Consider the following 56,651-nt stretch of genomic DNA (forward strand, 5'->3'; position numbering starts at 1 on the left):
GGGGATTCCCCGGTTCCATGGAGTTTCCCGCCCGAACATCCGTACTTCACTGCAACCCGCCGGTACGTTCTCCGGCACAGCACCACCGACCCACGCACGACAACCCCCGAGCAGAGGAGCCACCATGATCCGTATCAAGACCACCACGATGGCGCGCGGGAAGCAGGCGTTCGCCATACTCGGCCTCGCCGCCGCGGCGGCGGTCATCGGCTCGGTACCGGCGGCCGCCGACGACCACGCGTCCGGCCCCGCGGCGCTGCGCGCCCGGCCGTCGCACACCCTGCGGATCCACGACGACCACGCGTCGACCACTCCCCGGCTCTTCGACGACCACGCGTCCGGCGCCTCGCTGGCCCCCGGTGACGACCACGCCTCGGACACCCCGCTCATCGTCGACGACCACGCTTCGAGCAGCCCCCTGATCCTGGACGACCACGCGTCCGGTGCCACGCTGGTCGGCGACGACCACGCCTCGGACACCCCGCTGATCCTGGACGACCACGCCTCCGGTGGCAACGACGACCACGCCTCGGGCCCGGCGCCGAGCCTCCGCTGAGCCCACGGCGCCAGGAGCGCCGGAGCGACCGGGCCACGGCCCGGCGCGCGGACCAGGGGGTGCGGCCGACGGCGGCCGGAGACCTCCGGAGGACGGCCCACGGCCGCACCCCAGGCCGCACCCCGCCCGTCCGCGTCACTCCCGCTCTTCCGCCGCCCGGTACTCCCGTTCTTCCGCCGCCGTCATTCCCGCTCGTCCGCCCGGCGCCGCAGCAGCCCCTTGAGCACTTTCCCGGAGGCATTGCGCGGCAGCTCCCGGACGAACTCCACCTCGCGCGGCACCTTGTAGTTCGCCATCTCACGACGCGCCCAGGCGATCAGCCCGTCCGCCGTGACCACGTCCCCGGGGCCCGCCCGGCGGACCGCGAACGCCTTGCCGACCTCGCCGAGCCGGCCGTCCGGGACACCGACCACCGCGACCTCGGCTATCCCCGGGTGCCGCGCCAGGACCCGCTCGATCTCGGCCGGGTAGGCGTTGAAGCCGCCGACGACGAACATGTCCTTCAGCCGGTCGGTGACCCGCAGATTGCCCCGCGCGTCCAGCACCCCGACGTCGCCGGTGTGCAGCCAGCCGTCGGGGTCGAGGGCCCGCGCCGTGGCGGCGGGGTCCTCGAAGTAGCCGGACATCACCTGATAGCCGCGGACCAGGATCTCCCCGGGCACCCCGGCCGGCCGCGCCCGCCCGTCGGGACCGGCCACCTTGACCTCGGTGCCCGGGACGGCCCGGCCCGAGGTGCCCGCGACGACCTCCGGCGGGTCGCCGCGCCGGCACATCGTGACGACGCCGGTCGCCTCGCTCATCCCGTAGGCGGTGAGCACCGTGGCTATGCCCAGCTCGCCGCGCAGCCGGTCGATCAGCCGCCGGGGCACCATGGCCGCGCCCGTCACCACCACCCGCAGCGACGACAGGTCGTACGCCGCGCGGGCGGGGTGGTCCAGGAGCGACTGGTGGAGCGTCGGCGGCCCCGGCAGGACCGTGATCCGCTCGGCGGCGATCCGTGCCAGCACGGTCTCCGGCGCGAAGACGGGTTGCGGCACCATCGTCGCGCCCCGCATCAGACAGGCGATGACGCCCGCCTTGTAGCCGAAGGTGTGGAAGAACGGGTTGACGATCAGATAGCGGTCTCCTTCCCGCAGCCCGGCCAGCTCGCTCCAGACGGCGAACGTGCGCAGCGTCTGTCCATGGGTGATGACGGCCCCTTTGGGCTCGCCCGTGGTGCCCGAGGTGAAGAGGATGTCCGAGGGCGCCGCAGAGGGTATGGCGTCGGCCCGTGCCCGTACCGTCCGCGCGGGCACACCGTCCCCGGCGGCGAGGAACTCCTTCCACGTACGGAAGCCGACCGGCGCGTCGTCGGCGAGAACGACGACGTCCCGTAGCTGCGGCAACCCGGGCAACGGCCCCCGCCCGGCGCCCGGCGTGCCGAGCCGCTCCCCGTTGGTGGCGCTACGCAGCGCCGCCACGTAGGACGTGCCGAGGAAGGTGCCCGTGACGAAGAGGAGCCGGGCCCGGGTGCGCTCCAGCACCTGAACCGCTTCGGCGCCCTTGAAGCGGGTGTTGACCGGGACCAGCACCGCGCCGGCGCCGACCGCGCCGAGGGCGGCGACGATCCAGTCCAGGCTGTTCGGCGCCCAGATCGCGACCCGGTCGCCCGCCTCCACCCCGGCGGCCACGCACGCGGCGGTGGCGCGCCCGACGCGCTCGCCGAGCTGCCGGTAGGTGATCCGGGTCCGGCCCTCGACCACGGCCTCACGGTCGGCGTACCGCTCGGCGGCCGTCCGGACGAGCCGGGGTATCGAGACGAAATCCAGGTCACCGCGCATCGCACGCCCTCCCCCTGCCGCCCCCGGCTTCGCACCCCACCAGATAGCTGACGCTTCGTCAGATTAGCGATAGCCTTCCGCGCTGTCAGCATCGACAGCACGGAGGCGGCGATGACGGCGACGACGGCAACGCTCAAGGACACCACCGCGATAGTCGGCATCGGCCAGACCCCCTTCGCCCGACAACTTCCCGCATCCGAAAAGACCTTGGCGTGCCACGCCATCCTCGCCGCGCTGGACGACGCGGGCCTCTCCCCCTCCCAGGTGGACGCCTTCGCCTCGTACACCATGGAGACCACCGACGAGGTCGAGATCGCCAAGGCCATCGGCGCCGGGGACGTCACCTTCTTCTCCCGCGTCGGCTACGGCGGGGGCGGCTCCTGCGCGACCGTCGCCCACCTCGCCGCCGCGATCACCACGGGCCAGGCGACCGTCGGCGTCGCCTGGCGCTCCCGCAAGCGCGGCTCCGGCCCCCGCCCCTGGCGGGACACCCGGGCGCAGCTCCCCACCCCGGGGCAGTGGACCCGCCCGTACGGCCTACTGCGCCCCGTGGACGAGATCGCGATGCTCGCCCGCCGCTATATGCACGAGTACGGCGCCACCCGCGACCACTTCTTCGACGTCGCCCTGGCCTGCCGCAACCGCGCCAACCAGAACCCCGCCGCCGTGATGTACGAACGGCCGCTGACCCGCGAGATGTATATGACCTCCCGCTGGATCAGCGAGCCCCTCTGCCTCTTCGACAACTGCCTGGAGACGGACGGAGCCCTGGCCTGCGTCGTCGTGGCCGCCGAACGCGCCCGCGACTGCCGCACCACCCCGGTCTATGTGCACTCCGCCGCCCAGGGGCTGCCGGCCCAGCACCACGGCATGGTCAACTACTGGACCGAGGACCCCCTGTCCGGCCCGTCCTGGACCGCCGCCCGGCAGCTCTGGAAGTCGGCCGACTTCGGGCCCGAGGACGTCCATGTCGCCCAGATCTACGACGCGTTCACCCCGCTGATCCCGCTGTCGCTCGAAGGCTATGGCTTCTGCGGACGCGGAGAGGGCGCGGCCTTCTCGGAGGGCGGCGCGCTCGAACTCGGCGGCCGACTCCCCCTCAACACCGGCGGCGGCGGTCTCAGCGAGGCCTACGTCCATGGCTTCAACCTCATCAACGAAGGGGTCAGACAACTCCGCGGCACCTCCACGGCACAGGTGCCGGGCGCGACGACATGCCTGGTCACGGCAGGCGAGGGCGTCCCCACTTCGGCACTTCTGCTGAGGAGTTGAGTGCTCATGTCCTCCATGATGCAGGGCACCACTGACAACGGCCTGCTGCTGCCCGTCCAGGACGAGGACGGCCGCCCCTTCTGGGAGTTCGCCGCCCGCGGTGAACTGCGCGTCCAGGCCTGCGCGGACTGCCACCGGCTGCGTTTCCCGCCCCGGCCCTGCTGTCCGCGCTGCCAGTCCTTCGCCGTCGAATGGCACCGCGTCTCGGGCCGCGGCCGCGTCTGGTCCTACGTCCTGCCCCACCCGCCACTGCTGCCCGCCTACGCCGAGCAGGCCCCGTACAACGTCGTCGTCGTGGAACTCACCGACGCCCCCGGCATCCGTCTCGTCGGCAATCTCGTCGCCGCGCCGGACGCCGCGCTCGACTCCGTCGACCCGTCCCGGCTGCGGATCGGGGCACCGGTAAGAGTCACCTTCGCCGAGCTCGCGCCCGGGGTGACCGTGCCGCGCTGGCTGCTGGAGCGCCCATGACCGTCCGTACCGAACGCCGCCCGGACGGCGTCGCGCTGGTCACCCTCGACCGGCCCGAGCGGCACAACGCGATCGACCTGGCGACGGCCGCGCGCCTCAAGGAGCTCTGGGCTGAGTTCCGCCACGACGACGCCGTCCGCGCCATCGTGCTGACCGGCGCCGGGGACCGCGCCTTCTGCACGGGCATCGACCGCTCCGCCGACGTCCCGCAGCCAGGCTCCCCGTACTCCCAGGACGACCCCCTGCGCACCGTCGGCCCCAAGGCCGCCGACCTGTGGAAGCCCGTCATAGCGGCGGTGGGCGGCATGGCGTGCGGGGGCGCCTTCTACCTGCTGGGGGAGGCCGAGTTCATCGTCGCCGCCGAGAACGCGACGTTCTTCGACCCGCACACGTCGTATGGGATGGTCAGCGCCTACGAGGCCTCGTACATGGCGCAGCGCATGCCCTTCGGCGAGGCCGCGCGCATGGCCCTGATGGGCACCGCCGAACGCCTCTCGGCACGCCGCGCCCATGAGATCGGCCTGGTCTCGGAACTGACCCCGCCCGGAGAGGCCACGGCAGCGGCCCTGCGCGCGGCGACGGTCATCGCCTCCTACCCCACCGAACCGGTCCAGGGCACGGTCCGCGCCCTGTGGTCGACAAGGGAGCCGACGAGATCCCACACGGACTCCCTGGCACAGCACTTGATAGCGCTGGGCAGCATGGCAGCCTCGGAGCAAGCCAAGCTCTTCACCAGCCGCACCCGGAACTATCGGGTGCGGTAAGTTGCGGGCAATCGTCCCGCAGGGCGGGACGGGTGGGCGCAACCCGACAACGGACCCGCACCCGCCCCGGGGGGGGGGGGGGGCACAACCGGCGCGTCAGCGCCGAACGTGCCCCGTCCCCTTCCCCGCGTCCAACGCATAAACGCACCGGTCCTTGCTGCACGCGTAGACGACCCCGCCCGCCGCCACCGGCGACCCCGTGATCTCCCCGCCCGTGGCGAGCTTCCAGCGCAGCTGGCCCCCGGCCGCGTCCACCGTGTAGAGACAGTGGTCGGCGGAGCCGAAGTGCACCCGGCCGTCGGCGACGACGGGCGTGCCGATGATGTCGCCGCCCGCCGCGAAGCGCCACTTCGGCGTGCCCGTGACCGCGTCCAGCGTGTAGAGCGCGCCGCCGCTGCCCAGGTGGACCGATCCCCCGGAGACCAGCACCGGCTCCGTGGACTGCCGGGACTCCGTGGCGATGCGCCAGCGGTCGCGGCCGGTGGCCGCGTCCAGGGCGTAGACGGTGCCCAGGTAGTCGGCGATGTAGACGCCCCCGCCGGTCACGGCGGGGCCGGGGGCGAAGGCGGGCGGGCTCAGGAAGACCGCGGGGGCCTCGAAGCGCCAGCGCACATCCCCCCGGGCCACATCGATGGCGAGCACCCGCGTGCCGGCCGCGACATAGACGACGCCGTCCGGGGCGGGCAGCAGCCGCACGGGCACACCGCCGCACGAGGCCGCGTCGCCCACGGGGTACGACCAGCGCTCCGCGCCCGTACGGGCCTCGAGCGCGCGCAGCCGCGCGTCGGACCAGACGTACACCGTGCCGTCGTGGACGAACGGCCCGCAGTCGGGGGTCTCGAAGTCGGCCTGGGCGCCGTTCATCTCCCACAGGAGTTCGCCGTTGGCGGCCTCCCACGCCTGGACTCCCCCGCCGCGCGTGCCGGTGACGATCGTGCCCCGGTCGGCCTTGAGGGAGTAGACCCAGCCGTCCGTGGACAGCCGCCACCGCTCCGTGCCGTCGGAGGCGTCGAGCGCGTACAGCGTCGGCCCGTCGGAGGCGTGTATGCGGCCGTCGGCGACGGCCATCGCCCAGGCCACGTCCCGGGTCTTGAACTGCCGCCGTCCACTGGCCACATCGAGCGCGTGCACCTCGAACGACGTGACGTACAGCAGGTCGCCGGAGACGACGGGGGTGCCCCAGACGTCGTTCGACATCCGGAACCGCCACGGCCGCCAGCGGCCCTGCTCCGCCTGCGCGGTGGCCCCGCCGTCGGGGGCTGCGGGCGCGGCCACCGGGGGCTGGCTGGGGACGACCGCTGCCGACGCGCCGGCCGGGGGCCGGACCCATCCGGTGGTGGCGCCGGCGCCGGTGCCCGCGTGCGGGTCCCGGGCGTCGGCGACCCTCGGACCCGGGCCGATCGGCACCTGCGACCCGGCCAGCCGCACGGCCCCCTCGGAAGCGGAGGGCGCGCCGGCGTGGCGGCCGTGCGCGACGGCTCCGGCGCCGGCCACGGGCCTGACGCTGTGCGGTCCGCTGAGCCCGCCGCGCGGGTCGGGCGTGCCCGTACCCGCGTGCCCGTCGCTCCAGCCGGGGGCGCTATGGCCGCCGGGGCCGCTGTGGCCACCGGGGCCGCCGTGCGGCTCGTAGGCGGCCACGGGCTCCGGTGCCGGGGGCTGGGCGGGCCGGGGCGGGACGGCCGGACGGGAGCGGCCGGACGCGCCCGCGTCCTTCGCGGAGGGGCGGTGGCCCGCGCGGCGCTGCTCGATCAGGGTGACGGCGTTGTCGGGCAGCCAGGCCGAGGCCGTGCCGCTGTCGTCGCCCCCGCCGGAGGCGAACAGATGGGGGGCGAGCTGCGACTGGAGGTCGGCGGGGCTCGGCCGGTTCTCGGCGGCCATCTGCATACAGGAGTCGATCAGGGGCCGGAGCTCGTCCGGCAGCCCGCTCAGGTCGGGCCCCTCCCTGAGCAGCATGAACACGGTCTCGACCGGGTTGACGCCATGGAAGGGGGCGTGCCCGGTCGCCGCGAAGACCAGGGTGGAACCGAGGGAGAAGATGTCGCTGGCCCCGGTGACGCTACGGGAGTCGCGCGCCTGCTCGGGCGACATGTACGCGGGCGTGCCGACGGCGACGTTGGTCATGGTCAGCCGGGTGTTGGAGACACCCGAGGCGATGCCGAAGTCGATGACCCTCGGCCCGTCCTCCACCACGAGCACGTTCGACGGCTTGAGGTCCCGGTGGACGAGCCCGGCGCCATGGATGGACTGGAGCGCCTCCGCGATGCCCGCGGCCAGCCAGCGCACCGCCTGGGCCGGCAGCGGCCCGCACTCGGTGATGATCTCCTCGAGCGAGGGGGCGGGGACGTAGGCGGTGGCCAGCCAGGGCACGGCGGCCCTGGGGTCGGCGTCGACGACGGCGGCGGTGTAGAAACCGCTGACCGCACGGGCCGCTTCCACCTCACGGGTGAATCGGACACGGAAGAGCTGGTCCTCCGCGAGCTCCGTACGCACCGTCTTGATCGCCACCCGCCGGCCGGACGCCGAGCGGGCGAGATAGACCAGCCCCATGCCGCCGGCACCGAGTCGGCCGAGCACCTCGAACGGGCCGATCCGTCTCGGGTCGTGCTGCGTAAGCTGCTCCACCACTGACCTGCCACCTCCCCGTGGGGGCTTGAAGGGTTTCAAGCCCCGTGCAGCGTCTCTCCGCGAAATTATCCCGGGGTACGCGCCCCTAGATTCTTCCTGGCGAAGCCCTCGGTTGCGAACCCGGGGCGCGCTTCGCCGTGTCTCCGCCATATGGGGCCATATGCCGCGCCATGCGGAACGACCCCTCTCACCTGCTGCTCAGTAGTTCTCGCGCACCCGTCGGCTACCCCTGTCCCTGGTGCGCGACGTCGATCACGGCGAAGTCGGCCCCCTGGTCGTCGGCGAGGACGGCGAACCGTCCGTACGGCGTGTCCTGCGGCTCCCTGCGCACCCGCCCGTGCAGCCGGAGCGCCTCGCGCACCACCGCGTCGCAGTCCTCGACGACGAAGTAGGCGAGGAAGTGGGCGGGCATCTCCCGCGGGAACCGCTCGTCCATGACGGCTCTGCCCGCGACCGCGTTCTCCGGGGTGCCCGGGACCCCGGCGGGCGTCCAGACGGCGAAGTCGATGCCCGCCTCCTCGCTCACGTCATGCGTGGTGAAACCGAAGACCGCCTCGTAGAAGGGGTCGACCGCCGGGGCGTCCCAGGTGTACACCTCGGCCCAGCCGTACGAGCCCGGCTCGCCGCGCTTCTCGAAGCCCCGGTGACTGCCGGCCTCCCAGACGCCGAAGGCGGCACCGCCGGGATCGGCGGCCATCAGCATCGTGCCGAACGGGCCGATGGACATCGGGCCCATGAAGATCTGCCCGCCCGCCGCCCTGATCCGGTCCGCCGTGGTCGCCACGTCGGGGGAGGCGAAATAGATCGACCAGGCCGTCGGGAACCGGCCGTCCGGCTTGGGAGCCAGCGCGGCCACGTTCTTTCCGTCGTGGAATGCCTGGGTGTAGTGCCCGTACTCGCCCCCGCTGTCCTCGAATGTCCAGCCGAGAAGTCCGCCGTAGAAGCGCTTGCCCGCTTCGACATCTGAGAGCATGGCGTCAGCCCAGCACGGCGCGCCTTCCCGGAATCCTTCCGTGGCTGCGCTCATGGTGCGGCTCCTTCCGCGCGCGGTCGGGTTCCGCGCGGGCGGGCGAGACGTCTGCTACGCGGAGTGTTCTCGCAGCCACGGTAGAGGCAGATCGAGGATCTCGCGCGGCCTGTGGATAACCGGAAATCGGAGCCGTCGGCTTCCCCGTCCACAGCTTGTTGATAGGACAATTCACCGGTACGGGCCAATCCGGTCCGGCTCTCCCGTCACCCCTTCCAACACCGTCTGACCTGCGATTACATACCTCCGCGCACCCCTGCCCCCATTTGCATGCGGCCGAATCGCGCTCCGATCACCCCTCGGTAAGCTGACGGCATGACAGGACAAGTACGCACCGTCGACGGCCGCGTGGCCGGTCGGCGCGGTCAGGCGACGCGGCAGAAGCTGCTCGACTGCCTCAGCGAAATGCTCAGCTCCTCGCCCTACCGCGATGTCAAGGTCATCGATGTCGCCCGCCGGGCCGGGACTTCTCCGGCGACCTTCTACCAGTACTTCCCCGACGTCGAGGGCGCCGTCCTCGAAATCGCCGAGGAAATGGCGAAGGAAGGCGCGAGTCTCACCGATCTCGTCGCCGGCCGTTCCTGGGTCGGCAAGTCCGGCTGGCAGGCGGCCGAGGAACTTGTCGACGGTTTCCTCGGTTTCTGGCGCAAACACGACGCGATCCTGCGCGTCGTGGACCTGGGCGCGGCCGAGGGCGACAAGCGGTTCTACAAGATCCGCATGAAGATCCTCAACGCCGTCACCAACTCCCTGACGGACTCCGTCAAGGAGCTCCAGTCCAAGGGCAAGGTGGACAAGGACCTCAACCCCGCGGCCGTCGCGGGCTCGCTCGTCGCCATGCTCGCCGCGGTGGCCTCGCACCAGAAGGGCTTCCAGAGCTGGGGAGTCAAGCAGGCCGAGCTCAAGCCGAACCTCGCGCTCATCGTCCATCTGGGCATCACCGGCAAGAAGCCGACCAAGTAGCGATTGCGCGCGCCACCACGTCCGACGCGGCCACCCGGCCCGTCCGCGTGCCGCGTTCCACCGCCGCGCTCCCGCGCCGTGCCGGCACCTCGAACGTGCCAGCGCGTCAGGGACGCCCGTCCTTCGCACGTCCTGTCATCGTCGCGGCGGGGCCGCCCGGGCCGTCGAGCCCGGGCGGCCCCGCCGTGCCGCATTCCGGCGAAGGGCCCAGGCGGCGCTATCGCCGTTCCAGCCGGAAGAGCCGGATCTCCCGTTCCACGCGTTCCTGGTAGCGCGCGTACGGCGGCCAGAACCTCACCACCGCCGCCCACATCGCCTCCCGCTCCGCGCCCTTCAGCAGCCGCGCGTCCACCGGGACGTCCTGCCCCTTCCAGCTGATCACGGCGTCCGGGTGCTTCATCAGGTTCGCCGACCAGGCGGGATGCCCGGGGCGGCCGAAGTTGCTGCCGACGAGGACCCAGGCGCCGACCGTTCCGTCCTCACCCCTCAGGGGCATGCACGCGAGCGGTGCCCTGCGGGGCAGACCGCTCTTCGCGCCGGTGGAGGTCAGCAGACAGCCCGGCAGCAGACGTGTACTCAACAGCACCCTGCCGCCCGTCAGCCGGTGCACCGCGCGATCGAGTGACGGAACGACATACGGAGCGAATCGCGCGAACGACCGGGTCGAGGAGATTCTCTGTACGAGGCGTTCGACCGTCGCCATCACAGCACCACCGTTTCCCTCTCCCCCGGAGCACCAAACGGACCCGTCGTGTCGAACAGCCCGGCCGTCCCGGCCGCCCGGGCCCGCAGCCGGTCCACCGGGCCGAACAGCAACTCGTCCGACGTCGCTCGTTTGAAGTACAGCTGTGCCTCGTGCTCCCAGGTCACCCCGATGCCTCCGTGCAGCTGCACGGCCTCGCCGGCGACCTTCCGGGCGGTCTCCAGGGCCTGCGCGAGCGCGAGACCGGCCGCCGCGGGCCGCCCGGACCACGCCGCGTAGTACGCCGCCGAACGGGCGGCCTGCACAGCGACGTACAGGTCCGCCAGCCGGTGCTTGACCGCCTGGAAGGAGCCGATCGGCCTGCCGAACTGCTCCCGCACGCGCGCGTACCCGACCGTTCGCTCCAGTGCCCGGTCCGCCGCCCCCACCGCCTCGGCCGCGAGGACGGCCGCCACACCGGCGCCCACCTCGGCCGGCTCCCCCCGCACTCGGGAACCGGGCAGCCCGAGCGGCTCCGCCTCGGTGTCCCTGAGCTCGATACGGGCCTGGGGACGCGTCTCGTCCAGCGAGGTCAGCCTGGTCCGCGTCACCCCGGAGGCCGTCCCGGGCCGTACGACGAAGAGCAGGGTGCGGGCGTCGGCATAGCCTCCCGTGCGCGCGGCGATCAGCAGCAGCCCCGCGCTGTGGCCGTCGAGCACCTGGCGGGCCTCCCCGTAGAGCCGCCAGCCGTCGCCGGAGCGCCGGGCCTGCACTCCGCCCGACCGACCGCCGCCCGCCCAGTCGCCGCCCCACGGCCAGTCGCCGCCCCACGACCGGTCGCTGTTCCGCGATCGTCCGCTGTCCCCCGACCGGTCGACGCCACCCGGCCCGGTCAGCCCGAGCGTGCCCGGGACGGTCAGCCCGAGCGCGTCCGGCAGCGTGCCACGGGGGACGGCGAGTGTCCCGGTCAGCTCGCCGGACACCAGACGCGGGAGCAGGTCGTTCCGCTGCTCCGGCGTGCCCAGGGCGGCGATCAGGGGGGCGGTCACGGCGGACGTGGCCAGCAGGGGCGAGGGCAGGAGCACCCGCCCGGTCTCCTCGCAGGCCAGGGCCAGCTCCAGCAGGCCGCAGCCGGCCCCTCCGTACCGCCGCTCGACGGCCAGACCGGGCAGTCCCGGCCGCTCGGCGAGCCGCCGCCACAGGTCCGTGTCATGACCGGCCGGCGTCAGCACCGCCGCCCTGACCGCGTCCATGCCCGCATGCTTGGCCAGCACCTCGCGCAACGTACGGCGGATCTCTTCCTGTTCGTCACTGAACGCGGCGTCCATCGACAGAGCCACCTCCTGACTGACGGAGCGTCATATTAGGGAGATCCGCCCCGCTTTCCCAGACCGCGCCCACGTGTATCTGATGTACCGTCAGTTCCATGACTCCAGGCACGCGCAAGGTCGCTGTCGTCGGCGTCGCCCTCTCGGACTGCGGTCGCCTCGACGCGGTCACGCCCTACGCACTCCACGCCCAGGCCGCCCGCCGCGCCCTCGACGACTCCGGGCTCGACAGATCCGTGATCGACGGCTTCGCCTCCGCCGGGCTCGGCACGCTCGCGCCCGTCGAGGTCGCGGAATACCTGGGGCTGCGGCCCTCCTGGGTGGACTCGACCTCGGTCGGCGGGGCGACCTGGGAGGTCATGGCCGCGCACGCCGTCGACGCCATCGCCCAGGGGCACGCCGAGGCCGTGCTCCTGGTCTACGGCTCCACCGCCCGCGCCGACGTCAAGGCCGGCCGGCGCACTGCCGCCCTGTCCTTCGGCACCCGCGGCCCGGCCCAGTTCGAGGCACCGTACGGGCACACCCTCATCGCCAAGTACGCGATGGCCGCCCGCCGCCATATGCACCAGTACGGCACCACCCTGGAACAGTTGGCGGACATCGCCGTTCAAACCCGCGCCAACGCCTTTCACAACCCGTACGCCCTGTACCGCTCCCCCCTCACGGTCGACGACGTCCTCGGCGGCCCGATGGTCGCCGACCCCTTCACCACGTTGCACTGCTGCGTACGTTCCGACGGAGGCTGCGCCGTCCTGCTGGCCGCCGAGGAGTACGTACCGGACACGGCGAAGCCGCCGGTGTGGGTGCTGGGCACCGGAACCGCCGTCTCGCACGCGACGATGTCCGCCTGGGAGGACTTCACCGTCACCCCGGCCGCGCTCTCCGGCCGGAAGGCCTTCGCACGGGCGGGCGTCACACCCCAGGAGATCGAGGTGGCGGAGCTCTACGACGCCTTCACCTATATGACCCTCGTGACCTTGGAGGACCTGGGCTTCTGCGCCAAGGGCGAGGGCGGCGCGTTCGCGGCGAAGGGCAGGCTGACCACTGACGGCGAGCTGCCCGTCAACACGGACGGCGGCGGCCTCTCCGCCTGCCACCCCGGCATGCGCGGCCTGTTCCTCCTGGTCGAGGCCGTACGGCAGCTGCGCGGCGAGGCGGAGGAGGGCCGCCAGGTGCGCAGGGCCCACGGCCGCCTTCCCCGGCTCGCCGTCGCCTCCGGGACGGGGGGCTGGTTCTGCTCGTCAGGGACGGTCGTCCTCGGCCGCGACTGACGCGCCCGTGCCCGTGCCCGGCCAACGGGCTACCCGCCCGCCCCCTCCGGCCGGAAGACCGGCACCACCACTCCGGTATCGGGCAGGCGCCGGTAGGCGACTCTCAGCCGCATGCCGATCCTCAGCTCCCCCTCGGGGCAGTCGATCATCTCGGTCGTCATGCGCGGCCCCTCGTCCAGGTCGACCACGGCGGCCGTGTACGGCAGGCGCGAGCCGAAGGGCGGGAGGTCGTTCCGGTGGACGACGGACCAGGTATAGAGCGTCGCACCCCCGCCTGCCTCCTCCCAGCCGGCGTCCGCGCTCCAGCAATACGGACAGAACTCCCGTGGGTAGTGGTGCGCCCGTCCGCACCCGGGGGCACGGCAGCGGCGTATCAGCAGCCGCCCTTCGGCCGCGGCGTCCCAGTAGGGGCGCGTGAAGTCGTCGATCTCCGGCACGTCGGCCCTGGTCGGTCGCGTCAAGGGGCCCTCCTCCCCGCTCCGTTTCCGATCGTTTCGGCGCACACCCTGTTCCTGATGAACCATCAGCTCAGTAATCTGACTTACCGTCAGCTTATCGGCCATTGAGCAGGAGTGGGCGAGAACGATGCTCGGATCGACTCACGGCACCCTCACCACCACCTCCCGTCCCGCCCGGGTGGCGGCCTGCGGCCGGCACCCGGGCCCTGCTGTCCATGGCACGACCGCCACCGCCGAGGACACCGACGTCAGCGGACGCCCTCTCTCCTCGGACGTCCCCGACCTCGACCGGCTCTTCCGACCGGAGACCATGGCCGTCATCGGCGCCTCCGAGACCGAGGGCAGGCCCAACACCGCCATCACCCGGCAGCTCATTGACTGGGCCGAGCGCGTCGGCGCCCGCGTCCACCCCGTTCACCCCACCCGTACGACCGTGTTCGGCCTCCCCTGCCACGCCTCCGTCCGCGACCTCCCCGAGCGGATCGACCTCGCCGTCCTGCTCGTCGGCGACCCGGTCCCCGTACTCGAGGAACTCAAGGAGATCCGGGCCGGGTTCGCCGTCGTCTTCGCCTCCGGCTTCGCCGAGACGGGCGCCGAGGGTGCCACCGCCCAGGCCCGGCTCACCGCCGCGCTCCAGGGCACCGGCACCCGCCTGCTCGGCCCGAACACCAACCTGAACGCCTTCGAGCGCTTCCGCGACGACCTCGACGGCCCCGCCATCGCCCTGATCACCCAGTCAGGCCACCAGGGCCGGCCGGTCTTCGCCCTCCAGGAACTGGGCATCCGGCTCTCGCACTGGGCGCCGACCGGCAACGAAGCGGATCTGGAATGCGCCGACTTCCTCTCCTACTTCGCCACCCGGCCCGAGGTCGGGGCCGTCGCCGCCTATGTGGAAGGCCTCAAGGACGGCCGCGCGTTCCTGCTCGCCGCCGACCGGGCCGCCCGCCACAAGGTGCCCGTGGTCATGGTCAAGGTCGGCCGGACCGAGACGGGCGCCCGCACCGCCGCCACCCACACCGGCAAGCTCACCGGCGCGGACGACGTGGTGGACGCGGCCATGCGGCAGTACGGCGTGATCCGCGTGAACGGCCTGGACGAGCTCCAGGACACCGCGGCCCTGCTCGCCCGCGCCCGCCCGCCCCGCGCCCAGGGCGTCGCCGTGTATTCGATCTCCGGTGGCACGGGAGCCCACTTCGCGGACCTCGCCTCCGCGGCCGGCCTCGACCTCCCCGTCCTGTCCGCCGGGAAGCAGAGCGAGCTCCACCAGTGGATCCCCGACTACCTGAGCGTGGCCAACCCCGTCGACAACGGCGGCCACCCGGTCGGCGACTGGCGTGGCCGGAAGATCATCGACGCGATCCTCGCCGACCCGTCCATCGGTGTGCTCGTCTGCCCGATCACCGGCCCCTTCCCGCCCCTGAGCGACCGCCTCGCACGGGACCTCGTGGACGCGGCGGAGAAGACCGACAAACTCGTGTGCGTGGTGTGGGGTTCGCCCGTCGGCACCGAGAACGCCTATCGCACCACCCTCCTCGGCTCCTCGCGCGTGGCCACCTTCCGCACGTTCGCCAACTGCGTCACCGCCGTCCGCGCCTACCTCGACCACCACCGCTTCACCAGCGGCTACCGCTCCCCCTTCGACGACGCCCCGCGCACCCTGTCCCCGTCCGCCCGCAAGGCGCGGGCACTGCTGCGCCCGGGCGAGCAGCTGAGCGAGCACGCGGCGAAGCAGCTCCTGCGCGCGTACGGCATACGCGTACCCCGGGAACAGCTGGTGACCAGCGCCGCCGCGGCCGTCCGGGCGGCCGGCCAGATCGGCTATCCCGTGGTCATGAAGGCCTCGGGGCCGCGGCTCGCCCACAAGTCGGAGCTCGGTCTGGTGCGGATCGGGCTGACCTCGGCCAGTCAGGTCCGCGACACCTACCGGGAGCTGACCGAGATCGCCCGCTACGAGGAACTGCCGCTGGACGGGGTGCTCGTCTGCCAACTCGTCGGCCAAGGTGTCGAGATGACCGTCGGCATCACGCACGACTCCCTCTTCGGCCCCACCGTGACGGTGGGCCTGGGCGGCGTCCTGGTGGAGGTCCTGGACGACACCGCCGTACGCGTGCCGCCGTTCGGCGAGGACCACGCGCGGGCGATGCTCGGCGAACTGCGCGGACGCGCCCTGCTGGACGGCGTCCGAGGGGCTCCCCCGACCGATGTGGACGCCCTTGTCGAGACCGTTCTGCGCGTCCAGCGCATGGCCCTGGAGCTGGGCAACGGCCTCGCCGGGCTGGACATCAACCCGCTCGTGGTGCTGGAGCGCGGCCAGGGCGCCGTGGCTCTCGACGCGCTGACCGTCTGCCGCTGAGGCACCGGGCACACCCGCCGCACCCCGCGCGGCCGGGCCGCGCCCGGCCGCCCGTAGGACAAGGAGCTCCCCCATGACGCTCTCCCCCCGTGAGTCATCCCCCGGGCCCGGTGGACGCGACGAGCCGGACGGGTCCGCCGCGTCCACCGGATCCGCTGAGTCATTGGTACTGCACACCACTGACAACGGGGTGGCGTGGCTGACCCTCAACCGGCCCCACGCACTCAACGCCATCACCCCTGACCAGCGCGAAAACCTGATTTCCCAATTCGGCCGGGCCTCGTCCGACCCGGCCGTCCGGGCCGTGGTCCTCACCGGCGCCGGCGCGGGCTTCTGCTCGGGCGCCGACCTGCGGGCGGTGCCGGGAGCGGCTCTCACCGACCGCGCCCCCGGCGATGTGGCCCGGACGATCCGGGACGGCGCCCAGCGGCTGATCGGGGCGGTGCTGGACTGCGAGAAGCCCGTGATCGCCGCCGTGAACGGCACGGCCGCCGGGCTCGGCGCGCATCTCGCGTTCGCCTGCGACCTGGTCCTGGCCGCGGAGTCGGCCCGCTTCCTCGAGGTGTTCGTCCGCCGGGGCCTGGTCCCCGACGGCGGCGGCGCGTATCTGCTGACCCGCCTCGTGGGCCCGCGCCGGGCGAAGGAGCTGATGTTCTTCGGCGACGCGCTCTCCGCCACCGAGGCGGAACGTTTCGGCCTGGTCAACCGCGTCGTCGCGGACAAGGAGCTGGACGAGACGGCACGGGCCTGGGCCCAGCGGCTGGCCGACGGCCCGACCCGTGCCCTCGCCCTGACGAAACAGCTGGTCAACGCCTCGCTCGACGCCGATCGCGGCACGGCGTTCGCCGCCGAGGCGGCGGCGCAGGAGATCAACTCCACGACGGCGGACGCGGCCGAGGGCGTCGTCGCCTTCCTCGAACGCCGGAGCCCCGCCTTCCGGGGGCGGTGACCGCCATGGGCGCCGGGTCCCGCGCACGGGGTACCGATCTCACACACCATCAGTTTCAATGGAGGCCATGATGGGACACGCCGGTATGGCGGACGTCGCCCTGCGGTATCTGCGATCGGCCGGCTCACCCGCCCCGGTCGCCCCACGCCTTCCCCCGCTCCCCCGCCCGGCACTGCGGGCCGTACGAGCGGACGAGCCTCCTCCGCCGAACCCGGAGGCGTTCCGGACGGTGCTGGGGCATTTCGCCAGCGGAGTCACCGTGATCACGGCGCCCGGAGCGGACGGCGAGCCTCCGGCCGGCTTCGCCTGTCAGTCGTTCGCCTCACTGTCCCTCGACCCGCCCCTGGTCGTCTTCATGGTCGGCCGTACGTCCACGACCTGGCCCCGCGTGGCCCGCGCGGGCGTCTTCTGCGTCAACATCCTGGGCTCCGGACAAGGAGCGCTCTGCCGGGGTTTCGCGGTCAGCGGGGCACAAACGGCCGACAAGTTCGCCGGAGTTCCCCACACCCCTGCTCCGGCGACCGGTTCGCCCAGGATCCAGGACGTGCCCGCCTGGGTGGACTGTGCGATCCACACGGTGCACACGGCCGGGGACCACCTCATCGTCGTGGGGCGCGTGGCGGCCCTGGGGACGGACGAGAACGCGGCGAGCGCCGGCCCCCTGCTGTTCCACCGGGGCGGCTTCGGCGCCTTCGACGCGTTCGGGACGTACGACGAAGCGGCGTCCCGCCCCTGACGGGCACGTCCGTCCGGTCGCGCCCCCTCCGGTCACTTCTTCCTGTGCTTGACCATCTTCGTCAGTACGTAGCGCTTGCCGGAGCCCGGCTTGCCGATCTCGTGGAAGATCCGCGGCTCCTTCTCCGTACCGATGACGCTCCAGTCCCGGGACAGTTCGCAGGAGCTGATCCGCATGGAGACGCCCTGCACCCGGCCGCCGTCCTTGACCGGCGTCCAGGTGCCGGAACCGTCGCAGTCTTTCGGCCGGTCCTTGCCCGTGCCGTCCCAGGTGAAGTTGTCGAGCCCCTCGGCGATCGCGTTGCCGTCCGAGTCCAGCTTGACCGTGCCGCCACGGCCGTCCGTCCAGGTGCCGGCGAGGTCCGACTTGGTCAGGCGCGGCGGCTCGTACACGCTCACCAGGCCCGTGCCGTACGCCCCGGCGCCGAGCACGCCGACGACCAGCCAGGCCAGCAGGCCGTCACGCGTCACCCGGCGGGCCACGCTGCCGGAGCGGCTCTCGCGAGCGCGACGAGCGGCCGCCCGGCCGGCCAGAGCGGCAGGCACCAGCACGACCGTGAGGGCGCCCCACCAGATCGGATAGCTGAGCGGCCACGCGAGGGAGAGGCTGCCGAGCGCGGCCACACCACCGAACACCGCGACGGCCGCCGCGGCGACGGCGGCCGTGGCCCCGGCGGTCCACAGCGCGCCGGCGCTCCGCTCCCGCGCGCGTGCCGTCCGCCGGGCCAGCGTCAGCGCGGGCATGACGACGGCGGCCGTGACGAAACCACTGAGCAGCACGATCAGCAGCAGGGCGCCGAGGGCCACGGCGGCGATCAGGACGGGGCCCTTGGGGAGCCCGTCGTGCTCCCGGGAGAGAAGGACGAGCACACCGGCCGTCGCGGCGACGACGGTCTCCGCGCAGAGCGCGGCCATCGAGGCGCAGAACGCCGCGCCGAACCCGTCGTCGCGCGCCGTCCGGTGCGGCGCCGCGCAGCACGGCGCGGACGCGGCGTCCGTCGCCTCGTCCGGTATCTCTTCCGCTATCGGGTGCGGCTCAGCCTGCTGTGTCATGTCAGCCCCTCTCTCCAAGAATGATTCCCCCAGAGGCCGCGAGGTTCCGTTCCCGCCGGTCCGGGACCACACCCGTCCCGCCGATCCACCGGCAAGGGGCCCGGGCACACCACCGCGCCCGCGGCGGCCGACGACGGACCATTCTTACCGAATAGTCCGTCTTGACCTGAATCCGGGCCCGCTCGGCACAAAAGGCACAGGCCAACCCCACACTCAGGCGACGGCCCGCGCAAGACCCGCGGCGGGGATCACATGGAGGACGACCGGCTCACCGGTCGAAGGAGAGGACGCCCCGGGCCACCGTACGGTTGTTCATGTCGTCCATGGCCTGCGCGAACTCCTCGACGGGGTAGATCCGGCTGACGAGTTCGTCGAGCATCAGGCGGCCCTCCCGGTACAGCCGGGCGTAGAGGGCGATGTCGTGCTGCGGCCGGGACGAGCCGTAGCGGCAGCCCAGGATCGACTTGTCCAGATAGAGGGACGAGACCGGGAACGCCGCCTCCGCTCCGATGGGCGGCACTCCCAGGAGGACCGCCTGGCCATGCCGTCCGAGGAGGTCCACCGCCTGCCGGACGAGCCGGACGTCGCCTACGCATTCGAAGGCGTGGTCGGCGCCGGCGGGCAGGACCTCCCGGACGGCGGCGAGGACGTCGCGACCGGCGGAGGCGTCGACGAAGTGCGTGGCGCCGAGGAGCCGGGCCGCCTTCTCCTTCGCGGGATTCGCGTCGACGGCGACGATCGGGGCGGCACCGGCGATCCGCGCGCCTTGCAGCACGTTGAGGCCGACCCCGCCCGCCCCGATGACGAGGACGGACTCGCCCTGGCCCACACGCGCGCGGTTGAGGACCGCGCCGACACCGGTCAGGACGCCGCAGCCGAGGAGGGCCGCCGGGGCCGGCGGGACATCGGCGGGGATCCTGACGGCCTGGACGGCCTTGACGACCGTCCGCTCGGCGAAGACGGAGGTGGCCGCGAAGTGGAACAGCTTCTCCTCGTTCCGCCGGAAGGGCCTGCCGGGCCTGCCGAAGGCCGCCCGGCACATGGCGGGCCGTCCCCGGTCGCAGTCGGCGCAGGCGCCGCAGGAGGCCAGAGTGGACAGGGCGACGTGATCGCCGGGTGAGACGTGTGCGACGCCCGGCCCGACGGTCTCGACCACGCCCGCGCCCTCGTGCCCGAGGACCACGGGGACGGGATGCGGGATGGTGCCGTCGACGACCGCGAGATCGCTGTGGCAGAGGCCGGCCGCGGTCACGGCGACGAGCACCTCGCCGGGCCCCGGGTCCCGTACCTCCAGGTCGTCGACGAAGCGGGGCCGCTCGCCGTCGAAGATGACGCCTCTCATCGGTGGTGGTCCTCTCCGGGGTAGGGCTCAGGACGGCCAGACGACCGACTGGAGTTCGCTGTACGCGTCGAGGGCGAACGAGCCGCCGTCGCGGCCGATCCCGCTCTCCTTGAATCCCCCGAAGGGAGTCTCGGGGTGCCGCTGGACGGTGTTCACGCCGACGTTTCCGCTGCGGAGCCGGGCGGCGAGGGCCCAGGCGCGGCCGGTGTCGGCGCTGAAGACATAGTCGTGGAGGCCGTACGCGGTGCCGTTGGCGATACGGACCGCCTCGTCCTCGTCGTCGAAGACGAGCACGGCCACGACGGGGCCGAAGATCTCCTCGCGGGCGACGGCCATGTCGGGGGTGACGTCCGTGATGAGGGTGGGGGCGACGTAGAAGCCCGGGCGGACGGCGGGGCGCGTGCCTCCGACGAGGATGCGGGCGCCCTGGTCACGGGCCTCGGCGATGTGGGCCTCGACGCGGTCGCGCTGCTCGGCGGAGATCAACGGGCCCACGGCCGTGGAGTTATCCACAGGGTCCCCGACGATCAGCGACCCGGCGTAGCGTGTGAGACCGGCGACGACCCGCTCGTGCCGCGACCGGTGGACGAGTACGCGGGTCGGCGCCGTGCAGATCTGCCCGCTGTGGAAGGACCAGACCGAACCGACCGCCCCGACCGCCGACTTGATCACCGCCTCGTCGGCGTCCTCCAGGACGATGGCCGCGCCCTTGCCGCCCAGCTCCATCAGGGTGCGCTTCATCGACCTCCCCGCGGCCTCGGCGATCTTCTTTCCCACCGCGCTGGAACCGGTGAAGCTGATCATGTCGACGCCGGGGTGCGCCACGAGCGCCTCCCCTGCTCCCGCGCCCGAGCCGGTGACCACGTTGAACACCCCGTCGGGAAGCCCGGCCTCGCGGCACAACGGGCCCAGCTCCAGGCAGCAGAGCGGGTCCTGCGGCGCCGGCTTCGCGACGACCGTGTTGCCCATGGCCAGGGCGGGCGCCGCCTTGCCCGCGAGATTCACGAGAGGGAAGTTGTAGGAGGTGATACAGCCGACGACGCCCACGGGGCGGCGTACCGCGGCGGCGCCGAGCAGGCCGCCGGGTGCGAGGGGGCTCGCCCTGACGGGGCGCGGTGCGAGGGGGACGACGCGCGATTCCGTCGCGCCCCGCGCGTACCGGTGGAAGCGTTCGGCGGCGGTGGGAAGTTGCATGGTCGAGGTGACGCGTGTCGTCGCGCCGGTCTCGGCCTGGAGGAGGGGCGCGAGCTCCTCGCTCCGCTCGGTGATCAGATCAGCGATCCGGTCCAGTACGGCCGCGCGTTCGCGCGGATCCGTACGGGACCAGCCGTCCTGCGCGGCCCGCGCGGCGGCCACGGCGTCGGCGACTTCGGCGGGAGTCGACTCCGGGGCCTCCCCGACGACCTTCTCGGTCGCCGGATTGACAACTGGATAGTGCCCTTTTTCCGGCGCGCGCCAGGCGCCGGCGATCCAGTGCCCGTACGCCGTCATGTCCGTGCCTCCTTGGGCAGACCGAGTACGCGCTCCGCGATGATGTTGCGCTGGATCTCGTCCGAGCCGCCGTAGATGGTGTCGGCTCGGCTGAAGAGGAACAGGCGTTGCAGGGTGTCCAGCCGGTACGGGCTGTGGGCGCTCCAGGGGTCCGGCCCCAGGGTGGCGGGGGCGCCGCGCACCCGCATCGCCAGTTCACCGAGCCGCTGGTGCCAGCCGCCCCACAGCAGCTTGGCGACGCTGGGCGCCCCGGGGGTGTCCGCGGCCCCAAGGGTCCGCAGGGCGTTCCAGCGCATCACCTGGAGTTCGGCCCATTGCCGTACGAGCCGGTCCCGTACCGCCGGCTCCTCTGCGGCGCCGGACTCCACGGCCAGGCTGACCACCCGTGCCAGTTCGGCCGCGAAGCCGATCTGCTGGACGAGGGTGGAGACCCCGCGTTCCCTGGCGAGGAGTCCCAGGGCGACCCGCCAGCCGTCGCCCTCGCCGCCGACGAGGTGCTCTGCGCGGGCCTCGGCGCCGTCGAAGAACACTTCGTTGAAGTCGGCGGTCCCGGTCAGCTGGCGGATCGGCCGGACCTCGACGCGGCCGGGCTGGTCCATCGGCACGAGGAGGAAGGAGAGTCCGTGATGGCGATGTGAGCCCTCGGTGGTGCGGGCGAGGACGAAGCACCAGTCGGCGTCGTGGGCGAGCGAGGTCCAGATCTTCTGCCCGTCGATCCGGTAGACGCGGCCGCCGTCGGCGCGTGTGGCGGTGGTCCGGACACCGGCGAGGTCCGAGCCCGCGCCGGGCTCGCTGTAGCCCTGGCACCAGATCTCCTCGCCCCGGGCGATGGCGGGGAGGAAGCGGACGCACTGGGCGTCGTCGCCGTGGGCGAGGAGAGTGGGTGCCAGGAGGTTCTCGCCGAGGTGGCCGAGGCGGGCGGGCGCCCCGGCGCGGGCGTACTCCTCGGCCCAGACGACCTGGCCGGTGAGGGAGGCCGTGCGGTTGCCGTGGGTGCCGCGGTGGGGACTCCAGCCGAGGCCGATCCAGCCGTCGGCGCCGAGTTCGCGCTCCCACGCGCGGCCGGGCGCGGGGCGTCCGTCATCGTCCTGGTGCCGGGCCGTATGTTCCGGCAGGTGCTCGGCCAGCCAGGTCCGGGCTTCCTGGCGGAAGGCCTCGTCCTCCGGCCCGAATGCGAAGTCCATGGCGCTGTGCCTCTCCCTTCGCGGTCTGTCGCGTCACGCGTTGGGGCGCCGGCCGGAGGCGGCCGCGTCGGCCATCGCCCGGAGCCGCTCCAGCAGGGGCATCGGATCGGTGCCGACGGTCTCCGGGAGGATCTCGGCGATCCGTTCGGGGGTCCAGCGGCCCTCGGCGTAGGCGGCGCGCAGTTCGCGCGGCTGGGCCCAGACAGCGATCTTGGGTCCGGCGACGGTGTAGACCTGGCCGGTGACGCCCTGTTCCCGGGCGCGGTCGCCGAGCAGGTAGACGACCAGGGGGGCCACGTCCTCGGGCTCGCCGATCTCCTTGAGTTCCATGGGGACGCCGGCGGACATCCGGGTGCGGGCCACGGGAGCGACGCAGTTGGCGGTGACGCCGTACTTGTGCAGCCCCAGGGCGGCGCTGCGGACGAGGGAGATGATCCCGCCCTTGGCCGAGGCGTAGTTGGCCTGGGACACGCTTCCCTGATGGTTGCCGCTGGTGAATCCGATGAGGGTGCCGGCGCGCTGTTGGCGCATCACGGCGGAGGCGGCGCGGAAGACGGTGAAGGTGCCCTTCAGATGGGTGGCGATGACCGGGTCCCATTCCTCCTCGGTCATATTGAAGATCATGCGCTCGCGGAGGATGCCCGCTCCGCATACGACGCCGTCGAGACGGCCGTATCGGGTGATCGCCGTGTCCACGATCCGCCGGCCGCCGGCCATCGTGGAGATGTCGTCCGCGACGGCCGTGGCCTCGCCCCCGAGGGCCTCGATCTCCTTGGCGACAGCGGTGGCGATCTCGCTCGAGGGCTCCTCGCCCGCCACGGACACCCCGTAGTCATTGACGACGACCCGGGCTCCCTCGGCGGCGCACGCCAGGGCGACCGCCCTGCCGATCCCGCGTCCGGCGCCGGTGACGGCGATCACCTTGCCGGCCAAGAAGTTCCCCACGGCGTGGCCCCCTCCCACAGTTTCTGACGGTCCGTTAGATTTTTGGGCAGCACGGGCGTGAGCACAAGCCCCGCGGCCCGAGCCGCGGCGGAGCCGCACAGGCGCCATCCGGGAGGACTTCCATGCCGTTGCCGTCCGAGTTCTACGAACTGGCCAAGCGTGTTAACAACTGGGGTCGTTGGGGCGAGGGTGACGAGATAGGCACGCTCAACCTCATCACCGACGCCGTGGTGCGCGAGGCCGCCGCGACCGTGGCCGGCGGCAGGCGGGTCCCGCTCGCGCTGCCCTTGCACCAGGACGGCGTACAGACGGGGGTGATCCCGGGCAGGATCAACCCGCTGCACACCATGGTGGCGATCAACGTGGAGCTGTTCGGGCCGGGCACGGTCGCCACCAGCGACGACATCGTGACCATGGGGCTACAGGCCGGTACGCACTGGGACGGGCTCTCGCACGCCTCCCACGGCGGGAAGCTCTACAACGGCCGCCCGGCGGACTCGATCACCGCCCAGAGCCGCTCGGCCTTCCACGGCGTGGAGAAGCCCGGGCACATCGTCTCGCGCGGCGTACTGCTCGACGTCGCCCGAGCCAGGGGCGTGGACCGACTCGACGGCGACCACGCCGTCACGCCGGAGGACCTGGAGGCGGCGGAGGAACTGGCCCGGGTCACGGTCCGGCCGGGAGACATCGTGCTCGTCAGGACGGGACAGATCCAACGCTTCCTGGCCGGCGACAAACACGCGTACGCCCACCCCTCCCCCGGTCTGTCGATCCGCACGCCCGAGTGGTTCCACGCCCGTGATGTGGCCGCCGTCGCCAATGACACCCTCACGTTCGAGATCTTCCCGCCGGAGATCACGGACCTCTGGATGCCCGTACACGCGCTCGATCTGGTGGAGATGGGCATGCCGCAGGGCCAGAACTGGAATCTGGAGGAGCTCTCCACCGTGTGCGCGGAAGAGCGGCGCTACGCCTTTTTCCTGGCGGCCATGCCGGAGCCGTTCGTCGGCGGGACGGGAACACCCGTGGCGCCTGTGGCGATCTTCTGACAACGGCCCCGGGGCCCGGCAGGATCCCGGGGCAACGGGTGGGCGGCGGCGCACAGATGCGCACCCCGAGCACGGCACCGTGCGCCGCCAACCAGCTCCGGCGCCTCAGCCCTGTCGTCGCGCCGGATCGCGACCCGCACTCGTCAAGGCAGCCCAGGACAGCCGGACCTCTCGACGTCCCCTCGCAACGAATCGCTGCATCCAAGGGTGATCACGTGACCACTTCACGTCAACACCTGGTCTGGACTTTGTCGACTACGCCCGATTTGTCGCGGCGTGTTGTGGCTCGAAAGCACTACTCCAGCACGGCCCGCCGCGGTCGACCTCGCACCAGACGCGCTTGCCGGCGCCCTCGCGCTGCCAGCCCCAGCGGTCGGCGAGCCCGTCCACCAACTCCAGACCCCTGCCGCCCGTGTCGCCACCCTCGGCCCATCGCCGCGTCGGCGGCCGGGCGCTGATGTCGGCCACCTCGACCCGGACCGTGCCGGGCCGGGCCTCCGGCGCGGGGCCTGCGGGGCTCACGGCGCCGGGGAGGAGCATCCGCAGGACGGCCGGACAGCCGGTGTGCACCACGGCGTTGGTGACCAGCTCCGAGATCAGCAGGATCAGCGTCTCGGCCAGCGGTTCGTCGAGCCCTATCCCGCACCCGACGAGCCGAGACCGCGCCCACCTACGGGCCCGCCCCACTTCCGAGGGGTCGGCCCCCACCTCGATCTGCACCTGAAGCACCTGCACCGCTCACACCATCCGAACCGGCGGACACAACGCCTCGCTGCCCGATGGGATCACTGAGCGTGACCCCCTTCGGCGACAGCATGGTTGACATACAGTCACCCCGACAAGCGCTTCGGGCATATTCCGGCGCAAGGGGGCATGCATACTGCATACTGTGCTGCGCGCGCTTGAGGGCCTCGGACACCGGGGCATTCTCACCTCCGGGCCGACAGGGACGAAGGGCGCTTCCCCACCCGGTACCGCTTCTTCGGCGGGACCGGATTTATTGCACCCCTGAACCACTCGCATCTCACGGAGAGTACCGGAAACCCGGCGCGACTCCATACGGTGACGAGTTACGCGAAGAACACAACTCGATATCGACGCAGCGTGATCACCCCGGGCGGTAAGGGCGGCTTTTCGGCTGTGCCGATTACCCGGCGTTATTCGAATGGTTCGCGATTTCCGTCGGGCAATTCTCCGGGCGGGTCGAGCAGGGCCCGGGTCAGCGCCTCCTCGGCCTCGTCGGCCGACTGCCACTGCGTCCGCCGCAGCCAGGCCCGTTTCAGATGGGGGTGAACGTCCGCCTCCCAGGTGAAACCCATACCGCCATGCACTTGCAAACAGTCGCGGGCATTACGGATCGCGGCCTCGTCCGCCAGCAGTTTGGCTCCGGCGATATCACTTTCGGTAGCCAGGAGTGACGCGGCATATACGCTTACGCGTGCGAGTTCCGTACGGGCGAGCATTTGTGCGCACAGGTGCTGCACGGCTTGGAACGCGCCGATCGGGCGGCCGAACTGTCTGCGGGACTTCGCGTGGGAGACGGCCATGTCCAGGGTGCGGCCGGCGCTGCCGAGTTGCTGGGCGGCGGTCAGCAACGCCGCCTCCTGGCAGAGGCGGACGGTGTCGCCGTCGGCGCCCACGAGCGGCAGTTCCCGCACGTCCTTGGGCAGCCGCTCCACATGGTGCAGCGGCGTCGTGGGGTCCACCGACCACAGCGGACGGCCCTGTAGTGCCTGCGGACCGCGAGCGCCCGTCACCTCCAGCACCCGGGGGCGGTCGCCTCCCATGACGAGGTCCATGACGAGCACGGCGTCGGCGACGGAGAGGTGCTCGACCATGCCGGGTCCCTCCAGGGCCGTCACCACGGTCTCGCCCTCGGCCGCGCCGGGAATCAGCCCGGCCGCCAAGTGGGTGGCGATGAGCGGGCCCGGGAGCAGATGACGGCCCGCCTCCTCGAAGAGGAACACCGCCTCGGGCAGGCCGAGCCCGGCTCCACCATCCTTCTCCGAGAGCCTCAGGGAGAAGAATCCACACTCTCCCAACTCCCGCCACAGAGAGCGGTCGAGAGCGTCTCCCGGCACTTCGGCATCGACGGACTCCCGGAGTTTCTCCCGGGGGAATCGCGCCGCCAGGAGCGTCCGCATGCCCGCGACCAGAGCGCGCTGATCGTGACTCGGCCGGAAGTCCATGCCCTTAGGTCACCGCCCCTTGGGAAGGCCGAGAACGCGCTCGGCGATGATGTTCTGCTGGATCTGGGAGGTACCGGCGGCGATGGTGTAGGCGAGGGATGTGAGGCGCCCGATGGTCCATTCGTGATCGGCGTCCAGCGAGAGCGGGCCCAGAACGTCGGCGGCCGCTTCGTAGAGCTCCTGCCGCGCCTGGGAATAGCGCAGTTTGAAGACCGAGGCTCCGGCACCGGGCACCCCGTCGCCGCCCGCGCGGAGCGACGCTTCCGCCTCGCTCGTATTCCACTGGACGAGTCGCCACAGCGCGCCGAATTCGGCGTTGAGACGGCCCAGCCGGCGCCGTAGGACGGGATCGTCCCAGCGCCCGTTCTCCCGTGCCGTGTGGGCCAGTTGTACGAGGGTGCGGCGGCAGGCGACGACTTCCCCCGCGAAGGCGGTGCCGCGCTCGTAGGAGAGCGTGACCATGGTGACGCGCCAGCCGTCGTTCTCGGCGCCGACCCGATGGGAGAGCGGCACGCGCGCCCCGTCGAGGAACACCTCGGCGAACTCCGCCGGCCCGGCGAGGGTCCGCAGCGGGCGGACCGTCACCCCGGGGGCGCCCATGCGCAGGGCGAGCCAGGTCAGGCCCCGGCGGCCGGAGTCCGGGGGGCCGGTGCGGACAAGCAGTTCGCACCAGTCGGCGACCTCGGCGTGCGAGGTCCAGATCTTGCTGCCGGTGACGACATAGGCGTCGCCGTCACGGACCGCGCGGGTGCGCAGGGAGGCCAGGTCGGAGCCCGCGTCCGGCTCCGAGAAGCCCTGGCACCACACCTCCTCGCCGCGCAGGATGGGTGGGAGCCACCGGGCTCGCTGGGCGGCGGTCCCCTCGGTCGCGATGGTGGGGCCCGCGTGCAGGAGGCCGACGAAGTTGGCGCCGACATAGGGAGCGCCCGCCCGTTCGGTCTCCTCCAGGAAGATCAGGTGCTTGCCGGGGAGCGCGCCCCCGCCACCGGCGTCGGCGGGCCAGTGCAGACCGGCGTACCCGGCGTCGTACAGCGCCCGTTGCCAGGCGCAGTCGTAGGTGCGACGGGCGGGCCAGTCGTCCGGTGACGGCTTGGGGGGCAGCTTGGGCAGCGTCGCGTCCAGCCAGGCGCGGAGCCCCTGGCGGAACTCCTCCTCTTCCGCGGTGTGGCCGAGGTCCACCGGCTCAGCTCCCCGGCTCGTCGAGATCCAGGCGCGGGTCCAGGTCCGGGTCCATGCCCAGGCCCGGGTCCAGGTCCAGGTCCAGGTCCAGGCCGAGCATGCGGATGGCGTTGCCCCGCATCAGCTTGTGGACGGTCTCCTCGTCCAGACCCTTCACATGGTCGAGCGCCACTTCCTTGGTGTGCGGCCACGTCGAATCGACGTGGGGATAGTCGGTCTCGAAGGTGGCGTTGTCGCGGCCGATCGCGTCGAGTGAGTCGATGCCGTGCCGGTCGCGGAAGAAGCAGCAGTAGATCTGCCGGTAGTAGTACATCGATGGAGGCTCGGGGATCAGGTCGCGGACGCCGCCCCAGGCGCGGTGCTCCCGCCAGACGTCGTCGGCGCGTTCCAGGGCGTAGGGGATCCAGCCCATCTGCCCCTCGCTGTAGGCGAGTTTGAGGCGGGGGAAGCGGACGAGGACGCCGCTGAAGAGGAAGTCCGACATCGAGGCCATGGCGTTGTTGAAGGACAGCGTGGCCTGAACGGCCGGCGGCGCGTCGGGGGAGGCGGCGGGCATCTGGGAGGAGGACCCGATGTGCATGCACACCACCGTCCCCGTCTCCTCGCAGGCGGCGAAGAAGGGGTCCCAGTAGCCGGAGTGGATCGAGGGCAGCCCGAGGTACGTCGGGAGCTCGCTGAAGGTCACGGCCCGCACGCCGCGCGCCGCATTGCGCCGGATCTCGGCCACGGCCAGTTCCACGTCCCACAGCGGGATCAGGCACAGCGGGATCAGCCGGCCGCCGCTGTCGCCACACCACTCCTCGACCATCCAGTCGTTGTAGGCCCGCACACAGGCCAGCGCGACCTCCTTGTCCCGCGCCTCCGCGAACGTCTGCCCGCAAAAACGCGGGAAGGTCGGGAAGCACAGGGACGCCTCGACGTGGCCCAGGTCCATGTCCGCCAGCCGGGCCTTCGGATCCCAGCAGCCCCGGCGCATCTGTTCCCGCGTGATGCCCTCCAGGGTCATCTCGTCCCGCGAGAAGCCGACAGCGGCGATGTTGCGCTTGTACGGGAAGCGGAGGTCCTCGTAGACCCACCAGTCGGCCGGGGGGCCGTCCGGGTCCATGGTGACGCGGTAGGCACCCCCGACGTACTCCAGCTCCCCGATCCCGGCGGTCAGGGGGCGCGGCCCGCGGTCGCGGTACTTCGCCGGCAGCCAGGTCTCGAAGAGATGGGCCGGCTCGATCACATGGTCGTCGACGCTGACGATGCGCGGCAGCTCCATGGGTGCCCCTTCGCCGTATCCGACACCGTATCTGACACTCCGTCAGTCATCAGGAGGCTAGCCCTCGCCCTCTGGACCGACAAGAAGCGACGGCCTACGCTCCGGCGCAGATATGACATACCGTCAGATCGGAGTGGGCTCTCATGCGGAACGGTACCGACGCCCGGGAACTGGCGGACTCCCGCACACTCTGGGAGCTCCTCGAGCACCGCGCGGAGCTCACCCCGGACGCCCTCGCGCTCGTCCAGGCGGACGAGCCCGCCCGGGAGTCACGGGACGGAGCACCCGGCGGCGACCGGCGGGTGACCTTCGGCGGGCTGCGCTCCCGCGCCGAGCGCGTGGCCGCCTGGCTCCACACCTTCGGCGTGGGGCCGGGGAGCCGGGTCACCTGGCAGCTGCCCACCCGTGTCGAAACCGTCGTCCTGACCTTCGCCCTGGCCAGGCTGGGCGCCGTCCAGAGCCCGCTCGTCCCCGCCTGCCGCGACCACGAGGCCGGGCACGCGCTCAGGTCCACCGGAGCCGAATACTTCGCCGTCCCCGGGCTGTGGCGGGGCTTCGACCACACGCCGATGGCCCACCGCGTCGCCCTGACGCTGCCCACGCCGCCCCTGGTGTTCCTGGCCCACGACGCCCTTCCGGAGGCCGACCCGGCGATTCTCCCGCCCCCTCCGGCCGACGGCACGGCCGTCCGCTGGATCTTCTGGACGTCCGGCACCACGGCGGAGCCCAAGGGCGTCCTCCACACGGACCGCGCCCTCATCGCCGCCGGCGGCTGCCTCGCCGACGCGCTCCGCCTCACCTCCGACGACGTGGGCTCCATGGCCTTCCCCTACGCGCACGTGGCCGGGCCCGACTACACCGTCGCGATGCTCCTGCGCGGCTTCCCCGCACTGCTCGTGGAGCACTTCTCCCTGCCCGGTTCGCTCGCCGCCTACCGGCGCCACGGCGTCAGCGTGGCGGGCGGCTCGACCGCGTTCTACGCGATGTTCCTCGCCGAGCAGCGCAAGAACCCCGCCCGCAGGCTGCTCCCCACGCTCCGGCTCATGGCCGGCGGCGGGGCGCCCCGGCCGCCCGCGCTCCACCACGATGTGGTCCGCGAGCTGGGCTGCCGGCTCGCCCACGGATACGGGATGACCGAGGTACCGATGATCACCATGGGGTGCCCCGACGACCCGGAGGAGAAGCTGGCCACCACGGAGGGACGGCCGCCCGCCGGCATGGAAGTCCGGGTCGTCGGCCGGGACGGCGCGCCCGTACCCACCGGTACGGACGGGGAGATACGGCTGCGCGGCGAGGCCGTCTGCCAGGGCTATCTCGACCCGGTCCAGACGGCCGAGGCGTTCGACGAGGACGGCTTCCTCCGCACCGGGGACCTCGGCCGGCTCACCGAGGACGGCCATCTCGTGCTCACCGGCCGGGTGAAGGACATCATCATCCGCAAGGGCGAGAACATCTCCGCGCAGGAGGTCGAGCGGTTCCTCCACGACCACCCCGGCGTCGAGGACGCCGCCGTCATCGGCCTGCCGGACGCGCTGCGCGGGGAGCGTGTCTGCGCCGTGGTCCAGCAGCCGTCGGGGGCCCGGCCGCTGACCCTCGAAGCCGTCACGGCCCATCTGCGCGCCGCCGGTCTGGCGGTGCACAAACTGCCCGAACAGTTGGAGCTCGTCGACGCGCTGCCCCGCGACGACACCCTGCGCAAGGTCCTCAAACAGACGCTGCGCGAGCGCTTCGCCGACTGAGCGACTCGGCTCCCGGCCCCGACCCCGGGACCGAGCCCGGACCCGGGACCGTCACGCGGTCAGCCGCCCGTCCGGTAGGTGGCCATGGCCTGCTCGAAGAAGGTGTCCACCGACCGCTGTTCGTCCATCGGGCCACGCACCTGGAGCAGGTGGTAGCGGTCCCCCAGGACCATCGCGGCGTTGCGTACGTAGATCTGGCGGCCGCCACTGTCGTTCCAGTGGAACGTGCCCTCCGCCGTCGCCGTACCGCCGACGTCGACGCGCCGCAGGCCGGAGGAGCCCGACCAGGACGAGGCGCGGTACGGGGCCAGCTCGGGCTCCTTGTCCTGCTGGTAGGCCATGGGGTCGCCGCCGAACTCGGCCACCGTGTCCCGGCCCGGGACCACGATCAGCTCGTAGTCCCCGCCGGCGTAGACGACCTGGCCGCGCTCGTTCTCGCCACGCCGCTGCCAGTCCTCGGCGACGGCCACGGCGAAGCCCTTGGGGTCCTTGCGCAGGGCGAACCCCTTGGCAGCGCCCGCACCGGCCCCCGCGCCGTCGTCGGCCCGGCCGTCCCGGGCGCCGTCGGTGGAGGCCCGGCCCGCCGTCCCGGAAGGGGCGGATCCGCCCGGGGCCGCGCTCAGGGCACCGGCCGCGCCCGTGCGGTCCACCGGGGCACGCCCCGTGTCCTCCTCCGCGCGCGGCATGAACAGCACCGCGTACAGCACGGCCCCGATGAGGGCGAGCAGAATCAGGCCCAGCAGCAGCCTTCCCAACCGCAGCGGTGAGGCGGCCGCTGTGGGAACGCGCTCCTCCCGCAGATGCCCTGTGGTGTGGAGGCCGCTCCGCTCCTGCGCGCGGGGCTCCGCGTGCCGTTCCGCGCCCGTCCGCTTGTGCCGCCCGTGGGCACTCGCCGGGGCCTGCCCGGCCGCCGCGCCCCGGTCGGACGCGCGGCCGCGCCGCCTGCGGACCAGCTCGCCACGCCGGCGGACGACCGGGAGCCGGCGCGGATCGCCGGGGGCGGGGGCCCCGATCGACGGCACGGTGACGGTCCGGCTGCCGAGCTCGGGCTCCGGCGCCGAACGGATGAGCGAACGGAGCCAGCCGCGGAGCTCCTCGAACTCGGGCCGTTCGGCCGGGTCCTTGCGCATCAGCGACTCGACGACCGGGCGCAGCGCGCCGCACTCCTCGGCGTACGCGGGTGGTTCCGAGCAGACGACCTGGACGAGCTCGGCCGTGCTCTCCTCGGGGTAGGGCGCGTGGCCCTGGACGACGCGGAAGAGCAGGGCGCCCAGGGCCCATAGATCGGCGGCGGGGCCGACGGGGGGCGCGAGCTGCCAGTTCTCCTGCACCGGCCAGGCCTGTTCGGGCGCCCAACGCTCGGTGACGGCGCCCACCACGACCATCCGCGCCTGCCGGGCGCGCTCGGCGGCGAGCGCGTCGGCCGGTCCCTTGGGGTGACCCCAGCCGGTCGAGGACCGGCCCGCCGGGGCCGACCCCGGCCCTCCGGCGGTCACGGCGGGCTGAGCGCCCCGGTCCGGTACAGCGGGGTTGCCCTGACCCGACGCGGCGGACTGCTTGCCCTGCCCCGGTACGCCGGGCCTGCCCTGCCCCGGAGCGGCGGGCCGCCCGCCCTGAGCCGGTACGCCGGGCTTGCCACCCTGCCCCAGTCCACCGGCCGCGCCCTGCCCCGGTGCCGCAGGACCGGGCACAGCGCCCGGGCCCGACCCACCGCGTACCAGGCCGTTCGCGTTCCAGGAGCGGGTGGTCCCGGGGGCGGGAGCGGCGCCGCTGGACGCGCTGCCGCCGCCCCAGGTGGAGGCGCCGGCGACCGGGTGGGCGGTGCCCTCGACCGCCGCGCGCGCGGCGGCGCGGGCCGCCGCGTGGTAGGCGGCGATCGCCCCGGCGCGGGCCGCGCGGGCGTTCCGCGTCTCGTCCCGTTCGTCCTTCGTGCCCTGGACCGCCGCACCGCCCGCCACCGCACCGCCCGCCGCCGCACCGCCCGCCGCGGCGCCGCCCTGCCGGGGCACGCCCCCGACGCGCGCGCCCGTGCCGCCGCGCGCTCCGCTCCCCGGCGGCCCGTACGGCGACGGGCGCGACCGGTCCGTCGTCTCCGGGACCGGGTCGTAGCCGCACAGCGCCTCCTCGGCCGCGCCGGCGGCCAGGCCGGTGAGGATGGCACGGCCGTCGTCGCAGATGAGGACAGTCCGGGCGGTGATGTTGCGGTGGGTCCAGCCCTGGGCGTGCAGGGCGCGCAGGGCGGTGAGGACGTCGGCGGCAACCTCGGCCGCGCGGTGCGGGGAGAGCGTGCGCTCGGCGAGCAGGGCGGCCAGAGGACGGGCGGAGACGAACTCGCTGACGATCCAGAGGCTGCCCGCCTCGGCGAAGACGTGGAAGACCTGGTCGAGCCGGGGGTGGTCCGGGATCTGCGCGGCGGCGGTGGCGGCCGTCAGCGCGCGGCGCACCGCCGGGTCGCCGGAAGCCGGGGCCGTACGTCGCGCACCCGCGCCCACGGTCCCCGCCCCGGCCGGTACCCGGGCGGCGCCGGGACCGTGGGGGCCGTCGCCCCCGAGAACCTCGGCGTCGACGACCTCCGGCAGCGGAATCTGCCGGACCAGGACCTCCTGGCCGCTGTAGGTGTCGAACGCCCGTGTCTCCACGAGTTCGAACGCCTCGGACGGGGGCAACGGCAGACGGTAACGGTCGGCGAGCACCCGGCCCGCGTAGTCGTCCACGACGCCTCCCCACTCGTGCGATCCGCCGTCGCGCGGTCCGCCCCGACCGCACCGACCGGCCGTCAAAACCGGTCGTTCAGCGGTGCCTTGCGGCGTATCGCGACTGCGTACGGTCCACGACGACTCACGATACGTGCCGAACCCGCCCCTTAGGGCGCGTACGGCTCAGTACGTCCCTACCAGTCCCCACCAGTCCGGCCCGGTATGCGCACGTGTCCCTACCGTCCCGGAAGACCACATGGCGTCGCGATGGCGTCGCGCGAACGGGCCCGCGTCAGTTCGCGCGCGAGAAGCCGTCCAGCACGTCCCGGCCGTCCAGGGCGGCGTACACCGGAGCGGTCGAGACGATCGCGGCCTTCTTGTGCTTGGTGGACGAACCGTCCTTGCCGTTGTCGTCCTTGTTGCCGCTCACGGCGATGGCGATCACCGTGCCGATGACGGCGAGGACGACCACGACCGCCGCGACGAGCAGCACGCGGCGCGGTACGACGTCCATGAGCGAGGCCCGGCCGTAGGTCGTGCCCCGCGCGTCACGGGTGCCCCTGGCACCGGCCGCGACGCTGCCGACCCGCAGCCTGACCGGCTGCCCGGCGCCCTCGGGCTCGGCGGTGACCGACGTGCCCGTGTCCGCGTCCCGCAGGGGCCGGAAGGCGCCCCGTGCCGGCACGGACGGCGAGCCGGACCGCGCGGCGCCGGACACGCCCCCGGACCGGGAGGACGGCGTCGACGACGCCGACGACGAACGCGAACCCGACACGGCGGAAGACGAGGTACTCGAAGAGCCCGCGGACGGCCGGGCGTCGTCGTAGCCGTACCCGCCGCCGTGGCCCTTCTTCGACCGCGCCGGACCCGCCGCGCGAACCGGCTTCTCCGGTATGGACGGCACGGCGATGGCCTGGGTGGCATCGAGGTCGGGCTGGGGCTCGGGCGGCTTGGGCAGCCGCTCGTCCGGGGCGTTGACGGCGGCCGTCAGCAACGCCCGCGCCCCCGCCTCGTCCAGACGCTTCTGCGGGTCCTTGGCCAGCAGCCCGTACATGACGTCCGCCAGCGGGCCGGCGTTGCGCGGCGGGCCGAGGGGTTCGGTCATGACGGCCGTGAGGGTGGCGATGGCCGAGCCCTTGTCGTACGGCGGGGCGCCCTCGACGGCCGCGTACAGCAGGCCGCCCAGCGACCACAGGTCGGCGGGCGGGCCGGGCTTCTGGCCGCGGGCGCGCTCGGGGGATATGTACGAGGGGGCGCCGACGAGCATGCCCGTCGAGGTGACCGAGGGGTCGCCCTCGACCTGCGCGATGCCGAAGTCGGTGAGGACGACCCGGCCGTCGTCCGCGATGAGGACGTTGGAGGGCTTCACGTCGCGGTGGAGGATGCCCTCGCGGTGCGCGGCGCGCAGCACGTCGAGGATGGCGAGCCCGACCTCGGCGGCCCGGCGCCACTTCAGCGGACCGTCCTCGCGGATGACGTCGGCGAGCGAGCGGCCCTCGATGAGCTCCATGACGATCCACGGGCGGTCGTCCTCGTGCACGACGTCGTAGACGGTGACCGCGCCGGCGCTGCGGATCCGGGCGATGGCCTTGGCCTCGCGCAGCGTGCGCGTGATCAGCCGGCGCTTCTCGTCCTCGTCGATGTTGGACGGAAAGCGCAGCTCCTTGACCGCGACCACTCGGCCCAGGGTCTCGTCCGTCGCCCGCCAGACCGTGCCCATGCCACCGCGCCCGAGGACGTCCCCGAGGCGGTATCGCCCGGCAAGGAGGCGCCCTGCCGTGCCCTGCGTCTGCTCCGCCTCCGACATGCGTCCCCTCTGGCAATCAGCTCTGCGACCAACCGACCCTGGCAGAGGGACCATTGTCTCTCATCCGCGGACCAGCGGAAGGCCAGGGTCCGAGAGCCCTGGTGAGAAGCGTGTGCCGACGCGCACCATCAACCCCCGTCGCACGGCGGACGGAGCCTTCCGTACCGCGCCGGGACGGTGTCGAGGACGACGGGATGCGGTGGCGTCGTCGCCCGCTCCCCTGAACAGGACCTGTCACTCCCACAGGACTCGGTTCGGCGACGGGCGGTTCCCGAAGCTGCCGGGCTGTCACACACCGCTCATAAGCGCACCTCTCATGGACGCGCCCCGTACCGGTGACCGGCGGTGGCGTATTTCGGAGGACATCGACGGACATCATGACCCCGACAACCCCGGACGGGCCGTCAGACCGGCTGGATGTCCGGCGCGCCCAGCCGGGCCGCGTCCGCCGTCAGGTCGTCGGGCTGCCGCTGCGACTCGCGCTCGGCCTCCACGCGTTTCTCGTAGTGCTCGACCTCCTTGTCGACCTGGGCCGCGTCCCAGCCCAGCACGGGCGCGATCAGCTCGGCGGCCTCGCGGGCGCTGCGCGTGCCGCGGTCGAAGGTCTCGATCGAGATCCGGGTCCGCCGGGTGAGGACGTCGTCGAGATGGCGCGCCCCCTCGTGGGAGGCGGCGTAGACGACCTCCGCCCGCAGATAGTCCTCGGCACCGGTCAGCGGTTCGCCCATCGCCGGGTCGGCGATGACATAGGACAGCACCTCGTCCACCAGCGAGCCATAGCGATTGAGCAGGTGTTCGACCCGGGCGACGTGCAGCCCCGTGCGCCGGGCGAGCTGGGCGCGCCCGTTCCACAGGGCCTTGTACCCCTCGGCGCCGACGAGCGGGACGTCCTCGGTGACGCAGTCGGCCACCCGCTGGGCGAGCCCGTGCACCGCCTCGTCGACGGCGTCCTTCGCCATCACCCGGTACGTGGTGTACTTGCCGCCCGCCACGACCACCAGCCCCGGCACCGGGTGGGCCACCGTATGCTCGCGCGAGAGCTTGCTGGTCGCGTCCGACTCGCCGGCGAGGAGGGGGCGCAGCCCGGCGTAGACGCCCTGGACGTCGTCGCGGCTGAGCGGCACGGCGAGCACCGAGTTCACATGCTCCAGCAGATAGTCGATGTCGGCGCTGGAGGCGGCCGGGTGGGCCTTGTCCAGGTCCCAGTCGGTGTCCGTCGTCCCGATGATCCAGTGCCGGCCCCACGGGATGACGAAGAGCACGCTCTTCTCGGTGCGCAGGATGAGCCCGGTGGTGGAGTGGATCCGGTCCTTGGGGACGACCAGGTGGATGCCCTTGGACGCCCTCACATGGAACTGGCCGCGCTCGGCGATGAGCTGCTGGGTGTCGTCCGTCCACACCCCGGTGGCGTTGACGATCTGCCGGGCGCGGATCTCGAACTCGCCGCCCTGCTCCAGGTCGCGCACCCGGGCGCCGACCACGCGCTCGCCCTCGCGCAGGAAGCCCACGACCCGCGCCCGGTTGGCGACGTCGGCGCCGTAGGCGGCGGCGGTGCGCACGAGGGTGGTGACGTAGCGCGCGTCGTCCATCTGGGCGTCGTAGTACTGGAGGGCGCCGACCAGCGCGTCCTTGCGCAGGCAGGGCGCGACCCGCAGGGCCTTGCGGCGGGTGAGGTGGCGGTGGGCGGGCAGCCCCCTGCCGTGGCCCGAGGAGAGGGACATGGTGTCGTAGAGGGCCACGCCCGCGCCGGCGTAGACCCGCTCCCAGCCCCTGTGCTGGAGCGGGTAGAGGAAGGGCACCGGTCTGACCAGGTGCGGGGCCAGCCGCTCGAGCAGCAGCCCGCGCTCCTTGAGGGCCTCGCGCACCAGGGCGAAGTCGAGCATCTCCAGATAGCGCAGCCCGCCGTGGATGAGCTTGCTGGACCTGCTGGACGTGCCGGCCGCCCAGTCCCGCGCCTCGACGAGGCCGGTCATCAGTCCGCGGGTCGCCGCGTCCAGGGCGGTGCCCGCGCCGACGACGCCCGCGCCGACCACGAGGATGTCCAGTTCCCGCTCCGCCATTCGGGCGAGAGCCTCGCCTCGCTCGGCCGGGCCGAGTGTCGCTGTCCTCACCACTGCCTCCCGCCTGGCCGATCCCGCCGCCGCTGCCGGTGGCCGCGCGGACGGAGCCGAGACCGTACGTCGTGACGCGTCCTTCTTCGATGCTGCCCCAGATCGGCCGCTCCGGCCGGGCCACGGACGGACGCGCCTCGACGCGGACCCGGTCGCGCCGCGGCCCGGCCCCGGACGCACGGCGACGCGGCCCCACCGGGAGAGACTCAGAAATACCGGATAACAGTCATATATCCGCCTAAGCTGATGTACCGGGCCGTTTCGCCGGCAACCCACCGGCCGCCGGCCATCGCCTCCGGACGTCGCCTCCGGGAAGGACCGCATCCCGCCATGCCCGCCATGCCCGCAGATCTCGCCGTCATCGGCCTCGGTCACCTCGGGCTCCCCCTCGCCCAGGCCGCCACCGCCGCCGCCATCCCCACCGTCGGCTACGACACCGACGCCCGCACCGTCGCCGAGCTCCGCGCCGGACGGCTGCCCCCGGAAGGCGCCGACGGCATCACCGCGAGCCTGATCCGTCGCATGGTCTCCGCCGGTTTCCGCGCCACCACCGAGGACGCCGAGCTCGGCAGGGTCCGTACGGCCGTGATCTGCGCCCCCACCCGGCTGGGCGAGGACCGGGCGCTCGACCTGAGCGCCGTCGTCGCGGCGGCCCGCGCCCTGGCGGCCCGGCTCCGGCCGCACACCACCGTGATCCTGGAGTCCGCCGTCTACCCCGGCACCACCGAGGACCTGCTGCGCCCCCTCCTGGAGTCCGGCTCCGGGCTGCGCGCCGGCCAGGACTTCCACCTCGCCTACTCCCCCAGCCGCCTCGACCCCGGCAACCGCCGGTACGGCCTGGCCAACACCCCCAAGGTCATCGGCGGCCTCACCCCCGCCTGCACCGAGGCCGCCGCCGCCTTCTACGGACGGATCTGCGAGAAGGTCGTCCGCGCGCGGGGCCCCCGCGAGGCCGAGGCCGTCAAGGTCCTGGAGACCAACTACCGGCACGTCAACATCGCGCTCGCCAACGAGATGGCCGTCTTCTGCCACGACATCGGCGTCGACCTCTGGGACGTCCTGCGCTGCGCGGAGACCAAGCCCTTCGGCTTCCAGTCCTTCCGCCCCGGCCCCGGGGTCGGCGGCCACGGCGTCCCCATCGACCCCAACTACCTCTCCTACAAGGGCCGCAGCCTCGGCTATCCCCTGCGCATGGTGGAGCTGGCGCAGGAGGTCAACGGACGGATGCCGCGCTACGTCATCCAGCGCTGCGCCACGCTCCTCAACGAGCACGGCAAATCCGCGCGCGGCGCCCGGGTGCTGCTGCTGGGCGTCAGCTACAAGGCCGACGTCGGCGACCAGGAGGGCTCACCGGCGCGCGAGATCGCGTCCCGGCTGATGGAGATGGGCGCCCTGCTCAGCTATCACGACCCCTACGCCGCCCAGTGGCGGGTCATGGGCCAGCCGGTACCGCGCGCCGACTGCCTCTACGAGGCGGCGGCCGACGCCGATCTGACGGTGCTTCTCCAGCACCACCGCACGTACGACCTCCAGGGGCTCGCGGTCAAGGCCCAGCTGCTGCTGGACACCCGGGGCGCGAGCCCCACCGGAGCGGCGCACCGGCTGTGACACGTGCCCCGGGGGCAGGCCCGGCCACAGCCGGCCCCGCCACAGCCGGCCCTGCTACAGCCGGCCCGACAGCAGGCGCGGCTGGGCGTCCAGCACCGTGCGCATCGAGGCGAAGTTCTCCACGCAGCGGCCGGTGCCGACCGCGACGCAGTCGAGCGGCTCGTCCGCGACGAGCACGGGGATGTCGAGCTCCTGGCTCAGCCGGACGTCCAGGCCGCGCAGCAGCGCGCCACCGCCGGTGAGCACGATGCCCCGCTCCATGATGTCGCCGGAGAGCTCCGGCGGGGTCTCGTCGAGCGTCTGGCGCACCGCCATCACGATGGCGTCCACCGGCTCGGTGAGCGCGTGGCGGATCTCGTCGGCCGTCAGATCCAGCGTCTTGGGCAGACCGCTGACCTGGTCCCGGCCGCGCACCGTCAGCCGGTCGCCGGGGCGCAGGCCCTGGGTCTCCTCCGGGTCGCCGCCGCCCGCGTCCGAGTAGCCGGTCGGGGAGGCCGAGCCGATGGTCAGCTTGATCTCCTCGGCGGTGCGCTCACCGATGGCGAGGGCGTACTCCTTCTTGACGTAGGAGATGATCGCCGTGTCCATGGCGTCGCCCGCCGTGCGCACCGAGCGCGCGGTGACGATCCCGCCCAGCGAGATCACCGCGACCTCGGTGGTGCCGCCGCCGATGTCGACGACCATGCAGCCGGTCGGCTCGCTGACCGGCAGCCCCGCGCCGATCGCGGCCGCCATGGGCTCCTCGACCAGGTGCACCTGACGGGCCCCGGCCTGCGACGCGGCCTCGATGACCGCCCGTCGCTCCACGCCCGTGATGCCCGAGGGCACGCAGACCACGACGCGCGGGCGGGAGAAGCGGCGGTTGCCCATGACCTTCTTGATGAAGTGCCGCATCATCCGCTCGGCTATCTCGAAGTCCGCGATGACGCCGTCCCGCATCGGGCGGATGGCGACGATGTTCGAGGGCGTACGGCCGATGGTCTCCTTGGCCTCGGAACCGACCGACAGCACACTGCCGTCCTCGGCGTTGACCGCGACGACCGAGGGCTCGTTGAGCACCACTCCCTTCCCTCGCACATACACCAGCGTGTTCGCGGTGCCGAGGTCGATACCCATGTCCCTGCCGCTGAACGACTTGCTTTGCGCCATAAGTCGCCAGTATTCCCTAAGATCGAATGCTTATACGGCACTAACGGCGGCGGCAGGCCATGCGAAAGGCCCGGCCTGCCGAAGCAGACCGGGCCTTTCGGGAAGACGAAGCGTCAGCGCTTGTCGTGCTGCGACGGCGCGACCGTCACCTCGACGCGCTGGAACTCCTTGAGCTCGCTGTAGCCCGTGGTGGCCATCGCCCGGCGCAGCGCGCCGAAGAAGTTCATCGAACCGTCCGGGGTGTGCGAGGGGCCGAGGAGGATCTCCTCGGTGGAACCCACGGTGCCCAGGTTCATGCGCTTGCCGCGCGGCACGTCCTCGTGGACGGCCTCCATGCCCCAGTGGAAGCCACGGCCGGGGGCGTCGGTGGCGCGGGCCAGCGGGGAGCCCATCATCACGGCGTCGGCGCCACAGGCGATGGCCTTCGGCAGGTCGCCGGACCAGCCCACGCCGCCGTCGGCGATGACGTGGACGTAGCGGCCGCCGGACTCGTCCATGTAGTCCCGGCGGGCGGCGGCCACGTCGGCCACGGCGGTCGCCATCGGGACCTGGATGCCCAGGACGTTACGGGTGGTGTGCGCGGCGCCGCCGCCGAAGCCGACGAGGACACCGGCCGCGCCCGTGCGCATCAGGTGGAGGGCGGCGGTGTAGGTGGCGCAGCCGCCCACGATCACCGGGACGTCGAGCTCGTAGATGAACTGCTTGAGGTTCAGCGGCTCGGCGGCGCCGGAGACGTGCTCGGCGGAGACGGTCGTACCGCGGATCACGAAGATGTCCACGCCGGCGTCGACGACGGCCTTGGAGAACTGCGCGGTGCGCTGCGGGGAGAGCGCGGCGGCGGTCACGACACCGGAGTCGCGGACCTCCTTGATGCGCTGCCCGATCAGCTCCTCCTTGATCGGAGCGGCGTAGATCTCCTGGAGGCGCTTGGTCGCGGCGGTCTCGTCCAGCTCGGCGATCTCGGCCAGCAGCGACTCGGGGTCCTCGTAGCGGGTCCACAGGCCCTCGAGGTTGAGCACGCCCAGGCCGCCCAGCTCGCCGATGCGGATGGCGGTCTCGGGCGAGACGACCGAGTCCATGGGGGCGGCCAGGAACGGCAGCTCGAAGCGGTAGGCGTCGATCTGCCAGGCGATCGAGACCTCCTTCGGGTCGCGGGTACGGCGACTCGGGACGACGGCGATGTCGTCGAACGCGTACGCCCGGCGGCCGCGCTTGCCGCGCCCGATCTCGATCTCAGTCACGTGTGTGGCCTTTCACTTTCCTTGGCGCTCCGTCTGCCGCATACCAGTATCCCCGACGCGGCGGAGCCCGCGGCCTTATCGGTCGCGGGCTCCGACGGACTTCTGTGCGAAACTCCGACTACTACTGGAAGCAGTAGTCCAACGCGTCAGCGACGCGAGTAGTTCGGCGCCTCGACCGTCATCTGGATGTCGTGCGGGTGGCTCTCCTTGAGACCCGCGGACGTGATCCGCACGAAGCGGCCCTTGTCCTTGAGCTCCTGGATGTCGGCCGAGCCGACGTAGCCCATGGAGGCCCGCAGGCCGCCGACGAGCTGGTGGGCGACCGAGGAGAGCGGGCCGCGGTAGGGCACCTGACCCTCGATGCCCTCGGGCACCAGCTTGTCCTCGGAGAGGACGTTGTCCTGGAAGTAGCGGTCCTTGGAGAAGGACCGCGCCTGGCCGCGGGACTGCATGGCGCCCAGCGAGCCCATGCCGCGGTAGGACTTGAACTGCTTGCCGTTGATGAAGACCATCTCGCCCGGCGACTCCTCGCAGCCCGCGAGCAGCGAGCCGAGCATCACCGTGTCGGCGCCGGCGGCGATGGCCTTGGCGATGTCGCCCGAGTACTGGAGGCCGCCGTCGCCGATCAGCGGGACGTCCGCCGCGTGGCACGCCTGGGCGGCCTCGTAGATCGCGGTGACCTGCGGGACGCCGATGCCGGCGACGACGCGGGTGGTGCAGATCGAGCCCGGGCCGACACCGACCTTGACGCCGTCCACGCCCGCGTCGATCAGGGCCTGGGCGCCGTCGCGGGTGGCGACGTTGCCGCCGACGACGTCGACGCTGATGTTGGACTTGATCTTGGCGATCATGTCGAGGATGCCCCGGCTGTGGCCGTGGGCGCTGTCGACGACCAGGAAGTCCGCGCCGGCCTCGACGAGCGCCTGGGCGCGCTCGAAGGCCTCGGCGCCGACGCCCACCGCGGCGCCGACGACCAGGCGGCCCTCGGCGTCCTTGGCGGCGTTCGGGTACTTCTCCGCCTTGACGAAGTCCTTGACCGTGATGAGGCCCTTGAGCACACCGGCGTCGTCCACCAGCGGCAGCTTCTCGATCTTGTGGCGGCGCAGCAGCTCGATGGCGTCCTCGCCGGAGATGCCGACCTTGCCGGTGACCAGCGGCATCGGGGTCATGACCTCGCGCACCGCGCGGCCGCGGTCCATCTCGAAGGCCATGTCACGGTTGGTGACGATGCCCAGCAGCTTGCCCGCCGGGTCGGTGACCGGCACACCGCTGATGCGGAACCGGGCGCACAGCGCGTCGGCCTCGGCCAGCGTGGCGTCCGGGCGGACGGTGATCGGGTCGGAGACCATGCCGGACTCCGAGCGCTTGACGAGGTCGACCTGGTTGGCCTGGTCCTCGATCGAGAGGTTGCGGTGGAGGACGCCCGCGCCGCCCTGGCGGGCCATGGCGATGGCCATGCGCGCCTCGGTCACCTTGTCCATGGCGGCGGACAGCAGCGGGATGTTCACCCGTACGTTGCGCGAGACCCGGGAAGCGGTGCTCACACCGTTCGGCAGGACCTCGGAGGCGCCCGGCAGCAGCAGGACGTCGTCGTATGTCAGACCGAGCATCGCGAATTTTCCGGGCATTCCGTCGACGTTGTCAGTCATGACACCTTCCCAAATGGTCTTGCCCCAGCGAGGACTACCATGCTAACGGCCGTGGCGGGTGTCCCATTCCACGAGCTCTGAGGCTCACGTCACTTGGATATTCCTACGAAAGCACCTTCGGTCGGCGCGTCCGTGTGGTGTGCGCACCCCGGTGGGCCGGGACGCGCACACCCCGCGCTCACTGTTCCGCGAGCGCCCTGAGCCTGCTGAGCGCGCGGTGCTGGGCGACCCGGACGGCGCCGGGTGACATTCCCAGCATCTGTCCGGTCTCCTCGGCCGTCAGCCCGACGGCGACGCGCAGCAGCACGAGCTCGCGCTGGTTCTCCGGAAGGTTGGCGAGCAGCTTCTTCGCCCACTCGGCATCGCTGCTGAGCAGCGCCCGCTCCTCGGGCCCGAGCGAGTCGTCGGGCTGTTCCGGCATCTCGTCGGAGGGCACCGCCGTACTGCCCGGGTGGCGCATGGCGGCGCGCTGGAGATCGGCGACCTTGTGCGCGGCGATGGCCACGACGAAGGCCTCGAAGGGGCGCCCGGTGTCGCGGTACCGCGGCAGGGCGCACAGAACGGCGAGACAGACCTCCTGGGCGAGGTCGTCCACGAAATGGCGGGCGTCGCCCGGCAGCCGCGACAGGCGCGTACGGCAGTAGCGCAGGGCGAGAGGGTGCACCAGGGCGAGCAGATCGTGGGTGGCCTGCCGGTCGCCCTCCACCGCACGGGCGACGAGCGCGCCAATGGCGGTGGTGTCGTCGTCGCGCATCGGTCCATGGTGCCCCGGCGCCGGATTCTCCGTGGCACCGCCCTCGTGGTTGTGCATCGAACCGTTACGCGTCGGTGTCCTCGCACTCACGTCTAGCGCCTCCCCCTTTCGGGTATGCCCGCCCCAGCACTCACGACTCCACCGATAGCTTGCACCCGTGCCATAGGGCACGTGGCAGGGCTTGTCCGTCATGAGGTCTCTTCTGGCCGAGCGAGAAACCTCGGCCTCCGCCGGGGAGGAGTCACACCTCAAGGATGCGGCATCCCTCGAGCTTTCGGCGTCGGGCCGTCGACGCGGCGAGGTCGCGGCGCGCACCACAGGGGTCGCGGTGGGCACCGCCCGCCGGGGTGGCGCGCACCGCGACCTCGAGACGCTGCGCGCCACACCGCCTCAGCGGACCAGGCCCCAGCGGAAGCCGAGGGCCACCGCGTGCGCCCGGTCCGAGGCGCCCAGCTTCTTGAAAAGCCGCCGCGCGTGGGTCTTCACCGTGTCCTCGGAGAGGAAGAGCTCCCGGCCGATCTCCGCGTTGGAGCGGCCGTGGCTCATGCCCTCCAGCACCTGGATCTCCCGCGCGGTGAGCGTGGGCGCGGCGCCCATCTCCGCCGAGCGCAGCCGCCGGGGGGCGAGCCGCCAGGTCGGGTCGGCGAGCGCCTGGGTCACGGTGGCGCGCAGCTCGGCGCGCGAGGCGTCCTTGTGCAGATAGCCGCGCGCCCCGGCGGCGACCGCGAGAGCGACCCCGTCGAGGTCCTCGGCGACCGTGAGCATGATGATGCGGGCGCCGGGGTCGGCGGAGAGCAGCCGGCGCACGGTCTCCACACCACCGAGTCCGGGCATGCGTACGTCCATCAGAATGAGGTCCGAACGATCGGCGCCCCAGCGGCGGAGGACTTCCTCGCCGTTGGCCGCCGTCGTCACGCGCTCGACGCCGGGCACGGTCGCCACCGCGCGACGGAGCGCTTCTCGGGCAAGCGGGGAGTCGTCGCAGACGAGGACGGATGTCATGGCCGCCCTCCGCAGCTGATGCGCGTCACCTTGAGCCTCCAGAGGCTGGTACTGGTCGTCACCTTGCGCGATTGACGGCACCGGGCCCTGCCACCCGCCCGACTGCTTCATGCGTCAACCGCCTCCGCACTCTCAACGACGGTCACCCGAAAGAGTTACGGGCTCGGTCGGCCATGTTCGGCACTCTACGTGAGGGCGCGGACACGGAGCAGGGCGCACGGGGGGCGCCCGGCCCACCAGCCAAGCTATGCCCCATTTGCCCAGTCGGACCCGCATTTCTTCCCATTTACCGGCATCTGTGGCTAGATTCAACAAGAGTCATATTTTCATCTGCTCACACGACAGTCACGACGGATGTACGGACACGGGCACTGCATCGGACAGATCGTTTCGAGGGGATAAGCAATGGCAGATTTCTCCCGCCTTCCCGGTCCCAACGCCGACCTGTGGGACTGGCAGCTCCTGGCGGCGTGCCGAGGGGTCGACAGCTCGTTGTTCTTCCACCCCGAGGGCGAGCGCGGTGCGGCGCGCAGCGCCCGTGAGACCTCCGCGAAGGAGGTGTGCATGCGCTGCCCCGTACGCGCCGAGTGCGCGGCGCACGCGCTGGCGGTGCGGGAGCCCTACGGCGTCTGGGGCGGTCTGACCGAGGACGAGCGCGAGGAGCTCATGGGGCGTGCGAGGCACCGGCCCATCTCGGCGAGCGGCGCGGGCGCCGGCGCGATGACCGCGTGAGCGCCTGCGGCTGCGCTTCCGCGCACGACCGCGCCCCTGCACGCCCCATGCGCCCGGCGCCGGTACTCAGCGGGTCGCGGCCGCCGCGAGGCGGTCCAGCATGGCCCCGACCGCCGGCACCCTGGCCAGGTCCGGGAGGGTGAGGGCGACGATCTCCCGTTGCACGACCGGCTCCACCGGCACCGTCCGCGCCCCCTTGGGCCGTACCGACTCCAGCGCCAGCTCGGGCATGACCGCGACCCCGAGCCCGGCCCCGACCAGGCCGAAGACCGCCGGGTAGTCGTCCGTCGCGAAGTCGATGCGCGGGGTGAAGCCCGCGCTCTCGCACACCTCCACCAGATGTCGCCGGCAGCGCGGGCAGCCCGCGATCCACGGCTCGTCCTCCAGCTCGGCGATCCCTATCCGCTCCGCCCCGGCAAGCCGGTGCCCCTCGGGCACCACGCCGATGAGGCGGTCGGTCAGCAACGGCCGGACGACGAGGTCGTCCCACTCCGCGCCGGCCGCCGGGTCCGCGCCGCGCACATCGGGGTAGCGGAAGGCGAGCGCGATCTCGCAGTCGCCCTCGCGCAGCATCTCCACCGAGCGCGGCGGCTCCGCCTCGACCAGGGAGATCTGGGTGCCCGGGTGGGCGGCGCGCATCTCGGCGAGCGCGGTCGGCACGAGCGTGGAGCTGCCGCTGGGGAAGGACACCAGCCGCACCCGCCCGGCCCGCAGCCCGGCGATGGCCGCGATCTCCTCCTCGGCGGCGGTCAGCCCGGCCAGGATCCCCGTGGCGTGGCGGACCAGGGCCTCGCCCGCCTCGGTCAGCCGCATCTCCCGCCCCGTACGGACCAGCAGCGGCGTGCGCGCCGACTGCTCCAGGGCCTTCATCTGCTGACTGACGGCGGGCTGGGTGCAGCCGAGCTCCCGGGCCGCGGCCGAGAACGAACCGGTGGCGGCCACCGCGCGCAGCACCCTCAGATGACGTGCCTCGATCATAGAACCGAGCATAAGGCCACCTTGGGGTCGATGCGAAATATTCGCTCGACGCTTTGAGGGCGCGCCGCTTAGGCTCGTTCCATGGATCGCGCCACGGCTTCCCCCATGCGTCTGCTCTCCCTCAACGTCGGCCGGGCCCGGACCTCGGGCGATCGCCCGGGCCATGAGGGCGCCTTCGCCGACGGGCTCGCGAGCGGCATCGACAAGCGCCCCGTCCCCGGCCCGGTCGCCGTGGCCGCCCCCGGCCCGAAGGGCACGGCGGGCAGCGGCCTCGCGGGCGACGCGGTGGTCTCCCTGCGCCATCACGGCGGTGACGACCAGGCGGTCTACGCCTTCGCCCGGGAGGACCTCGACGGCTGGGAGCGCGCGCTGGGCCGCCCGCTGCCCCACGGCGCCTTCGGGGAGAACCTCACCACCCTCGGGGTCGACGTCAACGGCGCGCGCATCGGAGAGCGTTGGCGCATAGGTACGGATCTGCTGCTGGAGGTCACCTCTCCGCGCATCCCCTGCCGCGTCTTCGCCGACTGGCTGGGCGAGTCGGGCTGGATCCGCCGCTTCACCCAGGAAGCCGCGCCCGGGGCGTATCTGCGTGTCATCGAGCCCGGAGAGATCCGCGCGGGCGACACCATCACCGTCGTCCACCGCCCCGCGCACGAGGTGACCGTCTCCTACGCCTTCCGCGCGCTGACGACGGATCAGGCGCTGCGGGCCGGTCTCCTCGCGGCGGGCGACGCGCTCCACCCCGAGCTGCTGGAGAAGGCCCTGGCGTACAGGGAACGTCAGAATCGCGCCGACGCGCGACCCGAGGGACGGGCCGAGGAGGGGGAAGGCAGCCGGGAGGGTGTGCCGGGCACTAACGTTCCCGTATGACGACTGCACTGATCACGGGAGCCACCGCGGGCATCGGCGCGGCCTTCGCCCGGCGGCTGGCGGCCGACGGACACAATCTGGTCATCGTGGCCCGCGATGAGAAGCGGCTGAGCGAACAGGCGACGGAGCTCCACGACCGCCACCGCGTGGAGGTGGAGGTGCTCCGCGCCGACCTGTCGCGGGAGGAGGACATCGCGGCGGTCGAGGCCCGGCTCTCGGATCGCAAGAACCCGGTCGACCTGCTGGTCAACAACGCGGGCTTCGGCAACAAGGGCCGCTATCTCGAGGTCCCGATGGCCGACGAGCTGACGATGCTCAAGGTGCACTGCGAGGCGGTGCTGCGGCTGACCTCGGCCGCGGCGGCCGGCATGCGGGAGCGCAGGCGCGGCGGTGTGGTCAACGTGGCCTCGGTCGCCGCGTTCGTCCCCCGGGGGACGTACGGGGCGAGCAAGGCGTGGGTGGTGCAGTTCACCCAGGGCGCCGCGCGGGATCTGGCGGGCAGCGGGGTGCGGATGATGGCGCTCTGCCCCGGCTTCGTCCGCACCGAGTTCCACCAGCGGGCCGGCATGGGGACGGACAACGTGCCCGGCTGGATGTGGCTGGACGCCGACAAGCTGGTCGACGCGGCGCTGAAGGACCTCGCCCGGGGGAAGGCACTGTCCATTCCCGACCCGCGCTACAAGGCGCTGACCGGTCTGCTGAAGCTGGCGCCCCGCCGCGCGGTCTCGCGCGCCGGCTCGTCGACGGGCCGCCGCTACGGGCCCAACTGACGGCACCACAACGGACCGGGGCCCGGCCTCCCACGAGGGAGGCCGGGCCCCGGCCGTATCACCCGAATGGGCGAAGGGTGCGTCAGTGGGCGTGGCCGTGACCGTGACCGGCCTCGGCGGGCTCCTCTTCCTTCTTCTCGACGACCAGGGTCTCGGTCGTGAGCAGCAGGGAGGCGATGGACGCGGCGTTCTCCAGGGCGGAGCGGGTGACCTTGACCGGGTCGATGACACCGGCCTTCACCAGGTCGCCGTACTCGCCGGTCGCGGCGTTGAAGCCCTGGCCCTTGTCGAGCTCCGCCACCTTGGAGGTGATGACGTAGCCCTCGAGGCCGGCGTTCTCGGCGATCCAGCGCAGCGGCTCGACGGCGGCGCGGCGGACGACGGAGACACCGGTGGCCTCGTCGCCCTCCTTGCCCAGGTTGTCCTCGAGGACCTTGACGGCGTGGACCAGAGCGGAGCCACCACCGGAGACGATGCCCTCCTCGACCGCGGCGCGGGTCGCGGAGATGGCGTCCTCCAGACGGTGCTTGCGCTCCTTGAGCTCGACCTCGGTGGCCGCACCCACGCGGATGACGCAGACGCCACCGGCGAGCTTGGCGAGGCGCTCCTGGAGCTTCTCGCGGTCCCAGTCCGAGTCGGTGGACTCGATCTCGGCCTTGATCTGGGCGACGCGGCCCGCGACGTCCTCGGAGTTGCCGCCACCGTCGACGATGGTGGTGTCGTCCTTGGTGATGGTCACGCGGCGGGCGGTGCCCAGCACGTCCAGACCGGCCTGGTCGAGCTTGAGGCCGACCTCCTCGGCGATGACGGTGGCACCGGTGAGGGTGGCCATGTCGCCCAGCATCGCCTTGCGGCGGTCGCCGAAGCCCGGGGCCTTGACGGCCACGGCGTTGAAGGTGCCACGGATCTTGTTGACGACCAGGGTCGACAGGGCCTCGCCCTCGACGTCCTCGGCGATGATCAGCAGCGGCTTGGAGCCACCCGCCTGGATGATCTTCTCCAGCAGCGGGAGGAGGTCCTGGATGGAGGAGATCTTGCCCTGGTGGATCAGGATGTACGGGTCGTCGAGGACGGCCTCCATACGCTCCTGGTCGGTGACCATGTACGGCGAGAGGTAACCCTTGTCGAAGGCCATGCCCTCGGTGAAGTCCAGCTCCAGGCCGAAGGTGTTGGACTCCTCGACGGTGATGACACCGTCCTTGCCGACCTTGTCCATGGCCTCGGCGATCAGCTCGCCGACCTGCTTGTCCTGCGCGGACAGCGCGGCGACGGCGGCGATGTCGGCCTTGTCCTCGATCGGACGGGCGGTGGCCAGGAGCTCCTCGGAGACGGCCTTGACGGCGGCGTCGATGCCCTTCTTCAGGGAGGCCGGGGAGGCGCCGGCGGCGACGTTGCGCAGACCCTCGCGGACCAGCGCCTGGGCCAGCACGGTGGCGGTGGTGGTGCCGTCACCCGCGATGTCGTTGGTCTTGGTCGCCACCTCCTTGACGAGCTGGGCGCCCAGGTTCTCGTACGCGTCGTCGAGCTCGACCTCGCGCGCGATGGTGACACCGTCGTTGGTGATGGTGGGGGCGCCGAACTTCTTGTCGATGACGACGTTGCGGCCCTTGGGACCGATCGTCACCTTCACGGTGTCGGCGAGCTTGTTGACGCCGCGCTCAAGGGCGCGACGGGCGTCCTCGTCGAACTTCAGGGTCTTGGCCATGGGGTACGTATCCTTCGCCGGGTCTCAAAACGAACCGCGCCCCCGGCGCCCGGCTGTGCAGGCACGGGAACCAGGGGCACTGTTCACAAGCTTCGAAGGCTCAGGGAGCCTCGGGTGAACTACTTCTCGATGATCGCGAGAACGTCGCGAGCCGAGAGGACGAGGTACTCGTCACCGTTGTACTTCACCTCGGTGCCGCCGTACTTGCTGTAGAGCACGACGTCGCCGACCTTCACGTCGAGCGGCAGGCGCTCGCCGTTCTCGAAGCGGCCCGGGCCAACGGCCAGGACAGCGCCCTCCTGGGGCTTCTCCTTGGCGGTGTCCGGAATGACCAGGCCGGAGGCCGTGGTCTGCTCTGCGTCGAGCGGCTGGACCACGATGCGGTCCTCGAGCGGCTTGATGGCAACCTTGGAGCTGGCGGTCGTCACGATCCGACCTCCCCCTTCGGAGATCTCACGGGGTTAACTGTCTGAGGTGGCGACCAGGAGGCCCGTCGTCGCGGGTGCCGGAACCTGCCCGTCGCTGTGTTTGGCACTCACCGGTGGAGAGTGCCAACGGAGCCGAGACTATGACGCGGTTAGCACTCGGTCAAGCGGAGTGCCAATTCGGCGTGCGGCGAGCTTTGATCTACCCCGTGGACGGAGCGGTACTCCTGCGGTCCGGTCCGGCCCTTCAGAGGTAGTCCTCCAGCCGGGCCACCGTGAAGCCCTGCGCCTGGATGCTGCGCAGCATGTTGGTCACCATCCTGGTCATCGTGGTGCCCTTGAGCTCCTGGGGCCCGCGGAAGTGGGCCAGGACGATGTCGCCGGGCCGGAGCCCGCCGCCCTCCGCGTAGCGCATGTCGTTGATCTGCATCGTCGCCTCCCACAGCACGACCGCGCGCACCCCGCAGCCGGCCGCGGCGGTGAGCGTGGCGTCGTTGTAGTTGCCGTAGGGCGGGCGGAAGAGGGCCGGGCGGCCGCCGAACCGCTTCGCCAGGGCGTCCTGCTGCCCGCAGATCTCGCGCTTCTGCGCCTCGGCGGAGAGAGTGCGCAGATTGGGGTGGGAGAGGGTGTGGTTGTCGATGCCGTTGCCGAGGGCGCGGAGCTTCTCGAAGTAGCCGTAGCCGGCGCCCGCGCGGGCGATGTCGTCCGTCAGGAACATCGTGAACGGCACCTTGAGGTCCGCCGCCATCCTGAGGAACTCCGGGTCCTTCTCGGCCCCGTCGTCGAAGGTCACGAAGACGACCTTGTCCTGGGTGGGCACGCGCCGGATCACCTGCGGCGTCGCGCCCGGCCGGAACCCGTCGGTGAGCTTCTTCGCGGGCGGGGCCGGGGGCGGGGCCAGCGGCTTGTCCAGGCCCCAGCGGCGGTACGCGTCGGGTGCCGCCGGGGAGGCGGGGGCGGAGGAGGGCGCGGTGGGCGTCCCGGCCGCCTTGTGCGGCTTCTCCGGGCCGCCGGAGGACGAGCCGGAGCATCCGGCGAGGACGCCGGTCAGCAGCAGGGCGGCGGAGGCGAGGGCGGCGGCGCGTATTCGGCCGGAAACAGACGTGCTCACATACACGATTCTTGTTCACTCGTTCGAGGACCGCACGGGCCCCCTCACCCTCCTCCCGCTGCCCGCGCCACGGGAGGTGGCGCGAGAATGAGACACGTGCCCGCACCGAACGCCCCCGCCACCGATGCCTTCGTCGCCCTTCTGACCGACGAGGGCCGCGCCCTCCTCGACGAGCTGCGCGACTTCGACCCCGCCCAGGAGCTCGCCACGGCGACCCGGCTGCGCCGCGACCACCCCGCCGAGCTGGTGTCGGCGGCCATCGGCCAGGCCCGGCTGCGGCAGCGCGCGGTCGCCAAGTTCGGCGCCGAGGACGCGTACCGCATGTTCTTCACCCCGAACGGCGTCGAGCAGGCCACACGGGCCGGCGTCGCCGCCTACCGGGCCCGGCGCTTCGAAGCCCTCGGCGTGCGCCGGCTGGCCGACCTGTGCTGTGGCATCGGCGGCGACGCGATCGCGCTGGCCCGCGCCGGCATCGAGGTGCTCGCCGTCGACCGCGACCCGCTGACCTGCGAGGTCGCCCGCGCCAACGCCGCCGCCCTGGGCCTGTCCGAGCTGATCGAGGTGCGCTGCGCGGATGTCGCCGAGATCGACACCTCGTCCTACGACGCCGTCTTCGTCGACCCCGCGCGGCGCGGCGGCCGGGGCCGGATCTTCGACCCGGAGGCGTACTCGCCCCCGCTGTCCTGGGCGATCGAGGCGGCCCGTACGGCCCCCCACGCGGCCCTGAAGATCGCCCCTGGGGTGCCCCACGAGGCGGTGCCCGAGGACGCGGAGGCCGAGTGGATCTCGGATGGCGGCGATGTGAAGGAGGCCGTGCTGTGGTTCGGCACGGACGCCGGCACGCGCCGGGCGACCCTGCTGCCGGGCGGCGCGTCCCTGGTGGGCCGGGGCCTGCCGGACCCGGCCGTACGGCCCGTGGGCCGCTACCTCTACGAACCGGACGGCGCGGTCATCCGCGCGCACCTGGTGGCGGAGGCCGCTGCGGAGCTGGGCGACAGCGGTCCGGACGGCGGCCTGATCGACGAGACGATCGCGTATGTGACGAGCGACGAGCTGCGGCCGACGGACTACGCCACGGCGTACGAGATCACGGATGTGCTGCCGTTCAACCTGAAGAAGCTCAAGGCGATCGTGCGGGAGCGCGGCATCGGGATCGCCGTCATCAAGAAGCGCGGATCGGCGGTGGAGCCGGAGGAACTGCGCAAGAAGCTCAAGCTCTCCGGCCCCCACTCGTGCGTCATCGTGCTGACGCGAGTGGCGGGGGCGCCGGCCATGCTGCTGGGGCAGCCGGTCCGGGCGTAGCCCCGCCGCCTCACTCGTAGAGGTTCTGCTTGCTCAGCTCGTGGACGTGGTCGTGGTCATGCGCGTGCCCATGACCATGGCCGTGCTCGTGGTCGTGGTCATGGCCCTCCTCGCCCGGCACGTGCGTCTCCGTCACCGGCAGCGACGAGTCCGCCGACAGGTCCCACGACGAGGCGGCGCGGCCCCGGGCGACCATCTCGGCGCCCAGCGCGGCCACCATCGCGCCGTTGTCGGTGCACAGCTTCGGCCGCGGCACGCGCAGGGTGATGCCCGCGTCCTCGCAGCGGCGCTGGGCCATGGCGCGCAGGCGGGTGTTGGCGGCGACGCCGCCGCCGATCATCAGGTGGTCCACGCCATGGTCCTTGCAGGCGCGGACGGCCTTGCGGGTCAGGACGTCGACGACCGCCTCCTGGAAGGAGGCCGCGACGTCCGCGACCGGCACGTTCTCGCCGGCCGCGCGCTTGGCCTCGATCCAGCGGGCGACGGCGGTCTTCAGGCCGGAGAAGGAGAAGTCGTATATGGGGTCGCGGGGGCCGGTCAGGCCGCGCGGGAAGCGGATGGCGTCGGGGTTGCCCTCGCGGGCGTAGCGGTCGATGACCGGGCCGCCGGGGAAGCCCAGGTTCAGCACCCGGGCGATCTTGTCGAAGGCCTCGCCCGCCGCGTCGTCGATGGTCGAGCCGAGCGGCCGGACGTCCGAGGTGATGTCGGGCGCCAGCAGCAGGGACGAGTGGCCGCCGCTCACCAGCAGGGCCATCGTGGGCTCGGGCAGGGCGCCGTGCTCCAGCTGGTCCACGCAGATGTGCGAGGCGAGGTGGTTGACGCCGTAGAGGGGCTTGCCCAGCGCGTAGGCGTACGCCTTCGCCGCGGAGACGCCGACGAGCAGGGCGCCCGCGAGGCCGGGGCCGGCGGTGACCGCGATGCCGTCGAGGTCCTTCGCGCTGACGCCCGCCTCCTTCAGCGCGCGCTGGATGGTCGGGACCATCGCCTCCAGGTGCGCCCGGCTGGCGACCTCAGGGACGACGCCGCCGAAGCGGGCGTGCTCGTCGACGCTGGACGCGACCGCGTCGGCGAGCAGCGTGTGGCCGCGGACGATACCGACGCCGGTCTCGTCGCACGAGGTTTCGATGCCGAGGACGAGGGGTTCGTCAGTCTTGCGAGCCATGGGACATTCCTTGCACTGCGGACAGGGGATCGGAGAGGCGCATCACGAGCGCGTCGATGTTGCCGGGCTGGTAGTAGCCGCGGCGCACACCCAGGGGCTCGAAGCCGAAGCGTTCGTAGAGGCGCTGGGCGCGGGTGTTGTCGACGCGCACTTCGAGCAGCACCTCACGGCACTCGAAGGCGTTCGCGGTGGTGAGGAGCTCGGTCAGCAGCCGGGCGCCGAGGCCCGTGCTCCAGTACTCCCTGGCCACGGCGATGGTCTGCACGTCGCCGGTGCCGTCGACGGCGGCGAGGCCCGCGTAGCCGACGACCCTGGCCGCCCCGGCCTCGTCGACGACCTCCGCGACGACGTAGCGGCGGTTGGCGTTGGCCCCGCGCGCGTGGGCGAGCTCCGACCAGAACAGGCCCTTGGACCAGGCGTCGTGCGGGAACAGCGCGCGCTCCAGCTCCAGCACGGGCGCGATGTCCCACCAGCGCATCTCACGGACGCGGACGGTGGCGGCGGCTGCGGCGGCGGCCGCTTCTGCTGGCCCGGTCACTGCGGGGTGACCACCTTGTAGTTGGCCGGCACCTGGGCGTCGGGGCGGCGCAGGTACAGCGGCTGGTCCGGCAGGAACTCCCCGCCCGTGCGGAGCTTCTCGGCGGCCAGCGCCGCCAGCGAGGCCGCCGACTGGTGCTGCGGCAGCTCCTCGCGTACGTCCGAGAAGGCGTCCCGGTAGAGCACCGCGCCCGCGCCGACGGCGGTCAGGCCCGCGAGTCTCTCGGTGAGCTCGGCGGGGCGGTCCACGGCGGGCTCGGTGATCCGGGTCCGGGCGTCGGCGTAGCGCGCCCAGTAGACCTCCTTGCGGCGGGCGTCCGTCGCCACGACGAACTCCCCCGTGAGCCCCTGCTGCCCGGCGGCGTACGCGATGCCGTCCAGCGTGCACAGGCCGTGGACGGGAACGGACAGGGTGGCGCCGAAGGTGGCGGCCGTGACGATGCCGACGCGCAGACCGGTGTACGGGCCGGGGCCCACGCCCACGACGATCCCGGTGACGGCGTCGAGCTCGGTGCCCGCCTCGCGGAGGACACGGTCGACGGCGGGCAGCAGCAGTTCCCCGTGCCGACGGGCGTCCACCTGGGTCGACTCGGCGACGACGGACTCGCCGTCGTGGAGGGCGACGGTGACGGCGGGGGTGGCGGTATCCAGAGCGAGCAGCAGCACGTGACAAGCCTACGGCGCACCATGGGGCGGGCGGCGCGCGCATGGGCCCCGAGCCGGGGGCGCGGCGGGGGCGCGGGCGGGTGCTACGGTCAGCCGCATGGCCGTACGAAGCCGCGGTACGGCCGCTCCGTACGGGCCGGCACGCCGGCGCCGGGACGACGGCGGGACAGCGGCGACAGCACACAGCAGCACAGCAGCACGCGGGACGAAAGGTGCGCAGCGTGGCACGTAGCAGCTCGGGGATCATCGTGGCCACGCTCACCGTGGCGGCCCTGGCCGGGGTCGGTTTCCTGGCCGTCCAGGCCGAGGCCGCGCCCGACCACCCCGCCACGCACGCCTCGGGCCAGACCGCCGGCAAGGCGAAGGACGGGGATCAGGGCAAGGACAAGGCCACCGGCGCCACCGGGCAGGAGCAGGGCAAGGCGCCGAACGCGATCCCGGAGAACTCCGGCACCGGCCTGCGCGTCGTCTACGGGCTCGCGCAGAAGCGGGTGTGGCTGGTGGGCTCGGACGGCAAGGCCACCCGTACGTTCGAGGTGGCGCCCAGCACTGTGAGCCCGCCCCCGGGCAGCTACGCGGTCACTTCACGCGCGCCCACGGTCACCGGCTCGGACGGCATCCCCATCGAGCACGTGGTGCGCTTCCACCGGGACGCCGCCGGGGTCGTCTTCGGCTTCAGCGCGGCCGTGGACGGCTCCTCGCCCAAGCCGGACGCCACGAAGAAGACGGGCGGGATCCGCGAGCAGCCGGCCGACGGGCGGGCGATGTGGGAGTTCGCGGTGAACAACACGCCGGTCGTCGTCGTTCCGTAGCCCAGGTCTTTCCGTAGCTCTTTCAGGCGGCGTCGCGCGCGGCGTCGCCCTCGTCGTCATCCGCATGCCCGGTGGTGGTGGGCTCCGGCGCCTTCGGGGGCGTGGAGACGGCGTCGGCGGCGGCACAGTACGCCAGGAGGTCGCGCACCGACAGGGGGCGCTCCTCGGCGGCGGTGGGCGTGGGCTCGGGCTCGTTGGCCGACATGAATGCCTCCTGGGGCGGCTCGGGCCGGTCGGAGGCGCCACGGCCCACCTTCTACTTAGGTAGACCTAACCGACCCTCCTGCCCTCCATGTGACCACGCCCGGTGTCGCGCGCGCAACATCTTGCCGACGGCTTGTCGGAACGAATGCCGTCCACTACCCCAGGGGTGCGAGGTCCACGCCCGCCCAGCGGGCGCCGACGCCGGTGACGGTCACGCTGCGTACGTCGTCGGCGTCCTCGTCGCCCTCGGCGGGGGCGTCCGCGCCCACCGCGCGCTCGATCACGACCCGCAGGCGGTCCTCGGACAGCTCCTCGACCTTGCCGTCGCCCCACTCCACGACGATCACCGACTCCGGCAGCGAGACGTCGAGGTCCAGGTCCTCCATCTCGTCCAGCCCGCCGGACAGCCGGTAGGCGTCGACGTGGACGAGGGCCGGGCCGTCGCCCAGCGGCGGGTGCACCCGGGCGATGACGAAGGTCGGGGACGTGACGGCGCCGCGCACACCGAGCCCCGCGCCGAGCCCCCGGGTCAGCGTCGTCTTGCCGGCGCCCAGCTCCCCGGAGAGCAGCACGAGATCACCGGGCCGCAGCAGCGCGGCGAGCCGGCGGCCCAACTCCCGCATGTCGTCGGCGGACTTGACGGTGAGACGT

48 protein-coding genes and 1 pseudogene (1 of these 49 running past the window's edge) are annotated in these 56,651 nt (G+C 72.5%); 17 read left to right on the forward strand and 32 right to left on the reverse strand.

Translation table 11 applies throughout. The features are described 5' to 3' along the window. The first annotated feature begins 124 nt into the window (after window positions 1–124). Complete coding sequence (locus tag RM609_RS06960) at window positions 125–556, forward strand: hypothetical protein (RefSeq protein WP_311608818.1); 432 nt, start codon at window positions 125–127, stop codon at window positions 554–556. 182 nt (window positions 557–738) lie between these two features. On the opposite strand, the gene RM609_RS06965 is transcribed toward RM609_RS06960, so the two are convergent. Further along, on the reverse strand, window positions 739–2,376 hold the full coding sequence (locus tag RM609_RS06965) for a FadD3 family acyl-CoA ligase (RefSeq protein WP_311608819.1): 1,638 nt from the start codon (window positions 2,374–2,376) through the stop codon (window positions 739–741). A gap of 111 nt (window positions 2,377–2,487) precedes the next feature. Here RM609_RS06965 and RM609_RS06970 point away from each other — a divergent pair, with 111 nt between their 5' ends. The 3 genes from RM609_RS06970 to RM609_RS06980 are packed head-to-tail and all read left to right on the forward strand — an operon-like array spanning window position 2,488 to window position 4,883. Beyond that, the gene (locus RM609_RS06970; RefSeq protein WP_311608821.1) at window positions 2,488–3,648 is read left to right on the forward strand and encodes a lipid-transfer protein; all 1,161 of its coding nucleotides are present in this window, start codon (window positions 2,488–2,490) and stop codon (window positions 3,646–3,648) included. A 6-nt stretch (window positions 3,649–3,654) separates the two neighbouring features. Next, entirely contained in the window at window positions 3,655–4,119 is a 465-nt protein-coding gene (locus tag RM609_RS06975) for a Zn-ribbon domain-containing OB-fold protein (protein ID WP_311608823.1), read from the forward strand. Beyond that, window positions 4,116–4,883, forward strand: coding sequence for an enoyl-CoA hydratase/isomerase family protein (locus tag RM609_RS06980; protein ID WP_311608825.1), 768 nt, complete (start codon window positions 4,116–4,118; stop codon window positions 4,881–4,883). Before RM609_RS06975 ends, RM609_RS06980 begins: the two co-directional genes overlap by 4 nt. A 96-nt stretch (window positions 4,884–4,979) precedes the next feature. Here RM609_RS06980 and afsK read toward each other — a convergent pair whose 3' ends face one another. Continuing rightward, complete coding sequence (gene afsK, locus RM609_RS06985) at window positions 4,980–7,508, reverse strand: protein serine/threonine kinase AfsK (RefSeq protein ID WP_311608826.1); 2,529 nt, start codon at window positions 7,506–7,508, stop codon at window positions 4,980–4,982. Between the two features lie 223 nt (window positions 7,509–7,731). After that, entirely contained in the window at window positions 7,732–8,535 is an 804-nt protein-coding gene (locus tag RM609_RS06990; RefSeq protein WP_311608828.1) for a VOC family protein, read from the reverse strand. Between the two features lie 315 nt (window positions 8,536–8,850). Here RM609_RS06990 and RM609_RS06995 point away from each other — a divergent pair, with 315 nt between their 5' ends. Beyond that, window positions 8,851–9,498 (forward strand): TetR/AcrR family transcriptional regulator, encoded by a 648-nt coding sequence (locus RM609_RS06995; RefSeq protein ID WP_311608829.1) that lies wholly within the window; start codon window positions 8,851–8,853, stop codon window positions 9,496–9,498. 217 nt (window positions 9,499–9,715) lie between these two features. Here RM609_RS06995 and RM609_RS07000 read toward each other — a convergent pair whose 3' ends face one another. After that, window positions 9,716–10,201, reverse strand: coding sequence for a nitroreductase family deazaflavin-dependent oxidoreductase (locus RM609_RS07000; RefSeq protein WP_311608831.1), 486 nt, complete (start codon window positions 10,199–10,201; stop codon window positions 9,716–9,718). After that, window positions 10,201–11,508, reverse strand: a complete 1,308-nt coding sequence (locus RM609_RS07005) for an acyl-CoA dehydrogenase family protein (protein ID WP_311608833.1) — start codon at window positions 11,506–11,508, stop codon at window positions 10,201–10,203. The genes RM609_RS07000 and RM609_RS07005 overlap by 1 nt, the downstream gene beginning before the upstream one ends. A gap of 98 nt (window positions 11,509–11,606) precedes the next feature. On the opposite strand from RM609_RS07005, the gene RM609_RS07010 reads away from it, so the two are divergent. Beyond that, entirely contained in the window at window positions 11,607–12,779 is a 1,173-nt protein-coding gene (locus tag RM609_RS07010) for a thiolase C-terminal domain-containing protein (protein WP_311608835.1), read from the forward strand. Between the two features lie 29 nt (window positions 12,780–12,808). On the opposite strand, the gene RM609_RS07015 is transcribed toward RM609_RS07010, so the two are convergent. Then, window positions 12,809–13,240, reverse strand: a complete 432-nt coding sequence (locus RM609_RS07015; protein WP_311608837.1) for a Zn-ribbon domain-containing OB-fold protein — start codon at window positions 13,238–13,240, stop codon at window positions 12,809–12,811. 124 nt (window positions 13,241–13,364) lie between these two features. On the opposite strand from RM609_RS07015, the gene RM609_RS07020 reads away from it, so the two are divergent. The 3 genes from RM609_RS07020 (at window position 13,365) to RM609_RS07030 (ending at window position 17,275) form a co-directional block, all read left to right on the forward strand. Beyond that, on the forward strand, window positions 13,365–15,590 hold the full coding sequence (locus RM609_RS07020; protein WP_311608839.1) for an acetate--CoA ligase family protein: 2,226 nt from the start codon (window positions 13,365–13,367) through the stop codon (window positions 15,588–15,590). 73 nt (window positions 15,591–15,663) lie between these two features. Then, on the forward strand, window positions 15,664–16,539 hold the full coding sequence (locus RM609_RS07025) for an enoyl-CoA hydratase/isomerase family protein (RefSeq protein WP_311608840.1): 876 nt from the start codon (window positions 15,664–15,666) through the stop codon (window positions 16,537–16,539). Between the two features lie 67 nt (window positions 16,540–16,606). Then, the gene (locus RM609_RS07030; RefSeq protein ID WP_311608842.1) at window positions 16,607–17,275 is read left to right on the forward strand and encodes a flavin reductase family protein; all 669 of its coding nucleotides are present in this window, start codon (window positions 16,607–16,609) and stop codon (window positions 17,273–17,275) included. 32 nt (window positions 17,276–17,307) lie between these two features. Here RM609_RS07030 and RM609_RS07035 read toward each other — a convergent pair whose 3' ends face one another. The 5 genes from RM609_RS07035 to RM609_RS07055 form a co-directional block, all read right to left on the reverse strand. Continuing rightward, on the reverse strand, window positions 17,308–18,327 hold the full coding sequence (locus tag RM609_RS07035; protein ID WP_311608844.1) for a hypothetical protein: 1,020 nt from the start codon (window positions 18,325–18,327) through the stop codon (window positions 17,308–17,310). A 268-nt stretch (window positions 18,328–18,595) separates the two neighbouring features. Next, complete coding sequence (locus tag RM609_RS07040; protein WP_311608845.1) at window positions 18,596–19,669, reverse strand: alcohol dehydrogenase catalytic domain-containing protein; 1,074 nt, start codon at window positions 19,667–19,669, stop codon at window positions 18,596–18,598. A gap of 27 nt (window positions 19,670–19,696) precedes the next feature. Continuing rightward, on the reverse strand, window positions 19,697–21,160 hold the full coding sequence (locus RM609_RS07045) for an aldehyde dehydrogenase family protein (RefSeq protein WP_311608847.1): 1,464 nt from the start codon (window positions 21,158–21,160) through the stop codon (window positions 19,697–19,699). Then, entirely contained in the window at window positions 21,157–22,344 is a 1,188-nt protein-coding gene (locus tag RM609_RS07050) for an acyl-CoA dehydrogenase family protein (RefSeq protein WP_311608848.1), read from the reverse strand. Before RM609_RS07050 ends, RM609_RS07045 begins: the two co-directional genes overlap by 4 nt. A 33-nt stretch (window positions 22,345–22,377) precedes the next feature. Then, window positions 22,378–23,289, reverse strand: a complete 912-nt coding sequence (locus tag RM609_RS07055; protein WP_311608849.1) for an SDR family NAD(P)-dependent oxidoreductase — start codon at window positions 23,287–23,289, stop codon at window positions 22,378–22,380. Between the two features lie 122 nt (window positions 23,290–23,411). On the opposite strand from RM609_RS07055, the gene RM609_RS07060 reads away from it, so the two are divergent. Then, window positions 23,412–24,338: a cyclase family protein gene (locus tag RM609_RS07060; protein WP_311608850.1), complete on the forward strand. Its 927-nt coding sequence runs from the start codon at window positions 23,412–23,414 to the stop codon at window positions 24,336–24,338. Between the two features lie 255 nt (window positions 24,339–24,593). Here the strand turns inward: RM609_RS07060 and RM609_RS07065 are convergent, their stop codons facing one another. The 4 genes from RM609_RS07065 to RM609_RS07080 form a co-directional block, all read right to left on the reverse strand. Next, a complete protein-coding gene (locus RM609_RS07065; protein ID WP_311608851.1) occupies window positions 24,594–25,073 on the reverse strand; it encodes an ATP-binding protein in 480 nt (159 codons plus the stop codon). 422 nt (window positions 25,074–25,495) lie between these two features. Then, window positions 25,496–26,527 carry an acyl-CoA dehydrogenase family protein gene (locus RM609_RS07070; RefSeq protein WP_311608852.1) on the reverse strand — a complete coding sequence of 344 codons (1,032 nt, stop codon included), beginning with the start codon at window positions 26,525–26,527 and terminating at the stop codon, window positions 25,496–25,498. Between the two features lie 9 nt (window positions 26,528–26,536). After that, complete coding sequence (locus RM609_RS07075; protein ID WP_311608854.1) at window positions 26,537–27,706, reverse strand: acyl-CoA dehydrogenase family protein; 1,170 nt, start codon at window positions 27,704–27,706, stop codon at window positions 26,537–26,539. A 4-nt stretch (window positions 27,707–27,710) separates the two neighbouring features. After that, on the reverse strand, window positions 27,711–28,970 hold the full coding sequence (locus RM609_RS07080) for an amidohydrolase family protein (protein ID WP_311608855.1): 1,260 nt from the start codon (window positions 28,968–28,970) through the stop codon (window positions 27,711–27,713). Window positions 28,971–29,113: 143 nt separating this feature from the next. Between RM609_RS07080 and RM609_RS07085 the strand changes: the two genes are divergently transcribed. Beyond that, on the forward strand, window positions 29,114–30,709 hold the full coding sequence (locus tag RM609_RS07085) for a class I adenylate-forming enzyme family protein (protein ID WP_311608856.1): 1,596 nt from the start codon (window positions 29,114–29,116) through the stop codon (window positions 30,707–30,709). A gap of 59 nt (window positions 30,710–30,768) precedes the next feature. Here RM609_RS07085 and RM609_RS07090 read toward each other — a convergent pair whose 3' ends face one another. The 3 genes and pseudogenes from RM609_RS07090 to RM609_RS07100 all read right to left on the reverse strand — a co-directional run bounded on the left by RM609_RS07090 (window position 30,769) and on the right by RM609_RS07100 (window position 37,323). Continuing rightward, window positions 30,769–33,423 carry a serine/threonine kinase C-terminal domain-containing protein gene (locus RM609_RS07090; protein WP_311608857.1) on the reverse strand — a complete coding sequence of 885 codons (2,655 nt, stop codon included), beginning with the start codon at window positions 33,421–33,423 and terminating at the stop codon, window positions 30,769–30,771. 885 nt (window positions 33,424–34,308) lie between these two features. Beyond that, window positions 34,309–35,212 (reverse strand): annotated as a pseudogene (locus RM609_RS34715) (serine/threonine-protein kinase); the annotation flags it as partial. A 404-nt stretch (window positions 35,213–35,616) separates the two neighbouring features. Further along, window positions 35,617–37,323 carry a glycerol-3-phosphate dehydrogenase/oxidase gene (locus RM609_RS07100; protein ID WP_311608858.1) on the reverse strand — a complete coding sequence of 569 codons (1,707 nt, stop codon included), beginning with the start codon at window positions 37,321–37,323 and terminating at the stop codon, window positions 35,617–35,619. 339 nt (window positions 37,324–37,662) lie between these two features. Here RM609_RS07100 and RM609_RS07105 point away from each other — a divergent pair, with 339 nt between their 5' ends. Next, window positions 37,663–38,931 carry a nucleotide sugar dehydrogenase gene (locus tag RM609_RS07105; RefSeq protein WP_311608859.1) on the forward strand — a complete coding sequence of 423 codons (1,269 nt, stop codon included), beginning with the start codon at window positions 37,663–37,665 and terminating at the stop codon, window positions 38,929–38,931. 54 nt (window positions 38,932–38,985) lie between these two features. On the opposite strand, the gene RM609_RS07110 is transcribed toward RM609_RS07105, so the two are convergent. The 5 genes from RM609_RS07110 to RM609_RS07130 form a co-directional block, all read right to left on the reverse strand. After that, window positions 38,986–40,080 (reverse strand): rod shape-determining protein, encoded by a 1,095-nt coding sequence (locus RM609_RS07110; protein WP_311608860.1) that lies wholly within the window; start codon window positions 40,078–40,080, stop codon window positions 38,986–38,988. 113 nt (window positions 40,081–40,193) lie between these two features. Beyond that, a complete protein-coding gene (locus RM609_RS07115; protein ID WP_126914644.1) occupies window positions 40,194–41,321 on the reverse strand; it encodes a GuaB3 family IMP dehydrogenase-related protein in 1,128 nt (375 codons plus the stop codon). A gap of 146 nt (window positions 41,322–41,467) precedes the next feature. Beyond that, window positions 41,468–42,970 carry an IMP dehydrogenase gene (gene guaB, locus RM609_RS07120; protein WP_311608863.1) on the reverse strand — a complete coding sequence of 501 codons (1,503 nt, stop codon included), beginning with the start codon at window positions 42,968–42,970 and terminating at the stop codon, window positions 41,468–41,470. A gap of 178 nt (window positions 42,971–43,148) precedes the next feature. Next, complete coding sequence (locus RM609_RS07125) at window positions 43,149–43,724, reverse strand: sigma-70 family RNA polymerase sigma factor (RefSeq protein WP_206279852.1); 576 nt, start codon at window positions 43,722–43,724, stop codon at window positions 43,149–43,151. 390 nt (window positions 43,725–44,114) lie between these two features. After that, on the reverse strand, window positions 44,115–44,726 hold the full coding sequence (locus RM609_RS07130) for a response regulator transcription factor (protein ID WP_003948568.1): 612 nt from the start codon (window positions 44,724–44,726) through the stop codon (window positions 44,115–44,117). A gap of 405 nt (window positions 44,727–45,131) precedes the next feature. Here RM609_RS07130 and RM609_RS07135 point away from each other — a divergent pair, with 405 nt between their 5' ends. Then, entirely contained in the window at window positions 45,132–45,458 is a 327-nt protein-coding gene (locus tag RM609_RS07135) for a WhiB family transcriptional regulator (RefSeq protein ID WP_126914647.1), read from the forward strand. Window positions 45,459–45,524: 66 nt separating this feature from the next. Here RM609_RS07135 and RM609_RS07140 read toward each other — a convergent pair whose 3' ends face one another. Then, the gene (locus tag RM609_RS07140) at window positions 45,525–46,436 is read right to left on the reverse strand and encodes a LysR family transcriptional regulator (protein ID WP_311608866.1); all 912 of its coding nucleotides are present in this window, start codon (window positions 46,434–46,436) and stop codon (window positions 45,525–45,527) included. A gap of 105 nt (window positions 46,437–46,541) precedes the next feature. On the opposite strand from RM609_RS07140, the gene RM609_RS07145 reads away from it, so the two are divergent. Then, window positions 46,542–47,306, forward strand: a complete 765-nt coding sequence (locus RM609_RS07145) for an MOSC domain-containing protein (RefSeq protein ID WP_311609145.1) — start codon at window positions 46,542–46,544, stop codon at window positions 47,304–47,306. Beyond that, window positions 47,303–48,076, forward strand: a complete 774-nt coding sequence (locus tag RM609_RS07150) for an SDR family NAD(P)-dependent oxidoreductase (RefSeq protein ID WP_311608868.1) — start codon at window positions 47,303–47,305, stop codon at window positions 48,074–48,076. Before RM609_RS07145 ends, RM609_RS07150 begins: the two co-directional genes overlap by 4 nt. Before the next feature lie 82 nt (window positions 48,077–48,158). On the opposite strand, the gene groL is transcribed toward RM609_RS07150, so the two are convergent. The 3 genes from groL to RM609_RS07165 all read right to left on the reverse strand — a co-directional run bounded on the left by groL (window position 48,159) and on the right by RM609_RS07165 (window position 51,317). After that, window positions 48,159–49,781, reverse strand: a complete 1,623-nt coding sequence (gene groL / locus RM609_RS07155) for a chaperonin GroEL (RefSeq protein WP_311608869.1) — start codon at window positions 49,779–49,781, stop codon at window positions 48,159–48,161. A 119-nt stretch (window positions 49,782–49,900) separates the two neighbouring features. Then, window positions 49,901–50,209: a co-chaperone GroES gene (gene groES, locus RM609_RS07160; protein WP_004955293.1), complete on the reverse strand. Its 309-nt coding sequence runs from the start codon at window positions 50,207–50,209 to the stop codon at window positions 49,901–49,903. Window positions 50,210–50,453: 244 nt separating this feature from the next. Next, entirely contained in the window at window positions 50,454–51,317 is an 864-nt protein-coding gene (locus tag RM609_RS07165; RefSeq protein ID WP_311608872.1) for a polysaccharide deacetylase family protein, read from the reverse strand. A gap of 87 nt (window positions 51,318–51,404) precedes the next feature. Here RM609_RS07165 and RM609_RS07170 point away from each other — a divergent pair, with 87 nt between their 5' ends. Then, on the forward strand, window positions 51,405–52,619 hold the full coding sequence (locus tag RM609_RS07170) for a THUMP-like domain-containing protein (RefSeq protein ID WP_311608873.1): 1,215 nt from the start codon (window positions 51,405–51,407) through the stop codon (window positions 52,617–52,619). Between the two features lie 10 nt (window positions 52,620–52,629). On the opposite strand, the gene tsaD is transcribed toward RM609_RS07170, so the two are convergent. From tsaD to tsaB, 3 genes are read right to left on the reverse strand one after another with little or no spacing between them, the layout of a single operon-like run. Further along, window positions 52,630–53,781 (reverse strand): tRNA (adenosine(37)-N6)-threonylcarbamoyltransferase complex transferase subunit TsaD, encoded by a 1,152-nt coding sequence (gene tsaD / locus RM609_RS07175; protein ID WP_311608874.1) that lies wholly within the window; start codon window positions 53,779–53,781, stop codon window positions 52,630–52,632. Next, window positions 53,765–54,259 carry a ribosomal protein S18-alanine N-acetyltransferase gene (gene rimI, locus RM609_RS07180; protein WP_311609146.1) on the reverse strand — a complete coding sequence of 165 codons (495 nt, stop codon included), beginning with the start codon at window positions 54,257–54,259 and terminating at the stop codon, window positions 53,765–53,767. Before rimI ends, tsaD begins: the two co-directional genes overlap by 17 nt. Before the next feature lie 56 nt (window positions 54,260–54,315). After that, window positions 54,316–54,984, reverse strand: a complete 669-nt coding sequence (gene tsaB / locus RM609_RS07185; protein WP_311608875.1) for a tRNA (adenosine(37)-N6)-threonylcarbamoyltransferase complex dimerization subunit type 1 TsaB — start codon at window positions 54,982–54,984, stop codon at window positions 54,316–54,318. 221 nt (window positions 54,985–55,205) lie between these two features. Between tsaB and RM609_RS07190 the strand changes: the two genes are divergently transcribed. Beyond that, window positions 55,206–55,796, forward strand: a complete 591-nt coding sequence (locus RM609_RS07190; RefSeq protein WP_311608877.1) for a hypothetical protein — start codon at window positions 55,206–55,208, stop codon at window positions 55,794–55,796. A gap of 22 nt (window positions 55,797–55,818) precedes the next feature. On the opposite strand, the gene RM609_RS07195 is transcribed toward RM609_RS07190, so the two are convergent. Continuing rightward, window positions 55,819–56,001 (reverse strand): hypothetical protein, encoded by a 183-nt coding sequence (locus RM609_RS07195; RefSeq protein WP_311608878.1) that lies wholly within the window; start codon window positions 55,999–56,001, stop codon window positions 55,819–55,821. 154 nt (window positions 56,002–56,155) lie between these two features. Continuing rightward, window positions 56,156–56,651: the 3' portion of a tRNA (adenosine(37)-N6)-threonylcarbamoyltransferase complex ATPase subunit type 1 TsaE gene (tsaE, locus tag RM609_RS07200; protein WP_311608881.1), read on the reverse strand. The gene runs 38 nt beyond the window's last position; 496 of the gene's 534 nt are visible here — the last part of the coding sequence; its start codon lies beyond the right edge, outside the window; its stop codon occupies window positions 56,156–56,158.

Source organism: Streptomyces hesseae (genome assembly GCF_031845785.1).
GTDB lineage: Bacteria > Actinomycetota > Actinomycetes > Streptomycetales > Streptomycetaceae > Streptomyces > Streptomyces hesseae.

Bases quoted from the DNA above. Each gene is read 5' to 3' on its own strand.
- RM609_RS07130 (WP_003948568.1), bottom strand. From the start codon at position 44,726: ATGACATCCGTCCTCGTCTGCGACGACTCCCCGCTTGCCCGAGAAGCG.
- RM609_RS07170 (WP_311608873.1), top strand. From the start codon at position 51,405: ATGAGACACGTGCCCGCACCGAACGCCCCCGCCACCGATGCCTTCGTC.
- RM609_RS07025 (WP_311608840.1), top strand. From the start codon at position 15,664: ATGACGCTCTCCCCCCGTGAGTCATCCCCCGGGCCCGGTGGACGCGAC.
- RM609_RS07080 (WP_311608855.1), bottom strand. From the start codon at position 28,970: ATGGAGCTGCCGCGCATCGTCAGCGTCGACGACCATGTGATCGAGCCG.
- RM609_RS06970 (WP_311608821.1), top strand. From the start codon at position 2,488: ATGACGGCGACGACGGCAACGCTCAAGGACACCACCGCGATAGTCGGC.
- RM609_RS07105 (WP_311608859.1), top strand. From the start codon at position 37,663: ATGCCCGCAGATCTCGCCGTCATCGGCCTCGGTCACCTCGGGCTCCCC.
- RM609_RS06995 (WP_311608829.1), top strand. From the start codon at position 8,851: ATGACAGGACAAGTACGCACCGTCGACGGCCGCGTGGCCGGTCGGCGC.
- RM609_RS07110 (WP_311608860.1), bottom strand. From the start codon at position 40,080: ATGGCGCAAAGCAAGTCGTTCAGCGGCAGGGACATGGGTATCGACCTC.
- RM609_RS07000 (WP_311608831.1), bottom strand. From the start codon at position 10,201: ATGGCGACGGTCGAACGCCTCGTACAGAGAATCTCCTCGACCCGGTCG.
- RM609_RS06980 (WP_311608825.1), top strand. From the start codon at position 4,116: ATGACCGTCCGTACCGAACGCCGCCCGGACGGCGTCGCGCTGGTCACC.
- RM609_RS07140 (WP_311608866.1), bottom strand. From the start codon at position 46,436: ATGATCGAGGCACGTCATCTGAGGGTGCTGCGCGCGGTGGCCGCCACC.
- RM609_RS06990 (WP_311608828.1), bottom strand. From the start codon at position 8,535: ATGAGCGCAGCCACGGAAGGATTCCGGGAAGGCGCGCCGTGCTGGGCT.
- RM609_RS07010 (WP_311608835.1), top strand. From the start codon at position 11,607: ATGACTCCAGGCACGCGCAAGGTCGCTGTCGTCGGCGTCGCCCTCTCG.
- RM609_RS06965 (WP_311608819.1), bottom strand. From the start codon at position 2,376: ATGCGCGGTGACCTGGATTTCGTCTCGATACCCCGGCTCGTCCGGACG.
- RM609_RS07125 (WP_206279852.1), bottom strand. From the start codon at position 43,724: ATGCGCGACGACGACACCACCGCCATTGGCGCGCTCGTCGCCCGTGCG.
- RM609_RS06960 (WP_311608818.1), top strand. From the start codon at position 125: ATGATCCGTATCAAGACCACCACGATGGCGCGCGGGAAGCAGGCGTTC.
- RM609_RS07035 (WP_311608844.1), bottom strand. From the start codon at position 18,327: ATGACACAGCAGGCTGAGCCGCACCCGATAGCGGAAGAGATACCGGAC.
- RM609_RS07020 (WP_311608839.1), top strand. From the start codon at position 13,365: ATGCTCGGATCGACTCACGGCACCCTCACCACCACCTCCCGTCCCGCC.
- guaB (WP_311608863.1), bottom strand. From the start codon at position 42,970: ATGACTGACAACGTCGACGGAATGCCCGGAAAATTCGCGATGCTCGGT.
- RM609_RS07145 (WP_311609145.1), top strand. From the start codon at position 46,542: ATGCGTCTGCTCTCCCTCAACGTCGGCCGGGCCCGGACCTCGGGCGAT.
- RM609_RS07045 (WP_311608847.1), bottom strand. From the start codon at position 21,160: ATGACGGCGTACGGGCACTGGATCGCCGGCGCCTGGCGCGCGCCGGAA.
- RM609_RS07085 (WP_311608856.1), top strand. From the start codon at position 29,114: ATGCGGAACGGTACCGACGCCCGGGAACTGGCGGACTCCCGCACACTC.
- RM609_RS07060 (WP_311608850.1), top strand. From the start codon at position 23,412: ATGCCGTTGCCGTCCGAGTTCTACGAACTGGCCAAGCGTGTTAACAAC.
- RM609_RS07030 (WP_311608842.1), top strand. From the start codon at position 16,607: ATGATGGGACACGCCGGTATGGCGGACGTCGCCCTGCGGTATCTGCGA.
- RM609_RS06975 (WP_311608823.1), top strand. From the start codon at position 3,655: ATGTCCTCCATGATGCAGGGCACCACTGACAACGGCCTGCTGCTGCCC.
- RM609_RS07150 (WP_311608868.1), top strand. From the start codon at position 47,303: ATGACGACTGCACTGATCACGGGAGCCACCGCGGGCATCGGCGCGGCC.
- RM609_RS07195 (WP_311608878.1), bottom strand. From the start codon at position 56,001: ATGTCGGCCAACGAGCCCGAGCCCACGCCCACCGCCGCCGAGGAGCGC.
- RM609_RS07070 (WP_311608852.1), bottom strand. From the start codon at position 26,527: ATGGACTTCCGGCCGAGTCACGATCAGCGCGCTCTGGTCGCGGGCATG.
- tsaD (WP_311608874.1), bottom strand. From the start codon at position 53,781: ATGGCTCGCAAGACTGACGAACCCCTCGTCCTCGGCATCGAAACCTCG.
- RM609_RS07040 (WP_311608845.1), bottom strand. From the start codon at position 19,669: ATGAGAGGCGTCATCTTCGACGGCGAGCGGCCCCGCTTCGTCGACGAC.
- rimI (WP_311609146.1), bottom strand. From the start codon at position 54,259: ATGCGCTGGTGGGACATCGCGCCCGTGCTGGAGCTGGAGCGCGCGCTG.
- RM609_RS07135 (WP_126914647.1), top strand. From the start codon at position 45,132: ATGGCAGATTTCTCCCGCCTTCCCGGTCCCAACGCCGACCTGTGGGAC.
- RM609_RS07005 (WP_311608833.1), bottom strand. From the start codon at position 11,508: ATGGACGCCGCGTTCAGTGACGAACAGGAAGAGATCCGCCGTACGTTG.
- RM609_RS07050 (WP_311608848.1), bottom strand. From the start codon at position 22,344: ATGGACTTCGCATTCGGGCCGGAGGACGAGGCCTTCCGCCAGGAAGCC.
- groL (WP_311608869.1), bottom strand. From the start codon at position 49,781: ATGGCCAAGACCCTGAAGTTCGACGAGGACGCCCGTCGCGCCCTTGAG.